Here is a 56718-nt window from a genome sequence, read left to right as displayed (position 1 = left end):
GATGTCGCGCCGTCTAACCTTGCTGTTGTTGGCCGTTATGTCCTGAGCGCAGAGATTTGGCCGCTGCTGGCAAAAACCCCGCCGGGAGCAGGTGATGAAATTCAGCTGACCGACGCCATTGATATGCTTATCGAGAAAGAAACCGTTGAAGCCTATCATATGAAAGGGAAAAGCCACGACTGCGGTAATAAACTCGGATATATGCAGGCATTCGTGGAATATGGCATTCGCCACCATGACTTCGGCGACGAGTTTAAACAATGGCTGGGCAAGGCTATTAGCTAACTGAGCGATAGCTTCACCCGCTAAAACCGGGGGTAAACGCCAGAGACTGTGCGGTTATCCCCGGTTTTTTTATTGCCTGTCAGTCATCAATACGACGCTTTTTTTACTGGCTGAAAAAGATTCAGGCAAAAAAAATCCCGCCGGGGCGGGATTTATTAAGAATGAGAAAATCAGTCTTTGATCAGGAAATCGTCCAGAGATTTACCCTGCTCATCCATGGCTTTTTTGATAACTGCCGGGGTACGACCCTGGCCAGTCCATGTTTTGGTTTCGCCGTTTTCGTCAACGTAGCTATATTTAGCCGGACGAGCTGCGCGTTTTGCTTTAGTTCCAGATTTAGCTGCTGCCATGCTGTTCAGCAGTTCGTTTGGATCAATACCGTCAGCAATCAGCATTTCACGATATTGTTGCAACTTACGAGTGCGCTCTTCGATTTCTGCCGCAGCAGCGCTTTCTTCTTCACGGCGCTCATTAACGACAACTTCTAATTTTTCCAGCATCTCTTCCAGCGTTTCAAGGGTGCATTCTCTTGCCTGCGCACGAAGAGTACGGATGTTGTTCAGAATTTTAAGTGCTTCGCTCATTGTAGTAATCTCAAACTTATATTGTGGGGTGGTTTGTTGAGCTAATAATAGAGCGATAAATTCAGATGTGCAATAGGGGACAATGTAAGGAATTCAAAATTACCTGATATTTTTCTCTGTTATTAATTAACGGAAGATAAATTTACGCGTTGGCTCACAACATTCGCTGTTATTGCTATCAGGGGAAAGGTGAGGGCTCCCACAGGCAAACTCTGATGTTTACGCACTGAAACCCGGCGGAATTAGCGGGGTGCGGATAAATATCAGCCTTAAGTATTAGAGAAATGACTTATCGATAACCCGCTTATGCTTATTAGAATCCGAATCATCACCGTATGAAACCAGCGTTAAATGCTTTTCTGGATTGTAGTGGGATGCTATCGACTATAACGCCAGGTTAAATCCCTTGTAGATAGAGTGTTATTAGTGATTAGTGTTACAGAATGTTTGTTAAAACCAGTCACTTACCCTGATAAAGAACCGTTTGACGCATTGGCGCTGTCACCTGAGTGGAATATGATACAATTTGCAGCGTGATATAACACTTTGATCGGGGTTACGGCGCCAATGGCACAACTTTATTTTTACTATTCGGCAATGAATGCCGGTAAATCGACCGCGTTGCTACAGTCTTCCTACAATTACCAGGAGCGTGGGATGCGGACGCTGGTATATACAGCGGAAATTGATGACCGTTTTGGCGCGGGCAAAGTCAGTTCGAGAATAGGGCTGTCGTCTCCGGCAAAGCTCTTTAATCAGCAGTCCGCGCTGTTTACTGAGATCAGCGAAGAGCATGCGCGTGAGCGAATCAACTGCGTATTAGTCGATGAAAGCCAGTTTCTGACGCGTCAGCAGGTCTATGAGCTCTCCGAGGTGGTGGATACGCTGGATATCCCGGTATTGTGCTACGGTCTGCGTACGGACTTCCGTGGCGAGCTATTTACCGGCAGCCAGTATTTGCTCGCCTGGTCAGATAAGCTGGTTGAACTGAAAACCATCTGTTTCTGCGGCCGTAAGGCCAGCATGGTATTGCGCCTCGATCAGGCAGGGCGTCCGTTTAATGAGGGCGAGCAGGTGGTCATTGGCGGCAATGAACGCTATGTCTCCGTCTGCCGCAAACACTATAAAGAAGCGCTTGCTGAAGGCTCTCTGACCCGTATTCAGGAACAGCACCGGTTATCCCGCCCGGGTATGGAACAGGGCGACTGAGGCGTTCAGGGCGTTATTTGCAACATAAAAAAAGCCCCGTCAGATGACGGGGCTTTTTGTGACTTACGGGTTGCGTCTAATTAAGCGGTTTTTTTCGCTTTCTTATCTGCTTTAACCGGAGCGGCTTCTTTCTTCTCTACAGCCACTTCGCCTTCAGTGTAAGCACGTCCGTAGTAGGTATCCAGCAGGATCTGTTTCAGCTCGGAGATCAGCGGGTAGCGCGGGTTAGCGCCAGTACACTGGTCATCGAACGCATCTTCAGACAGCTTATCAACGTGTGCCAGGAAGTCAGCTTCCTGAACGCCCGCTTCGCGGATTGATTTCGGAATACCCAGTTCGGCTTTCATGCTTTCCAGCCATGCCAGCAGTTTCTCGATCTTCGCAGCAGTACGGTCACCCGGTGCGCTCAGACCCAGATGGTCAGCGATTTCAGCGTAACGACGACGAGCCTGCGGACGGTCGTACTGGCTGAATGCAGTCTGCTTGGTCGGGTTATCGTTCGCGTTGTAACGGATAACGTTGCTGATCAGCAGGGCGTTGGCCAGACCGTGCGGAATATGGAACTGTGAGCCCAGTTTGTGTGCCATGGAGTGACATACACCGAGGAAGGCGTTCGCAAACGCGATACCGGCGATAGTCGCTGCACTGTGAACGCGTTCACGGGCAACCGGGTTTTTGGCACCTTCGTTATAAGACGCTGGCAGGTTTTCTTTCAGCAGTTTCAGTGCCTGCAGAGCCTGACCATCGGAGAACTCGGACGCCAGCACGGAAACGTAAGCTTCCAGCGCGTGGGTCACGGCATCCAGACCACCGAAGGCACACAGTGATTTCGGCATATCCATCACGAGGTTGGCGTCAACAATTGCCATATCCGGGGTCAGCGCATAGTCAGCCAGCGGATATTTCTGACCGGTAGAGTCGTCGGTGACAACCGCAAACGGTGTCACTTCTGAACCGGTACCGGAAGTTGTCGTGACGGCGATCATTTTCGCTTTCACGCCCATTTTCGGGAACTTGTAGATACGTTTACGGATATCCATAAAGCGCAGCGCCAGTTCTTTGAAGTGAGTTTCCGGGTGTTCGTACATAACCCACATGATTTTCGCGGCGTCCATCGGGGAACCACCACCCAGCGCGATGATCACGTCTGGTTTGAAGGAGTTCGCCAGTTCGGCACCTTTACGTACGATAGTCAGCGTCGGGTCAGCTTCTACTTCAAAGAACACTTCAGTTTCAACGCCAGCGGCTTTCAGAACAGAGGTGATCTGGTCAGCGTAACCGTTGTTGAACAGGAAGCGGTCAGTCACGATCAGCGCGCGTTTGTGACCATCAGTAATCACTTCATCCAGTGCGATTGGCAGTGAGCCACGACGGAAGTAGATAGATTTCGGAAGTTTGTGCCACAACATGTTTTCAGCTCGCTTAGCAACGGTTTTCTTGTTGATCAGGTGTTTCGGACCAACGTTTTCAGAGATGGAGTTACCACCCCAGGAACCACAACCCAGAGTCAGGGAAGGTGCGAGTTTGAAGTTGTACAGGTCGCCGATACCACCCTGAGAAGCCGGGGTGTTGATCAGGATACGCGCGGTTTTCATCATCTGACCGAAGTAGTTCACGCGTTCTGGCTGGTTATCCTGGTCGGTGTACAGGCAGGAGGTATGACCGATACCGCCCATTGCCACCAGTTTCTCAGCTTTATCAACCGCGTCTTCGAAGTCTTTCGCACGATACATCGCCAGGGTCGGAGACAGTTTTTCGTGAGCGAACGGTTCGCTTTCGTCGACAACTTTTACTTCACCAATCAGGATCTTGGTGGTGACCGGTACAGAGAAGCCTGCCAGTTCAGCGATTTTGTACGCTGGCTGACCGACGATAGCCGCGTTCAGCGCGCCATTTTTCAGGATGATGTCCTGAACCGCTTTCAGCTCTTTGCCCTGCAGCAGGTAGCCGCCGTGGCTGGCGAAACGTTCGCGGACCGCATCATAAACAGAGTCAACAACCACAACGGACTGTTCAGAAGCACAGATAACGCCGTTATCGAAGGTTTTAGACATCAGAACGGAAGCCACAGCACGTTTGATATCAGCGGTTTCGTCGATAACCACAGGCGTGTTGCCTGCGCCTACGCCGATTGCCGGTTTACCGGAGCTGTAAGCGGCCTTAACCATGCCCGGGCCACCGGTCGCAAGAATAAGGTTGATATCCGGGTGATGCATCAGCGCGTTGGACAATTCAACAGACGGTTGATCGATCCAGCCAATCAGGTCTTTCGGTGCACCAGCAGCGATAGCTGCCTGCAGAACGATGTCAGCCGCTTTGTTGGTGGCATCTTTAGCACGCGGGTGTGGAGAGAAGATGATGGCGTTACGGGTTTTCAGGCTGATCAGCGATTTGAAGATAGCCGTTGAAGTCGGGTTAGTGGTCGGAACGATACCGCAGATAATGCCGATAGGTTCAGCAATGGTGATAGTCCCGAAGGTGTCGTCTTCAGACAGCACGCCACAGGTCTTTTCATCTTTGTATGCGTTATAGATATATTCGGAAGCGAAGTGGTTTTTAATCACTTTATCTTCGATGATACCCATGCCGGATTCGGCAACGGCCATTTTAGCGAGAGGGATTCGAGCATCTGCAGCGGCCAGGGCGGCAGCGCGGAAGATTTTATCTACTTGCTCTTGAGTGAAACTGGCATATTCACGCTGGGCTTTTTTGACGCGTTCAACGAGCGCGTTAAGTTCAGCGACATTAGTAACAGCCATAATGCTCTCCTGATAATGTTAAACTTTTTTAGTAAATCAGCTGCACGCTAAACCAGTATAGACACCGTGTTTGCTGCTTGCGTAAGGGTCAGCAAAACAACTGATTACTTACGATTCCGATTCACAGATTTACTAAAAGAGCCTCACCTCAGGCACCACTAACGAATGACGCTGTACTCCCTGGTGGCGTAAGCAAGGTTACTCACTTCTGAGTACAAATTACGTGATCTGGATCAAGTTAACACCAAGCTGACACCTTTCAGCAGCCCATTTCACGGCATTTGTAGCAATTGTGACGGAATCGTTTTTAAAGGCAGGATGACATTAACATAATCTAAATGAATATATAACACCCTGTATTGGAGCCATTTTTTAAGAAGAATTGAGGTGAACTATACTCATAAAAAGCGTATCTTCAGCGCGGATAACAGGCTGTGTCCCGCTTTACACGCGAGAGGCTCAGCATCGCGATTGTGATCGTTAACCGGTCACAGCCTTGCTTTATATTACGTCAACGACCCATTTTGATGAGCTTGCGGAGCTGAGCGTGATTCAAACCTTGTTTGATTTTCCCACGTACACCAAATTTTTTATCGGGCTATTTGCTCTGGTTAACCCGGTTGGGATTATCCCTGTCTTTATTAGTATGACCAGCTACCAGACGGCGCCGGTCAGAAACAAAACTAACCTTACCGCCACGCTGTCCGTTGCCATTATTCTCTGGACGTCACTGTTTTTAGGTGACGGCATTCTGCAGTTATTTGGTATTTCTATCGATTCATTCCGCATCGCCGGTGGCATTCTGGTCGTCACTATTGCGATGTCGATGATTAGCGGAAAACTGGGTGAAGATAAACAGAACAAGCAGGAAAAATCAGAAACGGCGATCCGCGAGAATGTCGGCGTTGTGCCGCTGGCGTTGCCGCTCATGGCGGGGCCGGGGGCCATCAGTTCCACCATCGTCTGGGGAACCCGTTACCATAACCTGGCGCACCTGATCGGCTTTTCTATTGCCATCGCGCTGTTTGCGTTCTGTTGTTGGGGTGTTTTTCGTCTCGCGCCCTGGCTGGTGCGTTTGCTGGGGCAAACCGGCATTAACGTCGTCACCCGTATTATGGGGCTGCTGCTGATGGCGTTAGGCATCGAGTTTATCGTCACCGGGATTAAAGCGATTTTCCCCGGTCTTCTGAGCTAGTCTGCCTGCGGCGAAACGGGGCGTTCCGCGCCGTTTCCGCTGCAATATTCGCAAATCATATCAATATATTTGAAAAATGTATTTAGCATAATCTTTGCTGATATTTAATTAAAATATTATATATCAGCAGGTTAGCGCATTATTCTGCGTTGTAATGCACACAAAACCCCCCTCCGCGATGTTATTTCTTTCACACCATACTCTTGGGCTTGCTGTCGGATAATTGAAATGATATTAGTAATTTCAGCTAACGGGCAGTTGAATGTGCTAAATAATAATCAATTGTTAAGTTTTTGTACAAAAAACAAACAGGCCTGGTTTCGACTGAAAGCCATCTTTTGGCTATTCGTCTAACTTACTGATTACATTGTCATTAGAGGGCAATAAGAAAAAGCCCCGACAGGTTGCGACAGGGCAACTTATTCAGTAAAAGAGAATTGCTTAACAAATTTGCAAATTGTATTGGCAGCGCCGTAAGCCATTTGCTACTTTCCGGCCTGATGTGCGGATTAATTTGCATGTAGATGAGAACGGTTTTCATATAACCGCTGGTTACGAATAAAAAGATCAGACGCGTCCCGACAGGGGGGGCGTATAACGAATCGACGTAAGGTTGCCATCCGAGCGACCGTAATAAAAAAGTCGGTGATAGCAAGCAGTAGAAAACGACCTGACAGTTGCTAAAGCTCCTGCGCTGTACAGGAACCCGAACGGGAACAGACAAGCTGGTAAACCAGCAATTATAAAGAGAGGAGTCACAACACAATGTCCATCATTACAAAAAAAAGTCTAATTGCAGCAGGTGTCTTCACTGCACTCATCGCTGGCAATGCGGCGATGGCAGCCGATGTGCCTGCGGGTGTTCAGTTGGCGGAAAAACAAACGCTGGTACGTAATAACGGTACAGAAGTTCAGTCGCTCGATGCGCACAAAATTGAAGGTGTACCGGAATCCAACATCAACCGCGATCTGTTTGAAGGGTTAGTGGAAACCGGTGTTGATGGCCAGCCAGTACCTGGCGTGGCAGAATCGTGGGATAACAAAGATTTCCAGGTCTGGACATTCCATCTGCGTAAAGATGCGAAATGGTCAGACGGTTCGCCGGTAACGGCACAGGATTTCGTCTACAGCTGGCAACGCCTGGCTGATCCGAAAACCGCTTCTCCTTATGAAAGTTATTTGCAGTATGGTCATATCGCCAATATCGATGACATTATTGCGGGTAAAAAACCAGCGACCGACCTCGGCGTGAAAGCCGTTGATGATCATACGCTGGAAGTGACCTTATCTGAGCCTGTTCCTTATTTCTACAAACTGCTTGTTCACTCCTCCATGACGCCGGTTCCTAAAGCCGCCATTGAAAAATATGGTGAGAAGTGGACCCAGCCTGCGAATATTGTTTCCAACGGCGCTTATAAACTGAAAGAGTGGGTGGTCAACGAACGTATTGTTCTGGAGCGTAACCCAAATTACTGGGATAACGCCAAAACAGTGATCAACCAGGTCACTTATCTGCCTATTTCCTCTGAAGTCACCGACGTTAACCGCTACCGCAGCGGTGAAATCGACATGACCTATAACAACATGCCGATCGAATTATTCCAGAAGCTGAAAAAAGAGATTCCGAATGAAGTGCACGTAGATCCGTATCTCTGCACTTATTATTACGAAATTAACAACCAGAAAGCCCCGTTCACCGATGTGCGTGTCCGTACCGCACTGAAACTGGGTCTGGATCGCGACATCATCGTCAATAAAGTGAAAAACCAGGGCGACCTGCCTGCTTACGGTTTCACTCCGCCGTATACCGATGGCGCAAAACTGACCGAACCGGAATGGTTTAAGTGGTCACAGGAAAAACGTAACGCAGAAGCGAAAAAACTGCTGGCCGAAGCAGGCTACACGGCGGACAAACCGCTGACCTTCAGCCTGCTTTACAACACTTCTGATCTGCACAAAAAACTGGCTATCGCTGTGGCGTCTATCTGGAAGAAAAACCTCGGCGTTAACGTGAAGCTGGAAAACCAGGAATGGAAAACCTTCCTCGATACCCGTCATCAGGGCAACTATGATGTGGCGCGTGCGGCCTGGTGTGCGGATTACAACGAACCGACATCCTTCCTGAACATGCTGCTGTCAAACAGCTCTAACAACACCGCGCACTATAAGAGCGAAGCCTTTGATACTATCCTGGCGGATGCGCTGAAAGTGACGGATGAAGCGCAGCGTACCGCGCTGTATGACAAAGCAGAAATGCAGCTGGATAAAGATTCTGCAATTGCCCCGGTCTATTACTACGTTAACGCCCGTCTCGTGAAACCATGGGTCGGCGGTTATACCGGTAAAGATCCGATGGATAATATCCACGTCAAGAACTTGTATATTATCAAGCATTAATGGCAATGCGTGGAGCGAGGGATTTTTCCTCGCTCCACTGTGTCTTATTTGAGAGCAGTGCAAAGGCACACGCCAGAAGGTACGGGCAATGTTAAAATTTATATTACGTCGTTGTCTGGAAGCGATTCCGACACTTTTTGTTCTTATTACTATTTCCTTCTTTATGATGCGCCTCGCGCCGGGAAGTCCATTTACCGGTGAACGTACGTTGCCGCCAGAAGTGATGGCCAACATTGAGGCGAAATACCATCTCAACGATCCGATCTCCACGCAATATTTCAGCTATCTGAAGCAACTGGCGCACGGCGATTTCGGACCGTCTTTTAAATATAAGGATTATTCGGTCAACGATCTGGTGGCGGCCAGTTTCCCGGTTTCTGCAAAACTGGGGATGGCGGCGTTTTTGCTCGCCGTGATCGTTGGCGTTAGCGCGGGGGTGATTGCCGCACTCAGGCAAAATACCGCGTGGGATTATACCGTCATGGGGTTTGCGATGACCGGGGTGGTTATCCCGAGCTTTGTTGTCGCGCCGCTGCTGGTGATGGTTTTCGCGATCACCCTGCACTGGTTGCCAGGCGGCGGCTGGAACGGCGGGGCGCTGAAATTTATGATCCTGCCGATGGTGGCGCTGTCGCTGGCTTATATCGCCAGTATCGCGCGTATTACCCGTGGCTCAATGATTGAAGTGCTGCACTCTAACTTTATTCGTACCGCGCGTGCAAAAGGGTTGCCGATGCGGCGGATTATCTTCCGCCATGCGCTGAAACCCGCGTTGCTGCCGGTGCTCTCCTATATGGGGCCTGCTTTCGTCGGTATTATCACCGGCTCGATGGTTATTGAAACTATCTATGGTTTGCCGGGCATCGGCCAGTTGTTCGTGAACGGGGCGCTTAACCGTGACTACTCGCTGGTACTGAGTCTCACGATTCTGGTCGGCGCGCTGACGATCCTGTTCAACGCGGTGGTTGACGTGCTGTATGCCGTCATCGATCCGAAAATCCGTTACTGACACTGGAGTACGCCATGATGTTAAGTAAGAAAAACAGCGAGGCGCTGGAACACTTCAGTGAAAAACTGGACGTAGAAGGCCGCAGTTTATGGCAGGATGCCCGTCGACGCTTTATGCATAACCGCGCCGCGGTCGCGAGCCTGGTGGTGCTGATCCTGATTGCGCTTTTTGTTACCCTGGCGCCGATACTGTCGCAGTTTACCTATTTCGATACCGACTGGGGCATGATGTCCAGCGCGCCGGATACTGAATCCGGGCACTATTTCGGCACCGACTCTTCCGGGCGTGATCTGCTGGTGCGTGTGGCGATTGGCGGGCGTATTTCGCTGATGGTCGGCATCGCCGCGGCGCTGGTGGCGGTGATTGTCGGCACGTTGTACGGGTCGCTGTCCGGCTATCTCGGCGGCAAAGTCGACTCCTTCATGATGCGTGTGCTGGAAATCCTCAACTCCTTCCCCTTCATGTTCTTCGTTATCCTGCTGGTCACCTTCTTCGGGCAAAACATCCTGCTGATCTTCGTTGCCATCGGGATGGTTTCGTGGCTGGATATGGCGCGTATCGTTCGCGGCCAGACGCTGAGTCTGAAGCGCAAAGAGTTTATCGAAGCGGCGCAGGTCGGCGGTGTCTCGACCGGCAATATCGTTGTTCGTCATATCGTACCGAACGTGCTGGGCGTGGTGGTGGTTTACGCCTCGCTGCTGGTTCCCAGCATGATCCTGTTTGAATCGTTCCTGAGCTTCCTTGGTCTGGGTACGCAGGAGCCGCTCAGCAGTTGGGGGGCCTTACTGAGTGATGGCGCCAACTCCATGGAAGTGTCTCCATGGCTGCTGCTGTTCCCGGCAGGTTTCCTGGTGGTTACCCTGTTTTGTTTTAACTTTATCGGCGATGGCCTGCGTGATGCCCTCGATCCGAAAGACCGCTAAGGAGCCCCGCCATGAGTACGATTGACATGGTAAAAAACCACCAGCAACAGCAGTCGTCGCTGCTGCTGGATGTGAAAGATTTACGCGTGACGTTTAAAACGCCGGATGGCGACGTCACGGCGGTCAACGATCTTAACTTCAGCCTGAAAGCGGGTGAGACGCTGGGTATCGTGGGTGAATCCGGCTCCGGTAAATCCCAGACTGCCTTTGCGCTGATGGGGCTGCTGGCGCAGAACGGCCGTATCGGCGGCTCCGCAACGTTCAACGGACGGCAAATCCTCAACCTGCCTGAGCGCGAGTTGAATAAGCTGCGTGCCGAGCAGATCTCGATGATTTTCCAGGATCCGATGACCTCTCTGAACCCGTATATGCGCGTCGGCGAGCAACTGATGGAAGTGCTGATGCTGCACAAAAACATGGGCAAAGCAGAAGCGTTTGAAGAGTCAGTCAAAATGCTGGATGCGGTCAAAATGCCGGAAGCGCGTAAGCGTATGCGCATGTTCCCGCATGAATTTTCCGGCGGTATGCGCCAGCGCGTGATGATTGCCATGGCGTTGATGTGCCGACCGAAACTGCTGATTGCCGATGAGCCGACAACCGCGCTCGACGTGACCGTGCAGGCGCAAATCATGACGCTGCTGAATGAACTCAAACGTGAGTTCAATACCGCCATTATCATGATTACCCACGATCTCGGCGTGGTTGCCGGTATCTGTGACAAAGTGCTGGTGATGTATGCCGGGCGCACCATGGAATATGGTCAGGCGCGCGATGTGTTCTACCAACCCGCGCATCCTTATTCTATTGGCCTGCTCAATGCAGTACCGCGTCTGGATGCGGAAGGCGAATCACTGCTGACGATCCCGGGCAACCCGCCAAACCTGTTGCGTTTGCCGAAAGGCTGCCCGTTCCAGCCGCGCTGCCCGCACGCGATGGATATCTGCCATAGTGCTCCGCCGCTGGAGGAGTTTGCGCCAGGGCGTTTACGCGCCTGCTTTAAACCGGTGGGGGATCTGCTATGAACGCCGTAATCGAAAATCGTAAAGTGCTGCTCGAAATTGCCGATCTGAAAGTGCATTTTGATATCAAAGACGGCAAACAGTGGTTCTGGCAACCGGCGAAAACGCTGAAGGCCGTGGATGGCGTCACCCTGCGTCTGTATGAAGGGGAAACCCTGGGCGTGGTGGGTGAGTCCGGCTGCGGTAAATCTACCTTTGCGCGTGCGATCATCGGTCTGGTGCAGGCGACAGACGGCAAGGTGGCGTGGCTGGGGAAAGATCTGCTGGGCATGAAACCGGACGAGTGGCGTGCTGTGCGTAGTGATATCCAGATGATTTTCCAGGATCCGCTGGCCTCACTGAACCCGCGCATGACCATCGGTGAAATTATCGCTGAGCCGCTGCGGACTTATCATCCGAAAATGCCGCGCCAGGAAGTTCGCGATCGCGTCAAAGCGATGATGATGAAAGTGGGCCTGCTGCCCAACCTGATTAACCGTTACCCGCATGAATTCTCTGGTGGACAATGTCAGCGTATCGGCATCGCCCGTGCGCTGATCCTTGAGCCGAAACTGATTATTTGTGATGAACCGGTTTCCGCGCTGGATGTGTCCATTCAGGCGCAGGTGGTTAACCTGTTGCAGCAACTGCAGCGTGAGATGGGGCTTTCGCTGATCTTCATCGCGCACGATCTGGCGGTGGTGAAACATATCTCCGATCGCGTGCTGGTGATGTATCTGGGTCATGCCGTTGAGCTCGGCACTTACGATGAGGTGTATCACAATCCGCTGCACCCATACACCCGGGCGCTGATGTCGGCAGTGCCCATCCCGGACCCCGATCTGGAAAAAGCGAAGGAGATCCAGTTGCTGGAAGGGGAACTTCCGTCACCGATCAACCCGCCTTCCGGATGCGTATTCCGTACGCGCTGCCCGATTGCCGGGCCGGAGTGCGCTAAGACGCGACCGGTTCTGGAAGGGAGTTTCCGCCACGCGGTCTCCTGTCTGAAGGTAGATCCGTTATAATGAAAAAGGCCGACATCACGTCGGCCTTTTTTCTACTCACGCCACAGGATATGGCAGAATTTGTGGTCTTTTTCGCGACAGAGCAGTATGCGGGCGAAAATATCATTAAGCTCGCCGCCATCGGTCTCCGCAAGACCGATGACCACCTCGGCGAAGAAATCCGGATCGAGGTCGAAATCGACATGCTCCTGCCAGTCTTCTGAAGGGTCGAATAGTTCCGCGCCGCCACGCTCCTCAAACTGTAAATTAAACAGAATGATGTCGGCGGGATCGAGATTATCGACCGCCAGTTCGAGGAATATATCGTAGGCCTGCTCGAGCGTTTCGTCTTCGGTCAGGCGATTGTTCAAATCCATATCCATGATGACTACCTGTTAAACATCTGATTGGCACGTTTTACAGCAACGGGCTGAAGAAGTAAAACAGTCGCTCGGCCATTCGCTGCCAGAGTGGTCGTTTTACCCATTCAAGGGCGTCGAGCAGGCGGGAGCGTGAGATGTAATCGTCCTGCACCGCCGCCAGATCGCCACCGAAGCCAACGTCATCAATCGCCAGCGTAATTTCAAAGTTCAGCCACAGGCTGCGCATGTCGAGATTGACGGTGCCGACCAGGCTTAACTCGCCATCGACCAGCACGCTCTTGGTGTGCAGCAGCCCGCCTTCAAACTGATAAATTTTGACGCCCGCGGCCAGTAGCTCGGTGAAAAAGGCGCGGCTCGCCCAGCCCACCAGCATCGAATCGTTTTTCAGCGGCAGAATAATGCTGACATCGACACCGCGCTGAGCGGCGGTACAGATGGCATGCAGCAGGTCGTCGCTGGGCACGAAGTAGGGCGTGGTCATTATCAGATATTCACGGGCCGAATACGCAGCCGTCAGCAGCGCCTGGTGGATCAGATCTTCCGGGAAGCCCGGGCCTGAGGCGATAGTGTGAATGGTGTGCCCGCTGGCGGCTTCAAACGGCATGATATTGGCGTCTGGCGGCGGCGGGAGAATGCGTTTACCGGTCTCAATTTCCCAGTCGCAGGAGTAAATAATGCCCATCGCCGTGGCAACCGGGCCTTCCATGCGCGCCATCAGATCTATCCACTGGCCCACGCCGGCATCCTGCTTAAAGAAGCGCGGATCGACCATATTCATACTGCCGGTGTAGGCAATATAGTTGTCGATCAGCACCATTTTGCGGTGCTGACGCAGATCCATACGGCGCAGAAAGACACGCATCAGATTCACTTTCAGCGCCTCAACGACTTCAATACCGGCGTTGCGCATCATCGTCGCCCACGGGCTGCGAAAAAACGCCACGCTGCCTGCGGAGTCCAGCATCAGGCGGCAGTGAACGCCGCGTCGCGCGGCGGCCATCAGCGACTCCGCCACTTGATCGGCCATTCCGCCCGGCTGCCAGATATAAAAGACTATCTCGATATTGTGACGGGCGAGCTGGATATCGCGGATCAGCGCCTGCATGACATCATCCGTTTCGGTCATCAGTTGCAACTGATTGCCTTTCACCCCGGCGATGCCCTGACGGCGCTCACAGAGCTTAAACAGCGACGAGGCGACCGGGCTGTTTTCCTCGGCAAAGATATGGTTAAAAGCTTTAAGATCATGCAGCCACTTTGCTGTCGAGGGCCACATGGCTCTGGCGCGCTCGGCCCGGCGTTTTCCGAGATGCAGTTCTCCGACCGACAAATAGGCGATGATCCCGACGAGGGGCAGAATATAGATAATCAGCAGCCATGCCATCGCCGAAGGCACCGCGCGTCGCTTCATCAAAATACGTAATGTCACACCGGCAATGAGCAACCAGTAACCCAGAACCACCAGCCAACTCACCACGGTGTAGAAGGTTGTCATATCAATAAAAATCCTTTTGTATGCCAGATGTTAAGAGTTTACGCATAAGCACTGATCTGGCAAATAAAATGCGCTGTAAAACCGCTGGTCAGTCAGGGGGGAGCGGATATAATAAAGGCTCTTTCATTCTGAGAGCTGTAGAAATGAAGCATAGCAGAACGGAAGTGGGGCGCTGGCGCATGCAGCGGCAGGCAAGTCGCCGTAAAACCCGCTGGCTGGAAGCTCAGTCGCGTCGCAATATGCGCATCCACTCCATCAGAAAATGTCTTGTCAAACGGCAACACCACGCACTGGTCTTCGCCTTCTACGACATCTGAGCACAAAAAGGGCACCGCTTGCGGTGCCCATCGTTTTTCTGGCGTTGCGTTAAAACGTTTTTTTGTACGGTTTAACTGCAACGTTGCCATACACACCGGCCGCGACGTACGGATCATCGTTCGCCCATGCCTGTGCTGTTTCCAGCGATTCAAATTCGGCAATAATAATGGAGCCGGTAAAGCCTGCGGCGCCAGGATCGTTGCTGTCAACCGCAGGCAGTGGACCCGCAGTCAGCAGACGGCCGTCATCCTGCAGCAGTTGCAGGCGGGCGAGGTGGGCAGGGCGAACGGATAAGCGTTTTTCGAGTGAGTCAGCGACATCTTCGGCGTAAATCACGTAAAGCACGGGCAGAACTCCTTCCTGATGAAATTTGCGTTTTACGTTAAGTGAAAGTGTCATTAACTGCAATGTAAAGATGTGTGGCCTGTGCGACAGTTTGTTCGACACGCGGGATTTTTGGGCAACAACGGACAAAAGTTGATTCAGAATAAGATGTCTTATTGAATATGATTGCTATTTGCATTTAAAATCGGGACTTCATTTGGCAACTGACACGATTATGACTTCAATGACCCTTGATATGCCTCGCCGCTTTCCGTGGCCGACCCTGCTCTCAGTGGCTATCCACGGCGCAGTCGTTGCGGGATTGCTTTATACCTCGGTACATCATCAGGTTATTGAACTGCCAGCGCCGGGTCAGCCGATTACGGTCACCATGGTGACGCCCGCCGATCTGGAGCCGCCGCAGGCTGTTCAGCCACCGCCGCAACCGGTTGTGGAGCCGGAGCCAGAACCCGAGCCGGTTCCCGAGCCGCCAAAAGAGGCGCCGGTGGTGATCCACAAACCGGAACCGAAACCTAAGCCAAAGCCGAAACCCAAACCGGAGAAAAAGGTCGAGCAGCCAAAACGGGAAGTGAAACCCGCAGAGCCGCGTCCGGCATCGCCGTTTGAAAACACGACACCATCGCGCCCGGTGACCAGTACCGCACCCGCTGCCACCAGCAAACCGACGGTGAGCGCCCCCACAGGCCCTCGCGCGCTGAGCCGCAACCAGCCGGGGTATCCGGCGCGGGCGCAGGCGCTGCGCATCGAAGGGAAAGTGCGCGTCCGGTTTGACGTCACGGCAGATGGCCGCGTGGATAACGTCGAAATTCTCTCCGCGCAGCCGAGCAATATGTTTGAACGTGAAGTTAAAAGCGCCATGCGAAAATGGCGCTATGAGAGTGGCAAGCCAGGTAACGGGCTTATCATGAACATCGAATTCCGCCTGAAAGGCGTCTCAATGAACTGACCGGTGTGCCTGAGCGAAGGCTCAGGCCGCCAGCACCCGCTCCAGCGCTTTCTGCGCGGTCACCAGATGTTCCCCGCCAAACAAAATCGCTCGGTTCAGTAAGGTATAAAGCTGATAAACCGGCTGGCGATCGAGGAAGCCGGAAGGTAACGGTGAGACCGACTGATAGCCATCGTAAATCTGCGGTGGCTGATCGGGATGCAACGGCAGCATCGCCAGGTCACACTCCCTGTCACCCCAGTAGCAGGCCGGATCGAAAATATACGGACCGTCAGGCCCCAGCGCGCAGTTGCCGGACCACAGATCACCGTGCAGAAGCGAAGGCTGTGGCTGATGGTTGCTCAGGCGCTGCTGAATATGGCCGACAATCGCATCGATATTACCAAACGCCATGCCTTTTTCCGCCGCCAGCTCCAGTTGCCAGCCAATACGCTGTTCAGCGAAGAAGGTTGACCAGCGACGTTGCCAGGCGTTGGGTTGTGGCGTGGTGGAGAGGTCGTTGTCGAAGTCGAGACCAAACTGCGGCTGGTCGCTCCATTCGTGGAGATGGGCAAGCTGTTGGCCCAGCAGAAACGCGCTATGGGCGTCGAGCGGGCGGGGAGGCAGAAATTCCATCACCAGAAAGCTGTAGTCGCGGTCGCTGCCGACGGCAAACACTTCCGGGACGCGAACCGTTTTACTGCGTGAAAGTAGTTCCAGTTGATCGGCTTCCGCCGTGAAAATGGGCAGAAGCTCCCGCTCATCGCACTTGACGAAAAAGTCCTTACCGCGATAGCGCAGATGCCATGCAGCGTGGATTTCTCCTCCAGGTAATTCATTACGCAACTCGATGTCGCCGCTTCCAAATTGCTCGCTTAACAGGCCACTGATAGCTTGCCACATGATGCTTCTCCCATGTTTACTGCCATTTCAGAAGGTTAGCGTATAAATGCGGTGAAAAAACTCGAACTAACGCACAACTGAGTACTTTTAGGCGGCAAATGTTATGGATTTATGCTTGCCTGCCATGCATCGAACGTGGTGATGTCGATATCGGGCTTGCGATGAAGTGCGGCTTCAGCAAGCCCGGTGGCGAGCTCGCGAACCTCTTCTTCGCTGAGTGGGCTGATAAAGCCAAAGGTATTGGTGCCAAGATCGTGAACTTTGCCGTCGTCATCGGTCAGCGTGAGCAAAAAGCCACCACGCGACAGGTGATTATTAAGCTCGTTAATCTGGGTTAACGCCTCTTCTTTGAAGCTGAACGTCACCACATAACGGGTAATTTCTCCACTCACGGTTCACCTCTTTGTAATTCATAGATTTATCCAGCATAGTCCAAAGTGCCGGGCTGACCCCATTACTGACGGAGATAATCGTAAATTTTGCGGGTGTTCTCCAGCGAGCACAGGCGTGTCCCCTGGTTGACTGTCGCCGCGCTGCCCGCCGCCACGCCAAAGCGCACCATATCTTCCAGACTGGCATTTTCGGCAAGTTTAAGCGTCATTGCGCCCACCATGCTGTCGCCCGCGCCAACGGTGCTCTGGCTTTTCACCGGTGGCGGAACCACCTGTACGCAGCCACTGGCATCAACGCCAAGCGCACCCTGCGGACCGAGTGAGACGATGACCCGCAGCGCTTTTCCGGACTGGACGATTTCCTGCGCCGCCTTGCGAACATCGTCAGGTTGCGTCAGTTCACGTTGCACCAGCGCGCTGAGCTCTTTCTGGTTCGGCTTAACCAGTTCGATATGACCAATGTCCAGCGCTGCGGCGAGGGCTTCACCGGAGCTGTCCATCACGCAGCGAATGCCGTTGTGCTGTGCGGCTTTGATTAACTGCACCAGCCGCCCGGTTTTAACGCCAGGTGGCAGGCTGCCGCTGATCACCAGAATGGCGCCTTCCTCTATTTGCAGCACTTTTTCTTCGAGCTGACGAAACTCATCTTCACTTAATGCGGCGCCGGGCATCACGAAACGGTACTGTTCGCCGCTGGACTCCACATACACATGCAGGTTCTGCCGCGTCCAGTCGCGAGCGTCGACCGTATTGACCGGGACATTTTCATCGGCTAACAAAGAGACCAGATGTTCGCCGGTCGCGCCGCCTGCCGGGAAGATGGCGGTAGCGCGACCGCCGAGGAAAGTAATCGCGCGGGCGACGTTAATGCCACCACCACCAGGCTCAAATACCGGCGCGCTGCAGCGTAATTTACCTTCTGGGTATATCTGAGGCGTCAGCGTTGCGCAGTCAAGAGAAGGCGCCAGGGTGAGTGTATAAATATTCGCCATTATTATTACCTCCTGAAATGTCCCATAAGTTAAATCGCTTTAAGCCTGGCACTGAATATCCAGGAAAGGAAGAAACAACAGCATGATTTACAAGTGTTTAAACTCAAAAATGGTTTTTTACCATTATGAATTAAAAAGAGTTTTGAGATCGTTCTTATTCAAAAAATGAAATAAGAAGTCATTGCTATGTTATTCGGGCCTTTTTATAATTTCTTACCTTTCTCTGGAACTTCCCGCGTTGATCCTCATGAAAGTTTCCGGGACCGTATAGGTCTCTTTTTTTGTTGTACGGACTCTTAATAAATGAAGCTTTTAAAGACAGTACCCGTGGCAGCGTTGCTGGCGGGGGGCTTGTTTGCGTCGATGCACGCGACAGCAGATGATACCGTTTTTACTGTCATGGATGACCCTTCTACTGCAAAGAAACCTTTTGAAGGTAACGTCAACGGCGGCTATCTCGCTCAGTCTGGCAATACCAAAAGTTCTTCCCTGACTGCAGACTCCACACTGACCTGGTACGGTGAATCCACCGCGTGGTCATTATGGGGAAATGCGAGCAATACCTCATCCAATGATGAACGCTCTTCTGAGAAATATGCGGTAGGCGGCCGTTCGCGCTATAACGTGACCGATACAGATTACCTGTTTGGTCAGGCGAGCTGGTTAACTGACCGTTACAACGGCTATCATGAACGCGATGTCCTGACCGCTGGTTATGGTCGTCAGTTTATGAATGGCCCGGTTCACAGCCTGCGTTTTGAATTTGGTCCGGGTGTGCGTTACGACGAATATACTGACGGCGATACTGAAACCCAGCCGTTGGGTTATGCGTCCGGTACGTACGCCTGGCAAATGACAGATACCACCAAATTCACGCAAGGTGTTTCCGTTTATGGTTCTGATGACACGACGGTAAACTCTGAAACTGCGCTCAACGTGGCGATTAACGATCACTTCGGTCTGAAAGTCGCTTATAACCTGAGCTGGAATTCCGAGCCGCCATCAACAGCGCCAAGCCATACCGATCGCCGTACCACGGTATCACTGGGATACAGAATGTAATCTATCGGGCCGGCTCCCGGCCTGATGGCAGCTTATCCCCAAATCATTGCGGCCCAGCGCAGCAGAAGCATGGCGCCGCAAATTGCTATCAGCACGACCACCACTTTCCAGTGTTTGCTGGCAAATCGTTTTGTTGGCATTGACTCCCCTCGCAGTCGTTTCCTTTAAAATAGTCTATTACAGACAAGGTCAATGAGAGATGAACCGGAATCAGGGTTTTATCCCATAGAAATCATGTGTAGACTAGGGGCTGGTTTTATCAAAAGACGGATGTAGGAGGCGTGACGCGATAAATGTCATTTCTCATATTTCGCAGAGTGAAGCGGGAATCAATCCACCCCCTTTTGATAATGTTCATCATATTATTTTGTATGTGCTCTTTCGTGTGGGGCACCACTGCAAATAAGGATATATAATGCCTGTAATTACTCTTCCTGATGGCAGTCAACGCCATTACGACCACGCAGTAAGCCCAATGGATGTTGCTCTTGATATCGGACCGGGACTGGCGAAAGCCTGCATCGCGGGCCGTGTTAATGGCGAACTGGTTGATGCTTCCGATCTCATCGACACCGATGCCCAACTGGCAATCATCACCGCGAAAGATGATGACGGTCTGGAGATCATTCGTCACTCCTGCGCGCACCTGCTTGGTCACGCCATTAAACAACTGTGGCCGACCACGAAAATGGCGATTGGTCCGGTAGTGGACAACGGTTTTTATTACGATGTGGATATTGACCGAACCCTGACCCAGGAAGATCTCGACGTGCTCGAAAAACGTATGCATGAGCTTGCCGAGAAAAACTACGACGTCATTAAGAAGAAAGTCAGCTGGCACGACGCGCGTGAAACGTTTGTGAAACGCAACGAGCCGTATAAAGTCTCCATTCTTGATGAAAACATTGCCCATGATGACAAGCCTGGCTTATATCATCATGAAGAATATGTCGACATGTGCCGCGGCCCGCACGTGCCCAATATGCGTTTCTGCCATCACTTCAAATTGATGAAAACCGCAGGGGCTTACTGGCGTGGCGACAGCGACAACAAAATGCTGCAGCGTATTTACGGCACCGCGTGGGCAGATAAAAAAGCGCTGAATGCGTATCTGCAACGTCTGGAAGAAGCCGCGAAGCGCGACCACCGTAAAATCGGCAAGCAACTCGACCTGTATCATATGCAGGAAGAAGCGCCGGGTATGGTGTTCTGGCACAACGACGGCTGGACCATCTTCCGTGAACTGGAAACGTTTGTTCGCAGTAAACTGAAAGAGTACCAGTATCAGGAAGTCAAAGGTCCGTTCATGATGGACCGTGTGCTGTGGGAAAAAACCGGTCACTGGGACAACTACAAAGATGCGATGTTCACCACCTCGTCTGAGAACCGTGAATACTGCATCAAGCCGATGAACTGCCCGGGGCACGTTCAGATCTTCAATCAGGGTCTGAAATCCTACCGTGATCTGCCACTGCGTATGGCGGAATTCGGTAGCTGCCACCGTAACGAACCATCAGGCGCGCTGCACGGTTTGATGCGTGTCCGTGGCTTCACCCAGGATGACGCGCACATCTTCTGTACTGAAGATCAGATCCGTGATGAAGTGAACGCCTGTATTCGTATGGTCTACGATATGTACAGCACCTTTGGCTTCGACAAAATCGTCGTCAAACTTTCCACTCGCCCCGAAAAACGTATCGGCAGCGATGAAATGTGGGATCGTGCTGAGGCGGACTTAGCCGTCGCGCTCGAAGAAAACAACATCCCGTTTGAATATCAACTGGGTGAGGGCGCGTTCTACGGTCCGAAAATTGAATTTACCCTATATGACTGCCTCGATCGTGCATGGCAGTGCGGTACTGTACAGCTGGACTTCTCTCTGCCGTCTCGTCTGAGCGCCTCTTATGTTGGCGAAAACAACGAGCGTCAGGTCCCGGTCATGATTCACCGCGCGATTCTTGGGTCGATTGAACGCTTCATCGGCATTCTGACCGAAGAATTCGCTGGCTTCTTCCCAACCTGGCTTGCGCCAGTGCAGGTCGTGGTCATGAACATTACCGATTCACAGTCTGATTACGTTAACGAATTGACCCGTAAACTGCAAAATGCGGGTATTCGGGTAAAAGCAGACTTGAGAAATGAGAAGATTGGCTTTAAAATCCGCGAGCACACTTTACGTCGTGTCCCGTATATGCTGGTCTGTGGTGATAAAGAGGTGGAAGCTGGCACTGTGGCCGTTCGCACCCGCCGCGGTAAAGACCTTGGCGTCATGGGCGTAGAGGAAGTGATTGAGAAGCTGCAACAAGAGATTCGCAGCCGCAGTCTTCAACAACTGGAGGAATAAGGTATTAAAGGCGGAAAACGAGTTCAAACGGCACGTCCGAATCGTATTAATGGCGAGATTCGCGCCCAGGAAGTTCGCTTAACAGGTCTGGAAGGTGAGCAACTGGGGATTGTGAGTCTGAGAGAAGCAATCGAAAAGGCTGAAGAAGCTGGAGTAGATTTAGTTGAAATCAGCCCTAACGCCGAACCGCCAGTTTGTCGTATCATGGACTACGGCAAGTTCCTTTATGAAAAAAGTAAATCTTCTAAGGAACAGAAGAAAAAGCAAAAAGTTATCCAGGTTAAGGAAATTAAATTCCGTCCTGGTACAGATGAAGGCGACTATCAGGTAAAACTCCGCAGCCTGATTCGCTTTCTGGAAGAGGGTGATAAAGCCAAGATCACACTGCGTTTCCGCGGTCGTGAGATGGCGCACCAGCAGATCGGTATGGAAGTGCTTAATCGCGTGAAAGACGATCTGACAGAACTGGCAGTGGTCGAATCCTTCCCAACGAAGATCGAAGGCCGCCAGATGATCATGGTGCTCGCTCCTAAGAAGAAACAGTAGGCCTTCAAGTAGCAAGGGCTGTGAGGCTTTCGGGTCCCACAGCTTTTGTTCGCCTGGGTTTCGTTTATTAACAATGCGAAGTGGAAGTTATTAAAATGCCAAAAATTAAGACCGTACGCGGTGCTGCTAAGCGCTTCAAAAAAACCGGTAAAGGTGGTTTTAAGCACAAGCACGCTAACCTGCGTCATATTCTGACCAAAAAAGCAACCAAGCGTAAACGTCACCTGCGCCCGAAAGCCATGGTTTCCAAAGGCGATCTGGGTCTGGTAATCGCGTGCCTGCCGTACGCATAAGCCGTTAACGTTTATTAACTTTTTTATTTAGAATATACAGGAGAGCACTATGGCTCGCGTAAAACGTGGTGTAATTGCACGCGCACGTCACAAGAAAATTTTGAAACAAGCTAAAGGTTACTACGGTGCGCGTTCACGCGTATACCGCGTTGCCTTCCAGGCTGTTATCAAAGCTGGTCAGTACGCTTATCGTGACCGTCGTCAGAAAAAGCGTCAGTTCCGTCAACTGTGGATTGCGCGTATCAACGCAGCAGCACGTCAGAACGGTATTTCTTACAGCAAATTCATCAATGGCCTGAAAAAAGCCTCTGTTGAAATCGACCGTAAGATCCTGGCTGACATCGCAGTATTCGACAAAGTGGCATTCACTGCCCTGGTTGAAAAAGCGAAATCAGCACTGGCGTAAGCCAGTTGAAAGAGGGAGCTTGTCTCCCTCTTTTCATTTCAACGGCACGGCCCATTGACATTTGATCGGTAAGACTTTTCAATAAGGTTTACCCCATTACCACTAAGGTAACGCAAGCATGAATGCTGCTCTTTTCCGCTTCTTTTTTTACTTTAGCACCTGAATCCAGGGGGCTAGCGCGTGAAAGAAGAAACGAAAAACAGCGCCAGAAAGCCTCCACTATGGAGGCTTTTTTGCTTTTGGATAGAGCGAAATAATTACCATAGACGGTGTCTGCACCGACACAACGAGGAAACCCATGTCACATCTCGCAGAGCTGGTTGCCAGTGCGAAGGCAGCCATTAATCAGGCTTCAGATGTTGCCGCGTTAGATAACGTACGCGTCGAATATCTGGGCAAGAAAGGGCATCTGACCCTCCAGATGACAACCCTGCGCGAACTGCCGCCTGAGGAACGTCCGGCGGCAGGTGCGGTCATCAACGAAGCGAAAGAGCAGGTTCAGCAGGCGCTGAACGCGCGTAAAGCGGATCTGGAAGGCGCTGCGCTGAATGCCCGCCTGGCGGCCGAAACCATCGACGTTTCGCTGCCGGGTCGCCGTATTGAAAACGGTGGCCTGCACCCGGTCACCCGTACCATCGACCGTATTGAAAGTTTCTTCGGTGAACTCGGTTTTACCGTCGCGACCGGCCCGGAAATCGAAGACGATTACCACAACTTTGATGCGCTGAATATTCCGGGTCACCATCCGGCCCGTGCCGACCATGATACCTTCTGGTTTGACGCGAAGCGTCTGCTGCGTACCCAGACTTCTGGCGTGCAGATCCGCACCATGGAACATCAGCAGCCGCCGATTCGTATCATCGCGCCGGGTCGCGTCTACCGTAACGATTACGACCAGACTCACACCCCGATGTTCCATCAGATGGAAGGGCTGATCGTTGATAAGAACATCAGCTTTACTAACCTGAAAGGCACGCTGCACGACTTCCTGCGTAACTTCTTTGAAGAAGACCTGCAGATTCGTTTCCGTCCGTCCTATTTCCCGTTCACCGAACCGTCTGCAGAAGTTGACGTGATGGGTAAAAACGGCAAATGGCTGGAAGTGCTGGGCTGCGGCATGGTGCATCCGAACGTGCTGCGTAATGTGGGCATCGATCCGGAAATCTACTCAGGTTTCGCCTTCGGGATGGGCATGGAGCGCTTGACCATGTTGCGTTACGGTGTCACCGATTTACGTGCATTCTTCGAAAACGATCTGCGTTTCCTCAAACAGTTTAAATAAGGGCAGGATATAACAATGAAATTCAGTGAACTGTGGTTACGCGAATGGGTCAATCCGGCCATCGACAGCGATGCGCTCTCCGACCAGATCACCATGGCGGGTCTGGAAGTGGACGGCGTTGAGCCGGTCGCGGGCGCATTTAACGGCGTGGTGGTGGGTGAAGTGGTTGAGTGCGGTCAGCACCCGAACGCTGACAAACTGCGCGTGACGAAAGTGAATGTCGGCGGTGAACGCCTGCTGGATATCGTCTGCGGCGCGCCAAACTGCCGTCAGGGACTGAAAGTCGCTGTGGCGACCATCGGTGCCGTACTGCCGGGCGATTTCAAAATCAAAGCGGCAAAACTGCGTGGCGAGCCGTCTGAAGGGATGCTGTGCTCGTTCTCCGAACTGGGGATTTCCGATGATCACAGCGGCATTATCGAACTGCCCGCGGATGCGCCGATCGGCACCGATATCCGTGACTATCTGAAGCTCGACGACACGGCCATCGAAATCAGCGTGACGCCGAACCGTGCAGACTGCCTCGGTATTATCGGTGTTGCCCGTGACGTCGCGGTGCTGAACCAGCTACCGCTGGTCGAGCCGGAAATGGCGCCGGTCGCGGCAACCATCAACGACACGCTGCCTATCCGCGTGGACGCGACCGATGCCTGCCCGCGCTATCTGGGCCGTGTCGTCAAAGGTATCAACGTAAAAGCGCCAACGCCGCTGTGGATGAAAGAAAAGCTGCGTCGCTGCGGCATTCGCTCCATTGATGCGGTGGTTGACGTCACTAACTATGTGCTGCTCGAACTGGGCCAGCCGATGCACGCCTTCGACCGCGACCGCATTGATGGCGGGATCGTGGTGCGCATGGCGAAGCCGGGCGAAACACTGGTACTGCTGGACGGCAGCGAAGCGAAACTGGATACCGACACGCTGGTGATTGCTGATCACAGTAAAGCGCTGGCGATGGGCGGTATCTTTGGCGGCGAGCATTCTGGCGTAAACGGCGACACGCAAAACGTCCTGCTGGAATGTGCATTCTTCAGCCCGCTGTCGATTACCGGTCGTGCGCGCCGTCATGGCCTGCATACCGATGCCTCTCACCGCTATGAGCGCGGGGTTGATCCGGCGCTGCAATACAAAGCGATGGAGCGCGCCACCCGTCTGCTGATCGACATCTGCGGCGGTGAAGCGGGTCCGGTGATTGACGTTACCGATGAATCCACGCTGCCGAAACCGGCGACTATCCTGCTGCGTCGCAGCAAACTGGATCGCCTTATCGGTCATCACATCGCCGATGCGCAGGTCAGCGATATCCTGCGTCGTCTGGGCTGCGACGTGATCGAAGGTCAGGATCAGTGGCAGGCGGTGGCACCGAACTGGCGCTTCGATATTTCAATCGAAGAAGATCTGGTGGAAGAAGTGGCGCGTGTTTACGGCTACAACAACATCCCGGATGAGCCGGTTCAGGCGGGTTTAATCATGGGAACCCACAAAGAAGCGAATTTGTCGCTCAAGCGCGTGAAAACGTTGCTGAACGATAAAGGCTACCAGGAAGTGATCACCTACAGCTTCGTTGACCCGAAAATTCAGCAACTGATCCACCCGGGTGAAGAGGCGCTGATCCTGCCAAGTCCGATCTCCAGCGAAATGTCCGCGATGCGTTTGTCGCTGTGGACAGGCCTGCTGAGCACCGTGGTCTATAACCAGAACCGCCAGCAGAGCCGCGTGCGTATCTTCGAAACCGGTCTGCGTTTCGTGCCGGATACCCAGGCAAACCTCGGTATTCGTCAGGATGTGATGCTGGCGGGTGTGATTTGCGGGAATCGTCATGAAGAGCACTGGAACCTGGCAAAAGAGACCGTTGATTTCTATGATGTAAAAGGCGATCTCGAATCTGTGCTGGATCTGACCGGTAAACTGGCTGACGTCCAGTTCAAAGCGGAAGCGAATCCGGCACTGCATCCGGGACAGTCTGCGACGATTTATCTGAAAGGCGAACGTATTGGTTTCATTGGGGTTGTTCATCCGGAACTTGAACGTAAACTGGATCTGAACGGTCGCACTCTGGTGTTCGAACTGGAGTGGAACAAGCTCGCAGACCGCGTGGTGCCTCAGGCTCAGGAGATTTCTCGCTTCCCGGCGAACCGTCGCGACATCGCTGTTGTGGTCGCTGAAAACGTTCCGGCAGCGGATATTCTCGCCGAGTGTAAGAAAGTTGGCGCAAATCAGGTAGTTGGCGTAAACTTATTTGACGTGTACCGTGGTAAGGGTGTAGCGGAGGGTTATAAGAGCCTTGCTATCAGCCTGATCCTTCAGGATACCAGCCGTACACTCGAAGAAGAGGAGATTGCCACTACCGTTGCCAGATGTGTAGAGGCATTAAAAGAGCGATTCCAGGCATCATTGAGGGATTGAACCTATGGCGCTTACAAAAGCTGAAATGTCAGAATATCTGTTTGATAAGCTTGGGCTTAGCAAGCGGGATGCCAAAGAACTGGTAGAACTGTTTTTCGAGGAGATCCGTCGCGCTCTGGAAAATGGTGAGCAGGTGAAACTCTCCGGTTTTGGTAACTTTGACTTGCGTGATAAAAATCAACGCCCGGGGCGCAACCCGAAGACGGGCGAAGATATTCCCATTACAGCCCGGCGTGTGGTGACCTTCAGACCCGGTCAGAAGTTAAAGAGCCGTGTCGAAAACGCTTCGCCCAAGGCAGAGTGATCTGAACTAACTAAAAAGGCCGCTTCGCGGCCTTTTTTCTTTTCTGCAACGGACAGGCACCGTAAAATCAAACACCTTGCTGCCTGATTAATGGAAATTATGCTCTCCTGGGTTCGACTTCAACAACAACGAAACCGACGCTGGCTTCTCGCGTTGCTGCTGATACTGGTGGCCGCGACGATGCTCAGCCTGTGCGCGGGCGAACAGTGGATTGCGCCTGCAGACTGGTTCAGCGCGAAAGGGCAACTGTTCATCTGGCAGATCCGCCTGCCGCGCACGCTGGCGGTCTTGCTGGTCGGCGCGGCGCTGGCGCTGTCCGGCGCCATTATGCAGGCGCTGTTTGAAAACCCGCTTGCCGAGCCAGGCCTGTTGGGTGTATCCAATGGAGCTGGCGTCGGCCTGATTGCCGCTGTGCTGCTCGGGCGCGGCCTGTTGCCCGGCTGGGCGCTGGGACTGTGCGCCATCGCCGGTGCGTTGCTCATCACCTTTATTTTACTGCGTTTTGCCCGTCGCCATCTCTCAACCAGCCGTCTGTTGCTGGCAGGGGTTGCGCTCGGGATCATCTGCAGCGCCATCATGACCTGGGCGGTTTATTTCTCAACCTCCTTCGATCTGCGCCAGTTAATGTACTGGATGATGGGCGGCTTTGGTGGTGTAGACTGGCAGCAACTGTGGTTGATGATTGCGCTGATCCCGGTCATGGTATGGGTCAGCGCACAGTCACAGCCGCTGAATTTACTGGCGCTGGGCGAGGTCTCCGCGCGTCAACTGGGGCTGCCGCTGTGGCTGTGGCGCAAACTGCTGGTCATCGCCACAGGCTGGCTGGTGGGCGTCAGCGTCGCGCTGGCGGGCGCCATTGGCTTTATCGGTCTGGTTATCCCGCACATCCTGCGACTGTGTGGCCTGACCGACCACCGCGTACTATTACCGGCCTGCGTACTGGCCGGGGGAAGCGCGTTACTGCTGGCGGATGTGATTGCGCGTCTGGCGCTTTCCGCCGCTGAGCTGCCCATCGGCGTCGTCACCGCCACGCTGGGCGCGCCGGTCTTTATCTGGTTACTCCTGAAATCGGGTCGTTAAGAACCACAGACAATGAGGATGCTATGCAAAACGATATTCTGAACACCGAAGTTACGACCATCGACGGCGAAAAAACCACGCTGGAAAACTGGCGCGGAAAGGTTCTGCTGATCGTCAATGTCGCGTCAAAATGTGGTTTAACGCCGCAATATGAGCAGCTTGAAGCTATTCAGAAACACTGGCAGGATGAAGGTTTCAGCGTGCTGGGTTTCCCCTGCAATCAGTTTCTTGGTCAGGAGCCGGGCAGTGAAGAGGAGATCAAAACCTTCTGTTCGACCACTTACGGCGTGACATTCCCGATGCTGAGCAAAGGCGACGTCAACGGTGAACATCGTCATCCGCTGTACCAGAAACTGGTTAAGGCCGCGCCCACTGCGGTCGCCCCGGCGGGGAGTGGCTTCTACGAGCGGATGGTCAGCAAAGGGCGCGCGCCGCTCTACCCGGATGATATCCTGTGGAATTTCGAAAAATTCCTCGTGGGTCGCGACGGGCAGGTGATCCAGCGTTTCTCGCCGGATATGACCCCGGACGATCCTACCGTAACAAACGCCATCAAACAGGCGCTGGCGAGCTAATGACGCTCCTGATGCAACTGCATCATGTTGAGGAAATGGCCCGTCTGGGGCCGTTTTCTGCTGACGTGCAGGGTGGGGAGATCCTGCATCTCGTCGGGCCAAACGGTGCAGGGAAAAGCACGCTGCTGACACGCATGGCAGGCCTGAGCGCAGGCAAAGGCCAGGTAGCCTTTAATGGCAGAGATCTCACGAGCTGGTCCGAAACTGAACTGGCGCACCATCGCGCATATCTCACGCAGCAGCAGACACCGCCTTTTGCGATTCCGGTCTGGCAGTATCTGATGCTTCATCAGCATGACAAATCGCAAAGTGTCTTACTGAATAAAATGGCCAATGCGCTGGGGCTGACATCGAAACTCGGGCGTCAGACTAACCAGCTTTCTGGTGGCGAATGGCAACGCGTACGCCTGGCGGCGGTGATGCTGCAAATCCATCCTGAAGGCAATCCGCTGGGGCAACTATTACTGCTTGATGAGCCGATGAACAGCCTTGATGTGGCGCAGCAGGCGGCGCTGGATGCCATGTTGAATCAGCTTTGTGCGGCGGGTATTACAGTGGTGATGAGCAGTCACGATCTCAATTATTCCCTGCGCACTGCGCATCGCGTCTGGTTAATGCGCGACGGTAAATTGATCGCCAGCGGGAAAAAAGAAGAGGTATTAACGCCGGAACATCTTTATCAGGCCTGGCAAATGCATTTCCAGCGGCTGGATATTTCCGGACATCAGATTCTGATTTCTACGCTGCCAGACGAAAGGCCGCTTGCCAGTTAATCATTAACCACGCTAAATTATTATTAAAATAAAAGACAGAGGAACCGCGGACATGCGTTTCTGGTTTATTTTGCTGGTGGCATTCATTCTTGCAGGATGCAGCAGTCACCGCGCGCCACCCCCAAATCCACGGCTTTCTGATTCGATTGCCGTCATTGCGGGCCTGAATGATCAGTTACAGAACTGGCGGGGAACCCCTTATCGTTATGGCGGCATGAACCGTCGGGGCGTTGATTGCTCCGGATTTGTGGTCATGACCTTTCGCGATCAATTTGAAATGCAGCTACCGCGGGAAACCCGGCAACAGGCCAATGTGGGGACGGAAATAGACAAAGATCAGCTGTTACCCGGCGATCTGGTCTTTTTCAAAACCGGCTCGGGCGCCAATGGCCTGCATGTCGGCATTTATGATACGGATAACACCTTTATTCATGCCTCGACAAGTCAGGGCGTCACTCGCTCCTCACTGGATAACGTTTACTGGCGGAAAAACTTCTGGCAGGCCCGACGAATTTGATCATGGCAAAAAGGGACTTCAGGTCCCTTTTTTGTTATCGGCAGAAAACAAGAATATAACATTTTCGCTTAATTACGTTTAGCCGTGATTTGCATTAGGTAAAACAGTTGATTGTCTAAATATACGGGTATGCATTACAATATAACGGATGCTTTTTCCGCAGGGATATCGTTATTTTCAAAAGGACCGGATGAAATTATTTATAATAAAATCAATTAGCTCGCGTTGTTTTCGTCGCTACATCAGGTCGTCGGGAATCATCCTTGTTGAGGGGCAGATACAATGATTGTCTCGCTGGATAACGCCTATCGTCCGGAATGTTTATTTCTGCCGGCCAGAAACAACACCGACAAACTTATCGGACTGGAAATCATTGCCAACTTTGTCGGCGTGGGCTCGGGCGTCCGTACGCCAACGGAACTCATCACCAGGTACATGACCCCGGAGGAAGAGTTATCATTATTTAAAGAAAAACTCGCCTTGCTGGAAACCTGTCAGCTTTTTTTTATTCAGCATCATTTACTGGCCTGGATAAATATATCCTCCGTCATTGTGCAGGCGCTGTTAACGGAAACCGCGTTAATCGAAAGCGTTAAACGATTTCCGTTTCTCGAATTTACCATTAATGAGAATTACCCTGGTCTAAATACGCTTAATGAACATCATGCATTAGTGATCCTCGCGAAACGGTTTAATCTGGTACTGGCTAATTTTGGCGCGGGCGACGCGTCAACAAAAGCCATTTTCGCGGGTATTTTTTCGCGTATTGCGATTGATAAAACCTTCGTTCAGCGTCGTGTTCTTTCTCCGTCCTTTGAACCCTTTATGCGCGCGATTGTGGCTCAGGTGCTGCCGCATTGCGCTACCATGATGATTGCGGGCGTTGACAACGAAGAGACACGGCGGCGCGTCGAGCCATTCGGTTTCAGCGCCATGCAAGGCGCGCTGTGGCCTGCCGTCACGGTGAGTCGCATCACCACGCTGGTGCAGGGATAACCCTGCAAACCGCCCGTGTTTGTCCGGCGAAGAAGACACTACACTTAAGACAGGAGGAACCATGACCCTGTCTTTTACATCTCACTGGCGCGATGAGCTGCCGGGATTTTACACCGCACTGCAACCCACACCGTTAGAAAATGCCCGGTTGATCTGGCATAACGCACCGCTGGCGGAAACGCTGGGCGTTGAGGCGTCTGTGTTCCAGCCGGAACAGGGTGCTGGCGTCTGGGGCGGCGAAGCGTTGCTGCCAGGTATGTCGCCGCTGGCACAGGTTTACAGCGGACACCAGTTTGGCGTCTGGGCCGGGCAACTTGGCGACGGTCGCGGCATCCTGCTGGGCGAGCAGCAACTGCCTGACGGCCAGCGCTATGACTGGCACCTGAAAGGCGCCGGACTGACGCCTTACTCCCGTATGGGCGATGGCCGTGCGGTGCTGCGGTCTACGATCCGCGAAAGTCTGGCGTCTGAAGCGATGCACGGCCTCGGTATTCCCACAACACGCGCACTGGCGATAGTAACCAGCGATACACCTGTTCGTCGCGAGACGATGGAACAGGGCGCGATGCTGATGCGCATCGCGGAAAGCCACGTGCGATTCGGTCACTTTGAACACTTTTACTACCGTCGCGAGCCGGAAAAGGTGCGCCAACTGGCGGATTATGTGATTCGTCATCACTGGCCACACCTGGAAAATGAGAGTGAGAAATATATCCTCTGGTTTCGTGACATTGTCACGCGAACGGCATCCCTGATTGCGCGCTGGCAGACGGTCGGTTTTGCGCATGGGGTAATGAATACTGACAACATGTCGATCCTCGGTCTGACGCTGGATTACGGTCCATACGGTTTCCTCGATGACTATCAGCCGGGTTTTATCTGCAACCACTCTGACCATCAGGGGCGCTACAGCTTTGATAATCAGCCGGCTGTCGGGTTGTGGAATCTGCAACGGCTGGCGCAGACGCTGTCGCCATTCATCACCGCAGACGCCCTTAACGAGGCGCTGGACACGTATCAGCTTGCGCTGTTTCGCGAGTACGGACTGCGGATGCGCCGCAAGCTCGGTTTTTATACCGAACAACAGGGCGATAATGACATGCTGAATGCGTTGTTTGCGCTGATGGCGCGGGAAGGCAGCGATTTCACCCGCACTTTCCGCATGCTCAGCCAGACGGAACAGCACAGTGCGGCGTCGCCGCTGCGGGATGAGTTTATCGATCGTGGTGCGTTTGACCGCTGGTTTCAGACCTATCGCCAGCGCCTGCAGCAGGAGCAGATCACTGACGACGAACGCCAGCAACGGATGCAGGCGGTTAATCCGGCAATGGTATTACGTAACTGGCTGGCGCAGCGGGCCATTGAACAGGCGGAACGCGGCGATATGCAGGAGCTGGCGCGTCTGCATGAGGCGTTACGTTACCCGTTTGTCGACAGAGATGATGATTATGTCAGCCGTCCTCCGGACTGGGGAAAACGACTGGAGGTGAGCTGTTCCAGTTAAACGGTTATTTTGTCAGGATCAGTTTCCCGGCGTGGGTCTGACGAAGCAGGTATTCATGGCCGTTGTGTTCGATCAACACGCGACCTTCCTGACCTAACAGCGTCTGGCTGCTGATGCGGCGATCGGTGGGCACAGGATAAGGGGTGTTCTCTTTCGGTTTATCCTGTTCGCTGGAGCTGTCCATAGGCATAGTACGGTTTTTAAACAACTATCAATGTAACAATGATAATCATTATCAATAATACATTCACCCGCAGCAAGCGTTATTTATGAAAAAGAGGTAAAGATACCCGCCGCAGTGATAGCGGCGGGTGTTTTATCAGAAACGGGTGGCGACAGCGGCAGCCAGTTTTTCCAGCAACACTTCGCTATCTTCCCAGTTAAGGCAGGGGTCGGTGATCGACTGACCATACGCCAGAGGCTGTCCGGCGACGATTTTCTGAGTGCCTTCACGCAAGAAGCTCTCCGCCATCACGCCCGCAATCGCCGTTGAACCATTGCGAATTTGCGCGCAGACATCATCACAGACATCCAGCTGACGCCGGTGCTGTTTCTGGCAGTTCCCGTGGCTGAAATCGACCACCAGATGTTCCGGCAGATCAAACTCATGCAGCGTGTCGCAGGCGGCAACGATATCTTCAGCATAATAGTTCGGCTTTTTCCCGCCGCGCATGATGATGTGCCCGTACGGGTTACCGCTGGTCTGGTAGATGGTCATCTGGCCGTTTTTATCCGGTGACAGGAACATATGGCTGGCGCGTGACGCGCGAATGGCGTCCACCGCAATGCGGGTGTTGCCATCTGTCCCGTTTTTAAAACCGACCGGGCAGGAGAGCGCTGAGGCCATTTCACGGTGGATCTGGCTTTCCGTCGTACGCGCGCCAATCGCCCCCCAACTGATGAGATCGGCGATAAACTGCCCGGTCACCATATCGAGAAATTCGGTGGCCGTCGGTACGCCCAGTTCATTCACCTGCAACAGCAGCTTGCGCGCCAGTTCGATACCATGATTCACGCGATAGCTGCCGTTAAGGTCCGGATCGGAAATCAGTCCTTTCCAGCCAACAACGGTACGCGGTTTCTCAAAATAAGTGCGCATGACGATCTCAAGATGCGCCTGATGTTTACTGCGCAGCGCTGCAAGGCGGCGCGCATAATCCATGGCAGCATCCAGATCATGAATAGAACAAGGGCCAATCACCACCAGCAGGCGGCTGTCTTCACCATTAAGGATTTTCTCAATACGACGGCGCGACTGGATCACGTGATCCGCGACGGCAGGCGAAACGGGGTATTGCTGCGCAAGTTGCGCGGGTGTGACCAGACTGTCCATCCGCGCGGTACGCAATTCATCAGTTTTATTCATTGGGTGTCTCAGAAATTGTTTGCTTCATCGGCAGAAATACCGGAAGTGATGCCCATCACGATAAACCAATCCTGACTGAATTCAAGCCTGGCCGTGAGGTGCATGCAATCACGGTATGTATCTTACACGATGATGCTACATTGTACTAGTTTATTAGTACATTCTGCGACTGAGTCCCATCAGATCCATTATTTTGGTGGCAATCTCTTCCACCGAGTAGTTGGTACTGTTGAGGTAAGGGATCTGATTTTTACGGTACAGCGCCTCGACTTCTGACACTTCCATGCGGCACTGACGCAGCGACGCGTAACGGCTGTTTTCCCGCCGTTCTTCACGGATAGCTGCCAGGCGTTCCGGATTAATCGTCAGGCCAAACATTTTATGTTGTAAGGGTTTCAGCGTGGCAGGCAGAACCAGATTGTCCATATCATCGGCGATAAACGGGTAGTTTGCCGCCCGAATACCAAACTGCATTGCCAGGTAGAGGCTGGTGGGCGTTTTGCCACAGCGCGATACGCCTAACAGGATCACCTGCGCCTGATCGAGATTGCGCAGCGAAATGCCGTCATCATGCGCCAGCGTGTAGTCAATGGCGGCGATACGCGCATCATATTTAGTCAGGTTGCCTGGCGTCAGCCCGTGGGTTCGGTGGGCAACCGGAGTCGGGTCCAGCTTCATCTCTTCCTGCAGCGGAGCGACTAATGCCTGAACAATGTCCTGACAGAATCCCTCGCTTTGCAGAATAATGTGGCGAATTTCCGGAATAACGATGGAATAAAAGACCAGTGGCCGGACACCGGTTTGCTGATAAATGGCGTCGATCTGCTCTTTGACTGCTCTGGCGCGGCTTTCGCTCTCAACAAACGGCAGGGTGATGCTATTGATAGAGACAGGAAACTGGGACATCACTGCATGACCAAGCACTTCCGCCGTAATGGCTGTTCCATCAGAAATATAAAATACGTGGCGATCTACTGCATTTTCCATTTTGACCATCCGGTTTACTCTGCTTAATTATCTGAAAGAGTAAATTAAATTTAATCATAACGCAGCGTCATTTGTCTCATTTAAGAGTGAAACGCTATTTTTATTTTTAATGAAAAGACCAGTTCATTTTCAAAATAGTTTTTCTTATACCGAGGGTTTGTAGGGGATTGCTGGTAAATCAGCAGGTTACCTCATTTCGCGGAGTTGTCTGAAAATCAAAAAAATTAAATTGCTTGAACGATTCACCGTTTTTATCAGCGGCGTAATTATGCGAGGATAATTCGTGTCGCCAGTGCATGACTGGCACCCGTTCTTAAATCACAAAAGGATTGTTTCGATGTCCAACAATGGCTCGTCACCGCTGGTGCTTTGGTACAACCAACTCGGCATGAATGATGTAGACAGAGTTGGGGGCAAAAATGCCTCCCTGGGTGAAATGATTACAAATCTGTCCGGTCTGGGCGTTTCAGTTCCCAACGGATTTGCGACCACTGCAGATGCATTTAATCAGTTTCTCGACCAGAGCGGTGTCAACCAGCGCATTTATCAGTTGCTGGATGAGACCGATATTGATGACGTAACCGCGCTGGCGAAAGCCGGAGCGCAGATCCGCCAGTGGATCATCGACACACCTTTCCAGAGCGAACTGGAAACTGCCATCCGCGAAGCCTACGAGCAACTTTCTGCCGATGATGCAGACGCCTCCTTCGCGGTCCGCTCTTCCGCCACGGCAGAAGATATGCCGGATGCCTCCTTCGCCGGTCAGCAAGAAACGTTCCTCAACGTACAGGGCTTTGATGCCGTTCTGGTGGCGGTGAAGCACGTTTTTGCTTCGCTGTTTAACGACCGCGCCATCTCCTATCGTGTGCATCAGGGCTACGATCACCGCGGCGTCGCGCTCTCTGCGGGCGTACAGCGCATGGTTCGTTCCGATCTCGCGTCATCTGGCGTGATGTTCTCCATCGATACCGAATCCGGTTTCGATCAGGTTGTGTTCATCACCTCCGCCTGGGGTCTGGGCGAAATGGTGGTGCAGGGCGCGGTGAACCCGGATGAGTTTTACGTCCACAAACCGACGCTGGCGGCCAGTCGCCCGGCTATCGTGCGCCGCACCATGGGCTCCAAAAAGATCCGCATGGTCTATGCGCCGACGCAGGAACACGGCAAGCAGGTGCGCATTGAAGATGTTCCGCAGGAGCAGCGCGATGTTTTCTCGCTGACCAACGAGGAAGTGCAGGCGCTGGCGAAACAAGCTATCCAGATTGAAAAACATTATGGCCGCCCGATGGATATCGAGTGGGCAAAAGATGGTCACACCGGCAAGCTGTTTATTGTTCAGGCACGTCCTGAAACGGTGCGTTCACGCGGTCAGGTGATGGAGCGCTACACGCTTCACGCACAGGGTAAAATTATCGCTGAAGGCCGCGCTATCGGGCACCGCATCGGCGCTGGCGAAGTGAAGGTGATTCACGATATCAGTGAAATGAACCGCATCCAGCCGGGCGACGTACTGGTCACCGACATGACCGACCCGGACTGGGAACCGATCATGAAAAAAGCGGCAGCGATTGTTACCAACCGTGGCGGTCGTACTTGCCACGCGGCGATTATCGCCCGTGAACTGGGCATTCCGGCGGTTGTCGGTTGTGGCGATGCCACCGAACGCATGAAAGATGGCGAAAAGGTCACGGTTTCCTGTGCGGAAGGCGACACCGGCTACGTCTATGCTGAACTGCTCGATTTCAGCGTGAAAAGCTCCAGCGTGGATACCATGCCGGATCTGCCGCTGAAGATCATGATGAACGTCGGTAACCCGGATCGCGCGTTTGATTTCGCCTGCCTGCCGAATGAAGGCGTAGGGCTGGCGCGTCTCGAATTTATTATCAACCGGATGATTGGCGTTCACCCGCGTGCACTGCTGGAATTCGATGACCAGGAGCCTGCGCTGCAGAACGAAATCCGCGAGATGATGAAAGGCTACGATTCACCGAAAGAGTTTTACGTCGGGCGTCTGACGGAAGGGATTGCCACGCTGGGTGCGGCGTTTTATCCGAAGCGCGTTATCGTTCGCCTCTCTGACTTTAAATCCAACGAATACGCTAACCTGGTGGGTGGCGAGCGTTACGAGCCAGACGAAGAAAACCCGATGCTGGGCTTCCGCGGCGCCGGACGTTATGTCTCTGACAGTTTTCGCGATTGCTTTGCGCTGGAGTGCGAGGCAGTGAAACGCGTTCGCAACGACATGGGCTTAACCAACGTCGAAATTATGATCCCGTTCGTGCGTACCGTGGCGCAGGCAAAAGCGGTAGTTGATGAACTGGCACGTCAGGGACTGAAGCGTGGCGAGAACGGCCTGAAAGTCATTATGATGTGCGAAATCCCATCCAACGCACTGCTAGCGGAACAGTTCCTCGAGCACTTCGACGGCTTCTCCATCGGCTCTAACGATATGACGCAGCTGACGCTGGGTCTGGATCGTGATTCCGGCGTGGTCTCTGAGCTGTTTGATGAGCGTAACGATGCGGTGAAAGCGCTGTTGTCAATGGCGATACGCACAGCGAAACAGCAGGGCAAATACGTTGGTATCTGCGGTCAGGGTCCGTCCGACCACGAAGACTTCGCCGCCTGGCTGATGGAAGAGGGGATCGACAGCCTGTCGCTCAACCCGGACACCGTCGTGCAGACCTGGCTGAGCCTGGCAGAACTCAATAAATAGCAGTCTTGTTGAAATAAAAAATCCCTGGTTGAGAGACCGGGGATTTTTTTTTGACTTACTCGCTGCGTTATTTCTAAAAAAAAAGCCCATCGTGGGAGATGGGCAAAGACTACACACAGCAATTCGTTGTTTCACTCAGGGGATTTCCATGATTTATAAATCAATATCTTGATTTATAACCGTGCCCTAATAGTAGGCACAGGGGATTTTTGCGTCGATCAGATTCGTCTCAATAGTTAAAGAGAGATGAATGATTTGCGAGATAAATACTGGCAGTGGGAACAGGTATAAGCATAAGTGGCAGTGTGAACGAAACGAATGATTAATATATCTTATAGATAAGGCGAGTTTCCCCGCCTTGCTCGCTTACAGTTTTGCGGCCTGCTCGCTGTCGTCTTCAATCTCTTCCAGCTCCGCAAGCACCTGATCCGGGTTATCAGGCGGTGGCGGAACTTCGTGAACCCAGGCGTCGTACAGCCGCCAGGAGACGGCAAGCAGCACCGGACCAATAAACAGGCCGATCATGCCGAACGCGACCAGACCGCCGATAACGCCGGAGAGGATCAAAATCATCGGCAGGTCGGCGCCCATGCGAATGAGCACCGGGCGGATAACGTTATCCATCGTACCGACCACACAACTCCAGACCAGCAGCACGGTGCCCCAGGTAGTATCGCCACTCCAGTACAGCCAGATGATTGACGGGATCAGGACCGGCAATGGCCCGAGTTGTACCAGGCAGGTAAAGACCATCACCACGGTCAACAGTGTCGCGTAAGGGACACCTGAAATTGCCAGCCCGAATCCGCCGAGAACCGCCTGCACCAGCGCAGTCACCACCACGCCCAGCGCGACGGCGCGGATGGCCTGTCCAGCCAGCAGGACCGCGGCATCACCCCGGCGTCCGGCGAGACGCGTGGCGAAGTAGCGAATGCCATACGCCACTTTTTCACCGCGCCAGTAGAGCAATGCGCTGAAGAGCAGCATCAGGCCGCAGTGCAGCAGGAAGCGCCCGATGTGCGCGGCCTGACCAACAAACCAGGTGGTGGTCGCGCCGATATACGGGCGTACCTTCGCCATGATCGCCGTGCCGCCCATATCGAGCAGGCTGTGCCAGGCGCCATAAAGTTTTGCACCAATAAACGGAATGCTGTTCAGCCACGCGAAGTCCGGCAGTGTGAAACTGCCGCTGGTGATGTCATGGATCAGCGGACCGCTACCGTCCACCAGGCTGTTGACCAGCAGCGCAACCGGGATGACAAACAGCAAAAACAACAGCAGGGTCATCACCAGCACGGCCAGTGAACGGCGGCCAAAAAGGAGGCGTTGCAGACGAAGCAGCACCGGCCAGGTGGCGATAACAATCGTCCCCGCCCAGGCGAAGCCAAGAATAAACGGCTGGATTATCCATAAACAGGCAGTAATGATGAGGGCCAGGAACAGCACCGACAACAGTATTTGCGGAATGTCTTTTGGCTGACGAAGACTTACCATAGATGTTTTTCCCTTAAACAATCGTGTCTGACAAATAATAATATCAATAAATTTGAGCACATAATTCTGATGGGCGCATAAGAAAAAAATGTGATACAACGATAAATGCGCAACGCAACCGATTAATTACTCACAACACAACATTATCAGGCAGGGTCAAGCGTAATGATCCCACAGATTTCTCAGGCGCCAGGTGTCGTCCAACTGGTGCTGACTTTTTTGCAGGTACTGGAACAGCAAGGTTTCACCGGCGACACCGCCACCGGCTATGCCGACCGACTGACGATGTCCACCGATAACAGCATCTATCAACTGTTGCCGGATGCCGTGGTATTTCCCCGTTCTACCGCCGATGTCGCGTTGCTGGCGCGTCTGGCCGCTGAAGAACGGTTTACGTCGCTGACGTTTACCCCGCGTGGCGGCGGTACTGGCACCAACGGGCAGGCGCTCAATCAGGGCATTATTATCGATCTGTCCCGTTACATGAACCGCATCATTGAAATCAACCCGGAAGAGGGTTGGGTGCGGGTGGAAGCCGGTGTCATCAAAGATCAGTTGAATCAGTTCCTCAAGCCCTACGGCTATTTTTTCGCCCCTGAACTCTCCACCAGTAACCGCGCCACGCTGGGCGGGATGATCAATACCGATGCGTCGGGTCAGGGATCGCTGGTGTATGGCAAAACGTCGGACCACGTGCTCGGCGTCAGGGCGGTGTTAATGGGGGGCGACATCCTTGATACTCAGCCAATGCCAGTGCAACTGGCAGAAACACTGGCGAAAGAGCAGTCGGCCATTGGCCGTATTTACCGCACCGTGTATCAGCGCTGCCGCGACAACCGGCAGCTGATTATCGACAAATTCCCCAAACTGAACCGTTTTCTGACCGGCTACGATCTGCGTCATGTCTTTAATGATGATATGACTGAGTTCGATTTAACCCGCGTGCTGACTGGCTCCGAGGGCACGCTGGCGTTTATCACCGAGGCGCGTCTGGATATCACCCGCCTGCCGAAGGTGCGGCGGTTGGTGAACGTTAAATACGATTCGTTTGATTCCGCACTGCGTAATGCGCCGTTCATGGTCGAAGCCAACGCCCTCTCAGTAGAAACGGTGGATTCAAAGGTGCTGGATCTGGCGCGGGAAGATATCGTCTGGCATTCCGTAAGTGAATTAATCACTGACGTGGCAGATAAAGTGATGCTGGGGCTGAATATCGTCGAATTCGCGGGCGACGACCAGCAACTGATTGACGATCGGGTTAAAACGCTGTGTCAGCGCCTGGATGCGCTGATGGCACAAAACGCCGGTGGTGTTATCGGCTGGCAGGTCTGTGAGGAACTGGCGGGTATTGAGCGCATCTATGCGATGCGTAAGAAAGCGGTGGGGCTGCTGGGAAATGCGAAAGGGGCGGCGAAGCCCATTCCTTTTGCCGAAGATACCTGCGTGCCGCCTGAACATCTCGCTGACTATATCACCGAGTTCCGCGCGCTGCTGGACAGCCACGGCCTGAGCTACGGCATGTTTGGTCATGTCGATGCCGGTGTGTTGCACGTGCGCCCGGCGCTGGATATGTGCGATCCGCAACAGGAGATCCTGATGAAGCAGATCTCCGATGAGGTGGTGGCGCTGACGGCAAAATATGGCGGCCTGTTGTGGGGCGAGCACGGCAAAGGCTTCCGCGCAGAATACAGCCCGGCATTCTTTGGTGACGAACTGTATGGCGAACTGCGCAAGGTTAAAGCGGCGTTCGACCCGGCCAACCGGCTTAACCCCGGCAAGATTTGCCCGCCGGAAGGCATTGACGCGCCAATGAGGAAGGTTGATGCGGTGAAGCGCGGTACATATGATCGGCAGATCCCTGGCATCGTGCGTACCGCCTGGCGTGGCGCGATGGAGTGTAACGGTAACGGGCTGTGCTTTAACTTCGATGTCAGAAGCCCGATGTGTCCGTCGATGAAAATCACCAGCAACCGCATTCATTCGCCGAAAGGGCGCGCGACGCTGGTGCGCGAATGGCTGCGCCTGCTGGCTGACCGGGGCGTTGATCCGCTGAAACTGGAAAAAGAGCTGCCGGAAAAACGCGTCAGCCTGCGCTCGCTCATTGAACGCACACGTAACAGCTGGCATGCGCGTAAAGGCGAATACGATTTCTCCCATGAGGTGAAGGAGGCGATGTCAGGCTGTCTTGCCTGTAAAGCCTGCACGACCCAGTGTCCGATCAAAATCGACGTGCCGGAGTTCCGCTCACGCTTCCTGCAACTTTATCATTCCCGCTATTTGCGTCCGGTGCGCGATCATCTGGTCGCCACCGTTGAAAGCTATGCGCCGCTGATGGCGCGCGCGCCTAAAACGTTTAACTTCTTTATCAACCAGCCCTGGGTGCGCCGTCTGTCCGAAAAACATATCGGCATGATTGATCTGCCGCTGCTTTCGGTGCCATCGCTGCAACAAAGGATGGTGGGTCACCGCTCGGCGAACATGACGCTGGAGCAGCTTGAGGCCCTGAGTGCTGAGCAAAAAGCGAAAACGGTGCTGGTGGTCCAGGATCCGTTTACCAGCTATTACGACGCACAGGTGGTGGCGGATTTTGTCCGGCTGGTGGAAAAGGTCGGTTATCAGCCCGTACTGCTGCCGTTCTCGCCCAACGGTAAAGCGCAGCATATCAAAGGGTTCCTTGCCCGCTTCGCCAGAACCGCGAAAAAAACATCGGATTTTCTCAGCCGCATTGCGCAGCTTGGCATGCCGATGGTGGGCGTTGATCCGGCGCTGGTGCTCTGTTATCGCGATGAGTACAAGCAGGTGCTCGGCGCCGGGCGCGGCGATTTCCACGTCATGCTGGTGCATGAATGGCTACCACTGGCGCTGGAGAATGTCGTGGCGCGAGAAGTGAGCGGTGAATCGTGGTATCTCTTTGGTCACTGCACAGAGGTCACGGCGCTACCCGCCGCGCCACAACAGTGGGCTGCGCTGTTTGCGCGTCTCGGCGCAAAACTGGAAAATATCAACGTGGGTTGCTGCGGAATGGCGGGCACGTATGGTCATGAAGTCAAAAATCATGCGAATTCGCTGGGGATCTACGCGCTCTCCTGGCAGCCGTCCATGCAGACACTGCCGAAAAATCGCTGTCTGGCAACGGGCTATTCATGCCGGAGTCAGGTGAAACGTATTGAAGGGAATGGCGTTCGCCATCCGCTACAGGCATTACTGGAGATCCTTGGATGATCTGGAAACGCACCGCGACGCTTAACGACCTCAACGCCATGGGTAAAAACAACATGGTGGGGCTGCTGGATATTCAGTTTGACCGCTTTACTGACAACACCATCGAAGCGACGATGCCGGTAGATAACCGTACTCAACAGCCGTTTGGTCTGTTGCACGGCGGCGCGTCCGTGGTGCTGGCGGAAACGCTGGGATCGGTGGCCGGTTATCTCTGTACCGAGGGTGATCAGAAAGTGGTCGGGCTGGAAGTTAACGCCAATCATATTCGCGCAGTGAGCAGCGGTCGCGTTCGCGGCGTCTGTTCTGCGCTCCATGCGGGCAGTCGACATCAGGTCTGGCAGATTGAGATTTTTGATGAGCAGGGAAGATTGTGTTGCTCATCGCGGCTGACAACGGCGGTCGTCTGAAAGAGCCCTCTCCCGGAGCAGGGAGAGGGGCTTCGGCTATACGGTCTCGTCCTTTATCGTGGAGGTCGGACCGTTTTTCTGTACAGACGCAATTCCTTTCTTTGCTGCGTCTTTTGAAGAATACATCTCGCTTACAGCAATAATTTCGTGGTTATCTGCTTTCAACTGAAAATAATACGGTTGCGAAGTATTTTTATCCGATTTCTTAATGACGTAATAGCCCATCTAAATCTCCTTATTTATCCATAATGGACAGTTATTATTTACGCCAGATTTTCGGAACCATCAAGCCGAACATATAATTCTGTGACGGACTATTTCTGAATCAAATAACGGATGGTTGGCCCGTCCTGCTGGATGTCCAGCACGGTATAACCATGGTTCTTCGCATCCAGTGGAATATTGTTGATTGACTGCGGGCAATCGCTGACCACTTCGAGGATTTCCCCCTTCTGAAGTTGCGGCATCGCTTCCAGCGTGGCGACGGCCGGATACGGGCACGGTTCGCCCACCATATCCAGACGATAATCAGGAACAATCGTTTTCATGCTGCCTCCTTAGCGGTCACCGATGCGCCACGCGCGCGACGGAAAAAATGTTTCTCCCAACCTATTATCAGTATCAATGCGATAAACAGCAGCGCATAGGTGACCAGCAGGCCGCCGAGTGGGCCAAAGGTATTGAGCAGGTTGACTTTGTCCCAACTGGTGGCGAGAGAGGGGGATAAATCGTCCCAGTAATACGCGAGCAGCGTTGAGCCAATGACGTTGCCGAGGCCGACCCACCAGTAATGCACCTGGCCTTCGACCGCACGGTACATCCAGCCGGTTTCACAACCGCCCGCCAGCACGATACCAAAGCCGAACAGCAGCCCGCCCAGCACCGCGTTCGGGCCTGCCCACATGATTTTGGGCTCCACGCCGAGTTGCACATAACTGAAAATACCGATTGCGCTGACTGCCATCCCGAACACGATGGCTTTCGCCATGTGGGTACGCCCGGTGATCCACAGATCACGGAAGGCGGAGGTAAAGCAGATTTGCGCGCGTTCAATCAGCAACCCGAAGCCGACGCCGAACAACATCGCCAGTCCGAGTTTGGGTTGGTTCATGGCGGTCAGCAGCGCCCAGCCAATCATCCCGATAAACACCAGCATCCCCAGACGGAAACGGCGACGCGCCTGCTCTGGTTTCTGTGTGAGCGGCGATGCGGCGGAGACTTTCTGCATTTTCACCGGAATACGGAACATGGGCAGCAGCGTGAAACGTGCGCCGAACCAGGAGCCGATGGCGGTGGCAATCGCGAAAAACCACGCATGCAGAGAAAACTGCGGAATGCCGGTAAAGAACGCGGCGAGGTTACAGCCCATCGCCAGACGGGCGCCAAAACCCGCGATGATGCCGCCAGCGATAGCCTGCGCGATGCGAATCCGGCTGCGCGGAAGACGTAGTTTTACGTTGTTCGCCCACAGCGCGGCCGCGAAACAGCCGCCGAACATACCGATAATCATCATGCCATCGATGCGGCTTAATGGCGTACCGTCGAGATGAATGAGTTTATAGTAGCCCCAGGTTTCCGTATGGACGCCTGCCAGTTGCAACAATTGCCCGCCCCAGCGCGTGAATTCGCCGGTGACGGCCCAGAAGGTGCCGGTGATGCCGAAATAATAGGTGGAGAGAATACCTGCAGCGATGACCGCAGGGGCTGGCGCCCAGAATTTAATCAGGTAAGCCTGTTTGAAGTGTTGCCAGGTCATGAATGTTTGCCTCTTGAACTCAAGAAGGTTGTAACGCCCCGAACGGGGAAGGGAGTGACGATAATACGCCAGCAAATCCGGGGTGCCAGCAAAAAATGCGCAAAATCTCGTTGCGATCAATTTGTGCGGTGGGCACACACCATACAGGGTCTCTGTGACGAAAAAATGACTGATAATTCAGGGTGAAAAGCCCGTTAGATATTTTTGAGCGATGTGCTACGCTTTATCCCGGTAAATGAAGTTACGTACTAACTGAGGATATAAAACACATGGGTATTATTTCGTGGATCATTTTCGGGCTAATTGCAGGGATTCTGGCGAAGTGGATCATGCCGGGTAAAGACGGCGGCGGATTCTTCGTCACGGTTATTCTCGGTATCATCGGTGCGGTCGTTGGCGGCTGGATTAGCACATTCTTCGGTTTTGGTAAAGTGGACGGGTTCAACTTCGGCAGCTTTGTTGTCGCTGTTATTGGTGCATTGGTCGTACTGTTCATTTACAGAAAAATAAAAAGTTAAACCACATCGCTGAAACGATGTCACAAATGACAAGCCCGCTTTGCGGGCTTATTTTTATAAAATGCGCCGCTCGATTTTCCCGTCTGAAATATAGTCCTGATAATCCGTCATGTATTCCCATTGCATTTGCCTCAGACAGATATTCTCCTATTTGTCCCTGCCTTTTCTGGTAAACTCTTATGCGCAGGTCAATACCTTAGCAATCTGAACAAACCTCGCACAATGATGACGAATGGTGCGTTAGAACACTTAAGGAACTAACAGACAATAAAGGGAATTCAATGAAAAGAAACATGACGTCATGGCTGTTTTTGCCGCTTATGCTGCTGTCTGGCTATGGCCTGGCCAGCCCAACTCAGGTTGAGATTCTGAGCGCTGTGGTGAAAGACGCAAAAATCCCGGACGCACAGGTCACGTTGCAACGAAACGGCGAAAGTGCGGTTCGGGCGACAACGAACACACAGGGACAGGCTACGCTGGAAAGTGCGTTCCCCGATACCAGCGACACGCTGCTGATCGTCAAGAAAAGCGGCTTCTCGAATCTGGTGGTGAAATGCCCCTGCAATGGCATGTCCTATGCGCTAAGTCCGGTACTCACCGGTCTGGACAGCATGCGCGTGGTATTAACCTGGGGAGCGCAGCCTGACGATTTAGACTCGCATATCGTTTATCAGGGCAACCATATCTATTTCGAGCAGAAAGAAGGGGATAACGGTAATCTTGACGTTGACGATACGGACAGTTACGGTCCCGAGACTATCACCCTGACGGCACGGCAACAGGGTCAGTCGTATGTTTACGCTATCCATGATTTCACCGACCGTGAAAGACCAAACAGCTCACGTTTATCAGAGAGCCAGGCGAAAGTGTTTGTCTACGTCGGTGAATCGCTGGTGCGAACCTATTATGTCCCGCAACAGAAGATCGGAAATCTGTGGACGGTATTCAAAATCACCCCATCAGGCGATTTTGTTGATATCAACCAGATTGAAGGCGTGAATATGGAGTCTGCGCGTATCGGGTCACACCTCTCTCCCGCACTGACCGATGCCTGGACTGCCTCGCACAATGCTGGTTGGTCGCAACAGGACATCAGCGCGTCGCGCAGCCTGAACCTGCAAGGGGAAGCAGCCTACCAGCGAAATGACTACGATCAGGCAATCAGTCTGTTCACGGCAGCGGTCAATGCGTGGGCGGATAACGGTAAAGCGTATGGCAACCTGGGGCTGGTGTATCAGAAAGCCGGTCGTACGGCGGAAGCGCTGTGGGCCAACCGTAAGGCACTGGCATTAGCCAGTGGTGCAGGGGCGCCGACGGTTCGTGCGGGTGCAAACTATAACATCGGCAAAATTTACGAAACAGCGGGTGATTATCAGCAGGCGCTGACCTATTACCAGGCTGCCCGTCAGGAAAAAGCCAGTACGGTCTACGACAACGCGATTGCCCGTGTTCAGGCGCGGATTCACTAAAACGTTTGATATGCCCCTGCAGAAATGCAGGGGTTTTCTATTTACAGATTAGAAAAGTCGACAGTGATGCGCGGGGCATCATCCGGAGACAGCAGTATTTCAATGATAACCTCGAGGAGGAGCAAATTAAGGAGTCGACGGTGAGGTGAGCGCGTATACAGGGGGCGGGTTAACAGGTCGAAATTCAGCGCCGGGTCCGTTTTCAGCATCCTGGCCGCAAGATCCTTCGCCGCGTTGAGATGCTTAAAGTTGTCATTGAAATTTACTTTGCCTTGTCTTGCGTCTTCTACATTCCACGAAACGCCAATCCCTCTGTTTTTCCGCCATATATGAATGAGCCGCTGCGTACGGGCGCCTTGTTTCGCTTTGTCAATTCGATAGAACAACCCCGTCTGATTGTCTTGTAAGGACAAGGACTGCAATACATCATCAGGAATAGATGGCAAGGTGATTACAGCCTTCTTAATGTAGTCCTCTTCATTAAACTGAAATTCATTCTCAGTCATCACGGTTTCCCTTTGTTGGATTGATTTAGCAGTTATCGGCAACAAAATCTGTAACATTACAATGAGAATGAGAGTTCTGTTAGATTTTTTGAAAGTGCCAGTAAACTCGCGGTACGCGCAGTACACATGCACGGTCATCGTTTTTTAACGCCTTGTTTTAAAAAGCAACTTTGTGAATTTGTGCCATTCACGCTGACTATTCTATAAATAGGCATTACCTATACATCTTTTGATGATGACCTGCGAGACCGATAAACCCCGCCAAAGCTTTTAATTATCAATAGATTGAACAATAACTCCCTTGCCTGATAAGCCATTCAACAGGGTCTATGCTTAATAAATGCACGAAAGTCCCTGTGGAACATGGGTTGAAGTGAGAATTGTTATCACTACCATAGGATAATACGCAGGTGATTTGACAACATGAGGGGGATCTATGGATGTGCATTCTGGAACCTTTGACCCGAACGAGGTGAGCTGGCAGGGATTGACGTTGACGCCAGCGGCGGCGGCACATGTCCGCGAACTGGTGAGCCGGCAGCCCGAAATGCAGGGGCTACGGCTGGGCGTCAAACAGACCGGTTGTGCGGGCTTTGGTTACGTGCTCGATACGGTCACGCAACCGGAGAAAGAGGATCTGCTGTTTGAAACGGATGGCGCAAAGCTCTATGTCTCGCGAAAAGCGATGCCGTTCATTGATGGTACTGTCGTGGATTATGTTCGCGACGGGTTAAATCAAATCTTCAAGTTTCATAACCCAAAAGCGCAGCATGAATGCGGCTGCGGTGAAAGTTTTGGGGTCCAGGCGGAGTAATTATGTCTCGTAATACTGAAGCAACTGACGATGTCAAAACCTGGACGGGGGGGCAGCTCAACTATAAAGAGGGCTTCTTCACTCTGCTCCAGACCGATGAGCTGGCGAAAGGCATCAACGAAGACGTGGTGCGCGCCATCTCTGCCCGCCGTAACGAACCCGACTGGATGCTCGAGTTCCGCCTCAACGCGTTTCGCGCCTGGCTGGAAATGGAAGAGCCGCACTGGTTGAAAGCCCATTACAACCCGCTCAATTATCAGGATTACAGCTACTATTCCGCGCCGTCGTGCGGCAATTGCGATGACAACTGCGTCTCGCAGCCGGGCGCGGTCCAGCAGACCGGCTCCAGCGCGTTCCTGACTCAGGAAGTGGAAGACGCCTTTAATCAGCTCGGTGTTCCGGTACGTGAAGGTAAAGAGGTGGCGGTGGACGCCATTTTTGACTCCGTGTCGGTTGCCACCACGTACCGTGAAAAGCTGTCAGAGCAGGGGATTATCTTCTGTTCATTCGGCGAAGCGATCCACGACCACCCGGAACTGATGAAAAAATACCTCGGCACTGTGGTGCCGGGTAACGATAACTTCTTTGCCGCGCTGAATGCCGCGGTGGCCTCAGACGGTACGTTCATTTATGTGCCGAAAGGCGTGCGCTGCCCGATGGAGCTTTCCACCTATTTCCGCATCAATGCAGAAAAAACCGGGCAGTTCGAACGCACGATCTTAATCGCCGATGAAGGCAGCTACGTCAGTTACATCGAAGGCTGTTCCGCGCCGGTTCGCGACAGCTACCAGCTGCATGCCGCGGTGGTGGAAGTCATCATCCACAAAGACGCCGAAGTGAAATACTCGACGGTGCAGAACTGGTTCCCTGGCGACAACAACACGGGCGGGATCCTTAACTTCGTCACCAAACGCGCGCTGTGCGAAGGTGACAACAGCAAAATGTCATGGACGCAGTCGGAAACCGGCTCGGCGATCACCTGGAAATACCCGAGCTGCATTCTGCGCGGCGATAACTCCATCGGCGAGTTCTTCTCTGTAGCGCTGACCAGCGGCCATCAGCAGGCCGATACCGGCACCAAAATGATCCACATCGGCAAGAACACCAAATCGACCATCATTTCGAAGGGGATCTCCGCCGGGCACAGCCAGAACAGCTACCGCGGGCTGGTTAAAATCATGCCGACTGCCACCAACGCGCGTAACTACACCCAGTGCGACTCAATGCTGATCGGGCCTGACAGCGGCGCGCATACCTTCCCGTACGTTGAATGCCGGAACAACAGCGCGCAACTGGAGCACGAAGCGACGACATCGCGCATCGGTGAAGATCAGCTCTTTTATTGCCTGCAGCGCGGGATCTCGGAAGACGATGCCATCTCCATGATTGTGAATGGTTTCTGTAAAGACGTCTTCTCGGAGTTGCCACTGGAATTTGCCGTCGAAGCACAGAAATTACTGGCGATTAGCCTTGAACACAGCGTCGGCTAAGCACAAAGGAACACACATGTTAAGCATCAAAGATTTACAGGTTGCGGTTGAAGATAAAGCGATCCTGCGCGGGCTGAGCCTTGACGTGCGCCCGGGTGAAGTGCACGCCATCATGGGGCCGAACGGCTCAGGGAAAAGTACGCTCTCCGCCACGCTCGCCGGACGTGAAGATTATGAAGTGACCGGTGGCGCCGTGCAGTTTAAAGGCAAAGATCTGCTTGAGTTGTCACCGGAAGATCGCGCGGGTGAGGGCATTTTCATGGCCTTCCAGTATCCGGTGGAAATCCCCGGCGTCAGCAACCAGTTTTTCCTGCAGACCGCGCTCAATGCCGTGCGTGGCTACCGCGGTCAGGAAGCGCTGGACCGTTTTGATTTTCAGGATCTGATGGAAGAGAAAATCAAGCTGCTGAAGATGCCGGAAGATTTACTGACGCGCTCGGTTAACGTCGGCTTCTCCGGCGGCGAGAAAAAGCGTAACGACATCCTGCAGATGGCGGTGCTGGAGCCTGAGTTGTGCATTCTGGATGAATCAGACTCCGGGCTGGACATCGACGCGCTGAAAATTGTCGCTGACGGCGTTAACGCCCTGCGCGACGGCAAGCGCGCGTTTATCATTGTGACGCACTACCAGCGCATCCTGGATTACATCAAGCCGGATTTCGTGCATGTGTTATATCAGGGCCGCATCGTAAAATCCGGCGATTTCACTCTGGTCAAACAACTGGAGGAGCAGGGCTATGGCTGGCTTACAGAACAACAGTAACGCGTTGCAACAGTGGCATCATCTTTTTGAAGCCGAAGGCGACGCGCGTTCTCCGCAGGCACAACAGCATTTACAGCAGATGCTGCGTCTCGGCCTGCCGACGCGCAAGCATGAGAACTGGAAATACACGCCGCTGGACGGCCTGCTGAACAGCCAGTTTGTGGCGCATACCGCGAAAGCAGATGCCGCGACCCGTGACGCGCTGGCGCTGACTGTCGATGCTTTTCGCCTGGTGTTTGTCGACGGGCGCTTTGACGCGCAACTGAGCGACGATCTTACCGACAGCGGTTTTACCGTGAGCGTTAATGATGAGCGTCAGACGCTGCCTGCGGCGGTACAGCCGGAAGTCTTTCTGCATCTGACGGAAAGCCTGGCGGCGACGGTGACGCACATCCGCGTGGCGCGAAACCAGCGTCCGGCGAAACCATTGCTGTTAATGCACCTGACTCAGGGGCTGGACGGTGAAGGGATGAACACGGCGCATTATCGCCACCATCTTGAACTGGCGGAAGGGGCGGAAGCGACGGTGATCGAACATTACGCGAGCCTCGACAATCACCGGCATTTCACCGGGGCGCGCCTGACGATGCAGGTGGCGGCTAACGCGCAGTTGCAGCACATCAAACTGGCGTTTGAAAATCCGCTCAGCTACCACTTTGCCCATAACGACATCGCGCTCGGTCAGGACGCCGCCGCCTGGAGCAACAGCTTCCTGCTCGGCAGCGCGGTACTGCGCCATAACACCAGCACTCAGCTCAACGGCGAAAATACCACGTTGCGAATGAACAGCCTGGCGATGCCGGTGAAATCGGAAGTGTGCGATACCCGGACGTGGCTTGAGCATAACAAAGGCTACTGCAACAGCCGTCAGCTGCATAAAACCATCGTCAGTGATAAAGGGCGTGCGGTATTTAACGGCCTGATTAACGTCGCGCCACATGCGATTAAAACCGACGGCCAGATGACCAATAACAATCTGCTGCTCGGACGGCTGGCGGAAGTCGACACCAAACCGCAACTGGAAATTTACGCCGACGACGTGAAGTGCAGCCACGGCGCGACGGTGGGCCGGATTGACGATGAGCAGCTGTTTTACCTGCGCTCGCGCGGGATCGATCAGCAGGCGGCGCAACAAATGATCATCTACGCGTTTGCGGCGGAACTGACCGAGACTCTGCGTGACGAGGCGCTGAAACAGCAGGTGCTGGCCCGCATCGGTCAGCGCTTGCCGGGAGGTGAAGCATGACATTTTCCGTTGAGCGGGTCCGGGCTGATTTCCCGGTGTTGTCCCGTGAGGTGAACGGACAACCGCTGGTCTATCTCGACAGCGCGGCCAGCGCGCAGAAACCAGAACGGGTGATTGCTGCCGAGGCGGAGTTTTATCGCCACGGCTATGCAGCGGTGCATCGCGGGATCCACACCCTTAGCGCCGAAGCGACGACGCGCATGGAACAGGTTCGCCAGCAGGTCGCAACTTTCATTCATGCCCACTCTGCCGAAGAGCTGGTGTTTGTCCGTGGCACCACGGAAGGGATCAACCTGGTGGCCAACAGCTGGGGCAACAAGAACGTGAAGGCGGGCGATAACATCGTCATCAGCCAGATGGAGCACCACGCGAATATCGTGCCGTGGCAGATGCTTTGCACGCGTACCGGCGCGGAACTGCGGGTGATCCCGTTGAACGATGACGGCACGCTGAAACTCGACGTATTGCCCTCGCTGCTGGATGAGCGCACCCGTCTGCTGGCGATCACCCAGGTGTCCAATGTGCTGGGTACGGAAAACCCTGTACAAGAAATGGCCGCGCTGGCGCATCAGCATGGCGCGAAAGTGCTGGTGGATGGCGCGCAGGCGGTCATGCACCATGCGGTAGATGTGCAGGCGCTGGACTGCGACTTCTACGTATTCTCCGGTCACAAGTTATATGGTCCGACCGGCATTGGCATTCTCTACGCCAGAGAGGAGATTTTGCAGGCGATGCCGCCGTGGGAAGGGGGCGGTTCGATGATCGCCACCGTCAGCCTGACCGAAGGCACCACCTGGGCAAAAGCCCCGTGGCGCTTCGAGGCGGGCACGCCAAACACTGGCGGGATCATCGGTTTCGGCGCGGCGCTCGACTACATCAGCGAGCTGGGACTGGAGCACATCGCTGACTACGAACACATGCTGATGCACTACGCGTTAACAGAACTGGCTAAGGTGCCGGATCTCACCCTGTATGGTCCCAATGATCGCCGTGGGGTGATTGCGTTTAACCTCGGCAAACACCACGCCTACGACGTCGGCAGTTTCCTTGATAACTATGGCATTGCCGTACGGACAGGGCATCACTGCGCCATGCCGCTGATGAGCTTCTATCAGGTTCCCGCCATGTGCCGGGCATCGCTGGCGATGTACAACACACATGAAGAGGTGGATCGTCTGGTGGCAGGGCTTCAGCGCATTCACCGTTTATTAGGCTGACAGGGAGGAATAATGGCCGCGTTACCGGACAGAGATAAGCTGCTGCGCAATTTTTCGCGCTGTGCGAACTGGGAAGAAAAGTATCTCTATATTATTGAACTGGGGCAGCGCTTACCGGCGCTCAGCGCTGCGGATCATAACCCGCAGAACATCATTCAGGGTTGCCAGAGCCAGGTCTGGATCGTGATGACCCGCAACGACAACGGCGTTATCGAACTGCAGGGTGACAGCGATGCGGCGATTGTTAAAGGGCTCATCGCGATTGTCTTCATTCTTTATCAGCAGATGACCGCGCAGGACATCGTCGCGTTTGACGTAAGGCCGTGGTTTGAAAAAATGGCACTGACCCAACACCTTACGCCATCCCGCTCGCAGGGACTTGAGGCAATGATCCGGGCAATTCGCACCAAAGCCGGTGATTGCAGCTAAACTAAATCATACCTATTATCCTGTTTTATGAGGTCGTTTTTTATCCTCATGGGTCATTTCTTACTCCGACCCTATACTCGTGACTACAGGGAATAAAAGTATGAAACGCGCGTTTTTTATGACACTGATTCTGACTGGCGTTCTGGGCGCCATACAGACTGCTCGTGCGTTGGATTATCCGTTACCACCACAGGGCAGTCGTCTTATTGGTCAAAACCAGACTTATACGGTGCAGGAGGGCGACCGTAATTTACAGGCTATCGCCAGGCGTTTTGATACCGCCGCGATGCTGATTCTGGAAGCAAATCACACTATCGCACCGGTACCGAAAGCCGGAACGCTCATTACCATCCCGACGCAACTGCTGTTACCGGATGTCCCACGCGAGGGCATCGTGGTTAACCTTGCGGAACTGCGACTCTATTACTTCCCGGCAGGCGAAAACATTGTTCAGGTTTATCCTATCGGCATTGGTTTGCAGGGACTGGAAACGCCGGTGATGGAAACCCGTGTTGGGCAGAAAATCCCCAATCCGACCTGGACGCCCACAGTCGGTATCCGTCAGCGCTCCCTTGAGCGTGGCGTGACGCTGCCGCCGGTGGTGCCTGCCGGGCCAAATAACCCGCTGGGACGCTTTGCACTGCGTTTAGCGTATGGACATGGTGAATATCTCATTCATGGCACCAACGCGCCTGACAGCGTCGGTCTGCGCGTCAGTTCGGGATGTATCCGTATGAATGCGCCGGATATTCAGGCGTTGTTTGCCCGCGTGAAGAGTGGAACGCCGGTGCGGATCATCAACGAGCCGGTCAAATACAGCACAGAGCCGAACGGTGAGCGTTATGTTGAAGTGCATCGGCCGTTGTCGCAGGAAGAGGAGCAAAACGTGCAGACGATGCCGTACGTGCTGCCTGCTGGCTTTACATCATTCCGCGAGAACAAAGCGGTGAACAGCAATACGGTACAACAGGCGTTGTATCGCCGTGCCGGATACCCGATCAAGGTCACCGCAGGGCAGGCGTCTGTCGCGGCTGACGCGCCAGCGGTAGAGTCGGCACAGAATGGTTCGCCAGTAAATGGAGAGGCGTCACGCATGACGCAATAATCAGGAAGGGAAACGAAGGGCAAAAAAAATGGCGCACAATGTGCGCCATTCTATTACACAGGCACTATTACTTACGGTATTTAGTAGCCTGGTTGTCCAGACGCTGGTTAGCGCGCGCTGCGTCATCTTTAGCAGCCTGAACGTCGGAACGCATTGCGTTCACGTCGTTGCTCAGCTGGTCAACTTTAGCGTTCAGAGTCTGAACGTCAGAAGACAGCTGATCGATTTTAGCATTGCTGGAGCAACCAGCCAGCAGAGTAGAACCCAGGATTACCGCGCCCAGTACCAGTTTAGTACGATTCATTATTAATACCCTCTAGATTGAGTTAATCTCCATGTAGCGTTACAAGTATTACACAAACTTTTTTATGTTGAGAATATTTTTTTTATGGGAATGCACTTATTTTTGATCGTTCGCTCAAAGAAGCATCGACTTTGCGATAAGCGCTGAAAAAACTGTGTCAAAACAGGCGCGTTCCATCGGATTCGTCTTAGATAATCTTATCTTAAATAGTAAAATCCGATTTGATTTTTTATTGAATGTGGCTATCGAAGGGAATAAAAAAAGCGCTCCGGGGAGCGCTTTTTAAACAAATTAATTCGTCTGTGAATTATTACAGTACGTGAACAGAGGCAGTATTAGTTGTGCCGCTCGGTACCAGCGCACCGGAAACCATAACAACCACGTCGCCTTTCTGCGCCAGACCACTCTGCAGCGCCACTTCTTTGCCCAGACGGTAGAAATCATCCGTAGAAGAAATTTCTTTGACCAGCTGCGCGGTAACGCCTTTGCTCAGCACCAGCTGGCGGGCAGTCACTTCGTTAGTGGTCAGCGCGAGGATCGTCGCATCCGGGAAGTATTTACGTACTGCGCGTGCAGATTTACCGCCCTGGGTGGCGACCACGATCAGCGGCGCGTCCAGTTTTTCTGCGGTTTCAACAGCGCCACGGCACACCGCTTCGGTGATGCGCAGTTTGCGGCTGTCGTTATTGAAGTCCAGACGGCTGGTCATCACGCGGTCGGTACGCTCGCAGATGGTCGCCATGATGGTCACCGCTTCCAGCGGGTATTTGCCTTTCGCGGATTCACCAGACAGCATTACCGCATCGGTGCCGTCGAGGATGGCGTTCGCCACGTCACCAGCTTCTGCGCGGGTCGGACGCGGGTTTTTGATCATCGAATCCAGCATCTGGGTGGCGGTGATAACCACTTTACGGGCGCGGATACATTTTTCGATCATCATTTTCTGCGCGAAAATAACTTCTTCAACCGGGATTTCAACACCCAGGTCGCCGCGCGCTACCATGATGCCGTCAGACGCTTCGAGGATTTCGTCGAAGTTGTTCAGGCCTTCCTGGTTTTCAATTTTGGAAATGATCTGGATATTTTCGCCGCCGTGCGCTTTCAGGTGTTCACGAATTTCGACAACGTCAGAACGTTTACGGATAAAAGAGGCTGCAACGAAGTCAACGCCTTGCTCGCAACCAAAGATCAGATCCTGTTTATCTTTTTCCGCCAGCGCTGGCAGGGCAATGGAAACGCCCGGCAGGTTAACACCTTTGTTCTCGCCCAGGTCGCCGTTGTTCAGCACCTTACAAACGACTTTGTTGCCATCGATGGCGGTCACTTCCATGCCGATCAAACCATCGTCGACCAGCACGGTGTTACCGACTTTCAGATCGCTGGTGAGACCTTCATAGGTCACGGCCACGATCTCGCTGTTACCGACAACTGAACGGTCGGTGGTGAAGGTGAAGGTCTGGCCGGCTTTCAGAGAAACGTCATTACCGCCTTCCAGCTTAATGGTGCGGATTTCCGGACCTTTGGTGTCCAGCAGAATCGCCGCTTTTTTACCGGTTTTGCTCATCACGTTACGCAAATTCTGAATGCGCTGACCGTGTTCAGCATAGTCACCGTGAGAGAAGTTCAGACGCATAACGTTCATGCCTGCGTCCAGCATTTTGGTCAACATCTCTTCGGATTCGGTTTTCGGACCGATGGTGCAAACAATTTTGGTCTTTTTCATGACAGTCTTAGTCTTTAAGTTGAGAAGAATGGGGAAATCTCGCTCTCCGGGCTCTCTGCCAGGGAGACAAACCTGTGTTACGAAAGTTGTAATGCCACGCTGTAAGGATAGGTGACATCAAAAAAGCGTGCTGAGGAATGTGTGCTCGTGTTTCAGCCCACTGCTGGAGGCGTTTTTTTAGTTGTTGAAATAGGCAGTCCAAGTTGCTGAAACCTTTCAATCAAGAAACGGCGGGCATTATACGATGTTACGTTGCAAAAGAAAAATGAAAACGCTGTTTCAAAACAGGCATCGGAAAAGTTTGCCCGGAAAATGAATAAACCTCACTCTTTGCCGATTATGCAACAAAATCCGAGGCAAAACAGCGCAGGAAGCCGTGACTGGCGCGATCTTTCCAGCAATAAATATTGCATAGATGCCGGGATAAATGTATTTTTATGCAAACAACATGCATAAAAAGGAGTTGGGTATGATAAGTAAGTTGATGAAAGCGTGCTTCCTGATGGCGACTCTCGCCGGAAGTGCTTATGCGGCACAGGAAACCTATGTCGTTGGGGCGGGTGGCACCTATCGTCCTTTCGAGTTTGAAAACAGCCAGAAACAGCTGGAAGGCTTTGATATCGATATCATTAAAGCCATCGCTAAAGTGGAAAATTTTGACATCAAGCTGATAAACACCCCGTGGGAAGGTATTTTCGCCACCTTAGGGTCCGGCGATCGCGATATCATCATTTCCGGTATTACGATCACCGACAAGCGTAAGCAGATGGTGGATTTCTCCGCGCCATACTTCCCGGCCGAACAGTCCATCGTGGTGCCTGCGGATTCCAAAGTCACCTCGCTTGATTCGCTGAAAAGCGAGAAGGTCGGGGTGGTGAACTCCAGCACCGGCGACATCGTGGTTTCTGATGTTCTGGGTAAAAACAGCACGGCGATCAAGCGTTTCGACAACACCCCGTTAATGCTGCAGGAGCTGTTTGAAGAC

At 53.2% G+C, this 56718-nt stretch carries 59 protein-coding genes, 1 other RNA gene and 1 other annotated feature (2 of these 61 cut by a window edge); of the genes, 39 read left to right on the top strand and 21 right to left on the bottom strand.

Features of this window, described 5'->3' with window-relative positions; all coding sequences use genetic code 11:
• Positions 1 to 285: the 3' end of a UTP--glucose-1-phosphate uridylyltransferase GalU gene (galU, locus tag AOY23_RS18970; RefSeq protein WP_054180839.1), read on the top strand. 615 nt of this gene lie to the left of the window's left edge; the window shows 285 of its 900 coding nt (coding positions 616-900); the start codon falls outside the window, past its left edge; its stop codon occupies positions 283 to 285.
• A 170-nt stretch (positions 286 to 455) separates the two neighbouring features.
• Here the strand turns inward: galU and hns are convergent, their stop codons facing one another.
• A complete protein-coding gene (gene hns / locus AOY23_RS18965) occupies positions 456 to 869 on the bottom strand; it encodes a histone-like nucleoid-structuring protein H-NS (RefSeq protein ID WP_038153833.1) in 414 nt (137 codons plus the stop codon).
• Between the two features lie 567 nt (positions 870 to 1436).
• Between hns and tdk the strand changes: the two genes are divergently transcribed.
• Positions 1437 to 2078, top strand: coding sequence for a thymidine kinase (gene tdk, locus AOY23_RS18960; RefSeq protein ID WP_054180838.1), 642 nt, complete (start codon positions 1437 to 1439; stop codon positions 2076 to 2078).
• An 80-nt stretch (positions 2079 to 2158) separates the two neighbouring features.
• Here tdk and adhE read toward each other — a convergent pair whose 3' ends face one another.
• On the bottom strand, positions 2159 to 4837 hold the full coding sequence (gene adhE / locus AOY23_RS18955; RefSeq protein WP_054180837.1) for a bifunctional acetaldehyde-CoA/alcohol dehydrogenase: 2679 nt from the start codon (positions 4835 to 4837) through the stop codon (positions 2159 to 2161).
• 547 nt (positions 4838 to 5384) lie between these two features.
• Here adhE and AOY23_RS18950 point away from each other — a divergent pair.
• The 6 genes from AOY23_RS18950 to oppF all read left to right on the top strand — a co-directional run bounded on the left by AOY23_RS18950 (position 5385) and on the right by oppF (position 12384).
• Positions 5385 to 6032, top strand: coding sequence for a YchE family NAAT transporter (locus AOY23_RS18950; protein ID WP_054180895.1), 648 nt, complete (start codon positions 5385 to 5387; stop codon positions 6030 to 6032).
• 765 nt (positions 6033 to 6797) lie between these two features.
• Positions 6798 to 8429: an oligopeptide ABC transporter substrate-binding protein OppA gene (gene oppA / locus AOY23_RS18945; RefSeq protein WP_054180836.1), complete on the top strand. Its 1632-nt coding sequence runs from the start codon at positions 6798 to 6800 to the stop codon at positions 8427 to 8429.
• Between the two features lie 88 nt (positions 8430 to 8517).
• The gene (gene oppB / locus AOY23_RS18940) at positions 8518 to 9438 is read left to right on the top strand and encodes an oligopeptide ABC transporter permease OppB (protein ID WP_054180835.1); all 921 of its coding nucleotides are present in this window, start codon (positions 8518 to 8520) and stop codon (positions 9436 to 9438) included.
• 14 nt (positions 9439 to 9452) lie between these two features.
• A complete protein-coding gene (oppC, locus tag AOY23_RS18935; protein ID WP_054180834.1) occupies positions 9453 to 10361 on the top strand; it encodes an oligopeptide ABC transporter permease OppC in 909 nt (302 codons plus the stop codon).
• Between the two features lie 11 nt (positions 10362 to 10372).
• Complete coding sequence (gene oppD, locus AOY23_RS18930; RefSeq protein ID WP_054180833.1) at positions 10373 to 11383, top strand: ABC transporter ATP-binding protein; 1011 nt, start codon at positions 10373 to 10375, stop codon at positions 11381 to 11383.
• Complete coding sequence (gene oppF, locus AOY23_RS18925) at positions 11380 to 12384, top strand: murein tripeptide/oligopeptide ABC transporter ATP-binding protein OppF (RefSeq protein ID WP_054180832.1); 1005 nt, start codon at positions 11380 to 11382, stop codon at positions 12382 to 12384. The genes oppD and oppF overlap by 4 nt, the downstream gene beginning before the upstream one ends.
• Positions 12385 to 12416: 32 nt before the next feature.
• Here the strand turns inward: oppF and AOY23_RS18920 are convergent, their stop codons facing one another.
• Together AOY23_RS18920 and cls are read right to left on the bottom strand one after the other, a co-directional pair.
• Entirely contained in the window at positions 12417 to 12746 is a 330-nt protein-coding gene (locus tag AOY23_RS18920; RefSeq protein WP_038153848.1) for an HI1450 family dsDNA-mimic protein, read from the bottom strand.
• Positions 12747 to 12780: 34 nt separating this feature from the next.
• On the bottom strand, positions 12781 to 14241 hold the full coding sequence (gene cls / locus AOY23_RS18915; RefSeq protein WP_054180831.1) for a cardiolipin synthase: 1461 nt from the start codon (positions 14239 to 14241) through the stop codon (positions 12781 to 12783).
• Positions 14242 to 14384: 143 nt separating this feature from the next.
• Between cls and AOY23_RS18910 the strand changes: the two genes are divergently transcribed.
• Positions 14385 to 14558, top strand: a complete 174-nt coding sequence (locus AOY23_RS18910; RefSeq protein WP_152958635.1) for a YciY family protein — start codon at positions 14385 to 14387, stop codon at positions 14556 to 14558.
• A 49-nt stretch (positions 14559 to 14607) separates the two neighbouring features.
• On the opposite strand, the gene AOY23_RS18905 is transcribed toward AOY23_RS18910, so the two are convergent.
• Positions 14608 to 14904 carry a YciI family protein gene (locus tag AOY23_RS18905; RefSeq protein ID WP_049850074.1) on the bottom strand — a complete coding sequence of 99 codons (297 nt, stop codon included), beginning with the start codon at positions 14902 to 14904 and terminating at the stop codon, positions 14608 to 14610.
• Positions 14905 to 15127: 223 nt separating this feature from the next.
• On the opposite strand from AOY23_RS18905, the gene tonB reads away from it, so the two are divergent.
• Positions 15128 to 15850, top strand: a complete 723-nt coding sequence (gene tonB, locus AOY23_RS18900; protein WP_054180829.1) for a TonB system transport protein TonB — start codon at positions 15128 to 15130, stop codon at positions 15848 to 15850.
• Positions 15851 to 15871: 21 nt separating this feature from the next.
• Here the strand turns inward: tonB and AOY23_RS18895 are convergent, their stop codons facing one another.
• The 3 genes from AOY23_RS18895 to pfkB all read right to left on the bottom strand — a co-directional run bounded on the left by AOY23_RS18895 (position 15872) and on the right by pfkB (position 18116).
• Positions 15872 to 16732 (bottom strand): fructosamine kinase family protein, encoded by an 861-nt coding sequence (locus tag AOY23_RS18895; RefSeq protein WP_054180828.1) that lies wholly within the window; start codon positions 16730 to 16732, stop codon positions 15872 to 15874.
• 101 nt (positions 16733 to 16833) lie between these two features.
• A complete protein-coding gene (ghoS, locus tag AOY23_RS18890; RefSeq protein WP_054180827.1) occupies positions 16834 to 17124 on the bottom strand; it encodes a type V toxin-antitoxin system endoribonuclease antitoxin GhoS in 291 nt (96 codons plus the stop codon).
• Positions 17125 to 17186: 62 nt separating this feature from the next.
• Entirely contained in the window at positions 17187 to 18116 is a 930-nt protein-coding gene (pfkB, locus tag AOY23_RS18885) for a 6-phosphofructokinase II (RefSeq protein ID WP_054180826.1), read from the bottom strand.
• A gap of 303 nt (positions 18117 to 18419) precedes the next feature.
• Between pfkB and AOY23_RS18880 the strand changes: the two genes are divergently transcribed.
• Entirely contained in the window at positions 18420 to 19178 is a 759-nt protein-coding gene (locus AOY23_RS18880) for a DUF481 domain-containing protein (RefSeq protein ID WP_054180825.1), read from the top strand.
• 32 nt (positions 19179 to 19210) lie between these two features.
• Here the strand turns inward: AOY23_RS18880 and yniD are convergent, their stop codons facing one another.
• Entirely contained in the window at positions 19211 to 19318 is a 108-nt protein-coding gene (yniD, locus tag AOY23_RS22730) for a small membrane protein YniD (RefSeq protein ID WP_152958633.1), read from the bottom strand.
• 275 nt (positions 19319 to 19593) lie between these two features.
• On the opposite strand from yniD, the gene thrS reads away from it, so the two are divergent.
• From thrS to selO, 14 genes are all read left to right on the top strand, one after another.
• On the top strand, positions 19594 to 21522 hold the full coding sequence (gene thrS, locus AOY23_RS18875; protein WP_054180824.1) for a threonine--tRNA ligase: 1929 nt from the start codon (positions 19594 to 19596) through the stop codon (positions 21520 to 21522).
• Positions 21523 to 21525: 3 nt separating this feature from the next.
• Positions 21526 to 22068 carry a translation initiation factor IF-3 gene (infC, locus tag AOY23_RS18870; RefSeq protein ID WP_072011887.1) on the top strand — a complete coding sequence of 181 codons (543 nt, stop codon included), beginning with the start codon at positions 21526 to 21528 and terminating at the stop codon, positions 22066 to 22068.
• Positions 22069 to 22163: 95 nt separating this feature from the next.
• Entirely contained in the window at positions 22164 to 22361 is a 198-nt protein-coding gene (rpmI, locus tag AOY23_RS18865; protein WP_001124225.1) for a 50S ribosomal protein L35, read from the top strand.
• A gap of 49 nt (positions 22362 to 22410) precedes the next feature.
• Positions 22411 to 22767: a 50S ribosomal protein L20 gene (gene rplT / locus AOY23_RS18860; protein ID WP_006820206.1), complete on the top strand. Its 357-nt coding sequence runs from the start codon at positions 22411 to 22413 to the stop codon at positions 22765 to 22767.
• Between the two features lie 113 nt (positions 22768 to 22880).
• Positions 22881 to 23005: a sequence feature (Phe leader region), on the top strand.
• Positions 22886 to 22930 (top strand): pheST operon leader peptide PheM, encoded by a 45-nt coding sequence (pheM, locus tag AOY23_RS22725; protein WP_152525475.1) that lies wholly within the window; start codon positions 22886 to 22888, stop codon positions 22928 to 22930. It overlaps the preceding feature by 45 nt.
• A 60-nt stretch (positions 23006 to 23065) precedes the next feature.
• The gene (pheS, locus tag AOY23_RS18855; protein WP_049850068.1) at positions 23066 to 24049 is read left to right on the top strand and encodes a phenylalanine--tRNA ligase subunit alpha; all 984 of its coding nucleotides are present in this window, start codon (positions 23066 to 23068) and stop codon (positions 24047 to 24049) included.
• Between the two features lie 15 nt (positions 24050 to 24064).
• The gene (pheT, locus tag AOY23_RS18850; RefSeq protein WP_054180823.1) at positions 24065 to 26452 is read left to right on the top strand and encodes a phenylalanine--tRNA ligase subunit beta; all 2388 of its coding nucleotides are present in this window, start codon (positions 24065 to 24067) and stop codon (positions 26450 to 26452) included.
• Positions 26453 to 26456: 4 nt separating this feature from the next.
• Positions 26457 to 26756 carry an integration host factor subunit alpha gene (ihfA, locus tag AOY23_RS18845; protein ID WP_006820203.1) on the top strand — a complete coding sequence of 100 codons (300 nt, stop codon included), beginning with the start codon at positions 26457 to 26459 and terminating at the stop codon, positions 26754 to 26756.
• A gap of 99 nt (positions 26757 to 26855) precedes the next feature.
• A complete protein-coding gene (gene btuC, locus AOY23_RS18840) occupies positions 26856 to 27836 on the top strand; it encodes a vitamin B12 ABC transporter permease BtuC (RefSeq protein ID WP_054180894.1) in 981 nt (326 codons plus the stop codon).
• A 23-nt stretch (positions 27837 to 27859) separates the two neighbouring features.
• A complete protein-coding gene (locus AOY23_RS18835) occupies positions 27860 to 28411 on the top strand; it encodes a glutathione peroxidase (RefSeq protein ID WP_054180822.1) in 552 nt (183 codons plus the stop codon).
• Positions 28411 to 29184 (top strand): vitamin B12 ABC transporter ATP-binding protein BtuD, encoded by a 774-nt coding sequence (gene btuD / locus AOY23_RS18830; RefSeq protein ID WP_054180821.1) that lies wholly within the window; start codon positions 28411 to 28413, stop codon positions 29182 to 29184. Before AOY23_RS18835 ends, btuD begins: the two co-directional genes overlap by 1 nt.
• Positions 29185 to 29236: 52 nt before the next feature.
• Complete coding sequence (locus tag AOY23_RS18825; RefSeq protein WP_054180820.1) at positions 29237 to 29701, top strand: C40 family peptidase; 465 nt, start codon at positions 29237 to 29239, stop codon at positions 29699 to 29701.
• 282 nt (positions 29702 to 29983) lie between these two features.
• The gene (locus tag AOY23_RS18820) at positions 29984 to 30697 is read left to right on the top strand and encodes an EAL domain-containing protein (protein WP_054180819.1); all 714 of its coding nucleotides are present in this window, start codon (positions 29984 to 29986) and stop codon (positions 30695 to 30697) included.
• A 61-nt stretch (positions 30698 to 30758) separates the two neighbouring features.
• Positions 30759 to 32201: a protein adenylyltransferase SelO gene (gene selO / locus AOY23_RS18815; RefSeq protein ID WP_054180818.1), complete on the top strand. Its 1443-nt coding sequence runs from the start codon at positions 30759 to 30761 to the stop codon at positions 32199 to 32201.
• 4 nt (positions 32202 to 32205) lie between these two features.
• On the opposite strand, the gene hemP is transcribed toward selO, so the two are convergent.
• From hemP to ppsR, 3 genes are all read right to left on the bottom strand, one after another.
• Positions 32206 to 32385 carry a hemin uptake protein HemP gene (hemP, locus tag AOY23_RS18810; RefSeq protein ID WP_054180817.1) on the bottom strand — a complete coding sequence of 60 codons (180 nt, stop codon included), beginning with the start codon at positions 32383 to 32385 and terminating at the stop codon, positions 32206 to 32208.
• Between the two features lie 135 nt (positions 32386 to 32520).
• The gene (gene aroH, locus AOY23_RS18805; protein WP_054180816.1) at positions 32521 to 33567 is read right to left on the bottom strand and encodes a 3-deoxy-7-phosphoheptulonate synthase AroH; all 1047 of its coding nucleotides are present in this window, start codon (positions 33565 to 33567) and stop codon (positions 32521 to 32523) included.
• Positions 33568 to 33720: 153 nt separating this feature from the next.
• Positions 33721 to 34554, bottom strand: a complete 834-nt coding sequence (gene ppsR / locus AOY23_RS18800) for a posphoenolpyruvate synthetase regulatory kinase/phosphorylase PpsR (RefSeq protein ID WP_054180815.1) — start codon at positions 34552 to 34554, stop codon at positions 33721 to 33723.
• 337 nt (positions 34555 to 34891) lie between these two features.
• Between ppsR and ppsA the strand changes: the two genes are divergently transcribed.
• On the top strand, positions 34892 to 37270 hold the full coding sequence (gene ppsA, locus AOY23_RS18795; protein ID WP_054180814.1) for a phosphoenolpyruvate synthase: 2379 nt from the start codon (positions 34892 to 34894) through the stop codon (positions 37268 to 37270).
• Positions 37271 to 37344: 74 nt separating this feature from the next.
• On the opposite strand, the gene rprA is transcribed toward ppsA, so the two are convergent.
• Positions 37345 to 37453, bottom strand: an RNA gene (gene rprA, locus AOY23_RS22085) — antisense sRNA RprA.
• Between the two features lie 183 nt (positions 37454 to 37636).
• Positions 37637 to 38764: an AI-2E family transporter YdiK gene (gene ydiK / locus AOY23_RS18790; RefSeq protein ID WP_054180813.1), complete on the bottom strand. Its 1128-nt coding sequence runs from the start codon at positions 38762 to 38764 to the stop codon at positions 37637 to 37639.
• A 165-nt stretch (positions 38765 to 38929) separates the two neighbouring features.
• Between ydiK and ydiJ the strand changes: the two genes are divergently transcribed.
• Together ydiJ and menI are read left to right on the top strand one after the other, a co-directional pair.
• Entirely contained in the window at positions 38930 to 41986 is a 3057-nt protein-coding gene (ydiJ, locus tag AOY23_RS18785; RefSeq protein WP_054180812.1) for a D-2-hydroxyglutarate dehydrogenase YdiJ, read from the top strand.
• Positions 41983 to 42393 (top strand): 1,4-dihydroxy-2-naphthoyl-CoA hydrolase, encoded by a 411-nt coding sequence (menI, locus tag AOY23_RS18780; protein WP_054180811.1) that lies wholly within the window; start codon positions 41983 to 41985, stop codon positions 42391 to 42393. The genes ydiJ and menI overlap by 4 nt, the downstream gene beginning before the upstream one ends.
• Positions 42394 to 42429: 36 nt before the next feature.
• On the opposite strand, the gene AOY23_RS18775 is transcribed toward menI, so the two are convergent.
• From AOY23_RS18775 to yedE, 3 genes are all read right to left on the bottom strand, one after another.
• Positions 42430 to 42618: a YegP family protein gene (locus tag AOY23_RS18775; protein WP_054180810.1), complete on the bottom strand. Its 189-nt coding sequence runs from the start codon at positions 42616 to 42618 to the stop codon at positions 42430 to 42432.
• Positions 42619 to 42707: 89 nt separating this feature from the next.
• Positions 42708 to 42941, bottom strand: a complete 234-nt coding sequence (gene yedF / locus AOY23_RS18770; RefSeq protein ID WP_054180809.1) for a sulfurtransferase-like selenium metabolism protein YedF — start codon at positions 42939 to 42941, stop codon at positions 42708 to 42710.
• Positions 42938 to 44149: a selenium metabolism membrane protein YedE/FdhT gene (gene yedE / locus AOY23_RS18765; protein ID WP_054180808.1), complete on the bottom strand. Its 1212-nt coding sequence runs from the start codon at positions 44147 to 44149 to the stop codon at positions 42938 to 42940. Before yedE ends, yedF begins: the two co-directional genes overlap by 4 nt.
• A gap of 269 nt (positions 44150 to 44418) precedes the next feature.
• Here yedE and AOY23_RS18760 point away from each other — a divergent pair, with 269 nt between their 5' ends.
• Both AOY23_RS18760 and AOY23_RS18755 read left to right on the top strand, forming a co-directional pair.
• Positions 44419 to 44667 (top strand): GlsB/YeaQ/YmgE family stress response membrane protein, encoded by a 249-nt coding sequence (locus tag AOY23_RS18760; protein WP_054180807.1) that lies wholly within the window; start codon positions 44419 to 44421, stop codon positions 44665 to 44667.
• A 281-nt stretch (positions 44668 to 44948) separates the two neighbouring features.
• Positions 44949 to 46136, top strand: coding sequence for a tetratricopeptide repeat protein (locus AOY23_RS18755; protein ID WP_054180806.1), 1188 nt, complete (start codon positions 44949 to 44951; stop codon positions 46134 to 46136).
• A 41-nt stretch (positions 46137 to 46177) separates the two neighbouring features.
• On the opposite strand, the gene AOY23_RS18750 is transcribed toward AOY23_RS18755, so the two are convergent.
• Positions 46178 to 46642 carry a DUF6367 family protein gene (locus tag AOY23_RS18750; protein ID WP_152958630.1) on the bottom strand — a complete coding sequence of 155 codons (465 nt, stop codon included), beginning with the start codon at positions 46640 to 46642 and terminating at the stop codon, positions 46178 to 46180.
• A 436-nt stretch (positions 46643 to 47078) separates the two neighbouring features.
• Here AOY23_RS18750 and sufA point away from each other — a divergent pair, with 436 nt between their 5' ends.
• From sufA to ldtE, 7 genes are all read left to right on the top strand, one after another.
• Positions 47079 to 47456, top strand: coding sequence for a Fe-S cluster assembly scaffold SufA (gene sufA, locus AOY23_RS18745; protein WP_054180804.1), 378 nt, complete (start codon positions 47079 to 47081; stop codon positions 47454 to 47456).
• Positions 47457 to 47458: 2 nt separating this feature from the next.
• Positions 47459 to 48946 (top strand): Fe-S cluster assembly protein SufB, encoded by a 1488-nt coding sequence (gene sufB / locus AOY23_RS18740; protein ID WP_054180803.1) that lies wholly within the window; start codon positions 47459 to 47461, stop codon positions 48944 to 48946.
• Positions 48947 to 48962: 16 nt separating this feature from the next.
• Positions 48963 to 49709: a Fe-S cluster assembly ATPase SufC gene (gene sufC, locus AOY23_RS18735; RefSeq protein ID WP_054180802.1), complete on the top strand. Its 747-nt coding sequence runs from the start codon at positions 48963 to 48965 to the stop codon at positions 49707 to 49709.
• Positions 49684 to 50955 (top strand): Fe-S cluster assembly protein SufD, encoded by a 1272-nt coding sequence (sufD, locus tag AOY23_RS18730; protein WP_054180801.1) that lies wholly within the window; start codon positions 49684 to 49686, stop codon positions 50953 to 50955. Before sufC ends, sufD begins: the two co-directional genes overlap by 26 nt.
• Positions 50952 to 52172 carry a cysteine desulfurase SufS gene (gene sufS, locus AOY23_RS18725; RefSeq protein ID WP_054180800.1) on the top strand — a complete coding sequence of 407 codons (1221 nt, stop codon included), beginning with the start codon at positions 50952 to 50954 and terminating at the stop codon, positions 52170 to 52172. Before sufD ends, sufS begins: the two co-directional genes overlap by 4 nt.
• A 12-nt stretch (positions 52173 to 52184) precedes the next feature.
• Positions 52185 to 52601: a cysteine desulfuration protein SufE gene (gene sufE / locus AOY23_RS18720; RefSeq protein WP_054180799.1), complete on the top strand. Its 417-nt coding sequence runs from the start codon at positions 52185 to 52187 to the stop codon at positions 52599 to 52601.
• Between the two features lie 100 nt (positions 52602 to 52701).
• A complete protein-coding gene (gene ldtE, locus AOY23_RS18715; protein ID WP_054180798.1) occupies positions 52702 to 53706 on the top strand; it encodes a L,D-transpeptidase LdtE in 1005 nt (334 codons plus the stop codon).
• Positions 53707 to 53773: 67 nt separating this feature from the next.
• Here the strand turns inward: ldtE and lpp are convergent, their stop codons facing one another.
• From lpp to ynhH, 3 genes are all read right to left on the bottom strand, one after another.
• Entirely contained in the window at positions 53774 to 54010 is a 237-nt protein-coding gene (gene lpp / locus AOY23_RS18710; RefSeq protein WP_001082307.1) for a murein lipoprotein Lpp, read from the bottom strand.
• A gap of 310 nt (positions 54011 to 54320) precedes the next feature.
• A complete protein-coding gene (pykF, locus tag AOY23_RS18705) occupies positions 54321 to 55733 on the bottom strand; it encodes a pyruvate kinase PykF (RefSeq protein ID WP_054180797.1) in 1413 nt (470 codons plus the stop codon).
• 7 nt (positions 55734 to 55740) lie between these two features.
• Positions 55741 to 55935, bottom strand: a complete 195-nt coding sequence (ynhH, locus tag AOY23_RS23315; RefSeq protein ID WP_456154873.1) for a protein YnhH — start codon at positions 55933 to 55935, stop codon at positions 55741 to 55743.
• A gap of 50 nt (positions 55936 to 55985) precedes the next feature.
• On the opposite strand from ynhH, the gene AOY23_RS22720 reads away from it, so the two are divergent.
• Positions 55986 to 56189, top strand: coding sequence for a hypothetical protein (locus tag AOY23_RS22720; RefSeq protein ID WP_152958628.1), 204 nt, complete (start codon positions 55986 to 55988; stop codon positions 56187 to 56189).
• A gap of 13 nt (positions 56190 to 56202) precedes the next feature.
• On the top strand, positions 56203 to 56718 hold the 5' portion of the coding sequence (locus AOY23_RS18700) for a basic amino acid ABC transporter substrate-binding protein (RefSeq protein WP_054180796.1). 252 nt of this gene lie beyond the right edge of the window; the window shows 516 of its 768 coding nt (coding positions 1-516); its start codon is at positions 56203 to 56205; its stop codon lies beyond the right edge, outside the window.

It is taken from the genome of Trabulsiella odontotermitis, assembly GCF_001297775.1.
GTDB classification, from domain to species: Bacteria; Pseudomonadota; Gammaproteobacteria; order Enterobacterales; family Enterobacteriaceae; genus Trabulsiella; species Trabulsiella odontotermitis.
This window is presented reverse-complemented; position numbering and strand designations above follow the sequence as displayed.

Coding starts and splice junctions, on each gene's coding strand:
- selO (WP_054180818.1), top strand. CDS start 30,759: ATGACCCTGTCTTTTACATCTCACTGGCGCGATGAGCTGCCGGGATTT.
- ihfA (WP_006820203.1), top strand. CDS start 26,457: ATGGCGCTTACAAAAGCTGAAATGTCAGAATATCTGTTTGATAAGCTT.
- ldtE (WP_054180798.1), top strand. CDS start 52,702: ATGAAACGCGCGTTTTTTATGACACTGATTCTGACTGGCGTTCTGGGC.
- rpmI (WP_001124225.1), top strand. CDS start 22,164: ATGCCAAAAATTAAGACCGTACGCGGTGCTGCTAAGCGCTTCAAAAAA.
- pykF (WP_054180797.1), bottom strand. CDS start 55,733: ATGAAAAAGACCAAAATTGTTTGCACCATCGGTCCGAAAACCGAATCC.
- rplT (WP_006820206.1), top strand. CDS start 22,411: ATGGCTCGCGTAAAACGTGGTGTAATTGCACGCGCACGTCACAAGAAA.
- sufD (WP_054180801.1), top strand. CDS start 49,684: ATGGCTGGCTTACAGAACAACAGTAACGCGTTGCAACAGTGGCATCAT.
- yedF (WP_054180809.1), bottom strand. CDS start 42,941: ATGAAAACGATTGTTCCTGATTATCGTCTGGATATGGTGGGCGAACCG.
- sufA (WP_054180804.1), top strand. CDS start 47,079: ATGGATGTGCATTCTGGAACCTTTGACCCGAACGAGGTGAGCTGGCAG.
- hns (WP_038153833.1), bottom strand. CDS start 869: ATGAGCGAAGCACTTAAAATTCTGAACAACATCCGTACTCTTCGTGCG.
- AOY23_RS18825 (WP_054180820.1), top strand. CDS start 29,237: ATGCGTTTCTGGTTTATTTTGCTGGTGGCATTCATTCTTGCAGGATGC.
- tdk (WP_054180838.1), top strand. CDS start 1,437: ATGGCACAACTTTATTTTTACTATTCGGCAATGAATGCCGGTAAATCG.
- pheS (WP_049850068.1), top strand. CDS start 23,066: ATGTCACATCTCGCAGAGCTGGTTGCCAGTGCGAAGGCAGCCATTAAT.
- oppC (WP_054180834.1), top strand. CDS start 9,453: ATGATGTTAAGTAAGAAAAACAGCGAGGCGCTGGAACACTTCAGTGAA.
- AOY23_RS18750 (WP_152958630.1), bottom strand. CDS start 46,642: ATGACTGAGAATGAATTTCAGTTTAATGAAGAGGACTACATTAAGAAG.
- adhE (WP_054180837.1), bottom strand. CDS start 4,837: ATGGCTGTTACTAATGTCGCTGAACTTAACGCGCTCGTTGAACGCGTC.
- menI (WP_054180811.1), top strand. CDS start 41,983: ATGATCTGGAAACGCACCGCGACGCTTAACGACCTCAACGCCATGGGT.
- sufE (WP_054180799.1), top strand. CDS start 52,185: ATGGCCGCGTTACCGGACAGAGATAAGCTGCTGCGCAATTTTTCGCGC.
- ppsA (WP_054180814.1), top strand. CDS start 34,892: ATGTCCAACAATGGCTCGTCACCGCTGGTGCTTTGGTACAACCAACTC.
- cls (WP_054180831.1), bottom strand. CDS start 14,241: ATGACAACCTTCTACACCGTGGTGAGTTGGCTGGTGGTTCTGGGTTAC.
- oppB (WP_054180835.1), top strand. CDS start 8,518: ATGTTAAAATTTATATTACGTCGTTGTCTGGAAGCGATTCCGACACTT.
- yniD (WP_152958633.1), bottom strand. CDS start 19,318: ATGCCAACAAAACGATTTGCCAGCAAACACTGGAAAGTGGTGGTCGTG.
- AOY23_RS18910 (WP_152958635.1), top strand. CDS start 14,385: ATGAAGCATAGCAGAACGGAAGTGGGGCGCTGGCGCATGCAGCGGCAG.
- AOY23_RS18835 (WP_054180822.1), top strand. CDS start 27,860: ATGCAAAACGATATTCTGAACACCGAAGTTACGACCATCGACGGCGAA.
- AOY23_RS18760 (WP_054180807.1), top strand. CDS start 44,419: ATGGGTATTATTTCGTGGATCATTTTCGGGCTAATTGCAGGGATTCTG.
- AOY23_RS18820 (WP_054180819.1), top strand. CDS start 29,984: ATGATTGTCTCGCTGGATAACGCCTATCGTCCGGAATGTTTATTTCTG.
- aroH (WP_054180816.1), bottom strand. CDS start 33,567: ATGAATAAAACTGATGAATTGCGTACCGCGCGGATGGACAGTCTGGTC.
- oppA (WP_054180836.1), top strand. CDS start 6,798: ATGTCCATCATTACAAAAAAAAGTCTAATTGCAGCAGGTGTCTTCACT.
- btuD (WP_054180821.1), top strand. CDS start 28,411: ATGACGCTCCTGATGCAACTGCATCATGTTGAGGAAATGGCCCGTCTG.
- yedE (WP_054180808.1), bottom strand. CDS start 44,149: ATGACCTGGCAACACTTCAAACAGGCTTACCTGATTAAATTCTGGGCG.
- oppF (WP_054180832.1), top strand. CDS start 11,380: ATGAACGCCGTAATCGAAAATCGTAAAGTGCTGCTCGAAATTGCCGAT.
- thrS (WP_054180824.1), top strand. CDS start 19,594: ATGCCTGTAATTACTCTTCCTGATGGCAGTCAACGCCATTACGACCAC.
- btuC (WP_054180894.1), top strand. CDS start 26,856: ATGCTCTCCTGGGTTCGACTTCAACAACAACGAAACCGACGCTGGCTT.
- AOY23_RS18920 (WP_038153848.1), bottom strand. CDS start 12,746: ATGGATATGGATTTGAACAATCGCCTGACCGAAGACGAAACGCTCGAG.
- hemP (WP_054180817.1), bottom strand. CDS start 32,385: ATGGACAGCTCCAGCGAACAGGATAAACCGAAAGAGAACACCCCTTAT.
- sufS (WP_054180800.1), top strand. CDS start 50,952: ATGACATTTTCCGTTGAGCGGGTCCGGGCTGATTTCCCGGTGTTGTCC.
- pheT (WP_054180823.1), top strand. CDS start 24,065: ATGAAATTCAGTGAACTGTGGTTACGCGAATGGGTCAATCCGGCCATC.
- AOY23_RS18895 (WP_054180828.1), bottom strand. CDS start 16,732: ATGTGGCAAGCTATCAGTGGCCTGTTAAGCGAGCAATTTGGAAGCGGC.
- ydiK (WP_054180813.1), bottom strand. CDS start 38,764: ATGGTAAGTCTTCGTCAGCCAAAAGACATTCCGCAAATACTGTTGTCG.
- tonB (WP_054180829.1), top strand. CDS start 15,128: ATGACCCTTGATATGCCTCGCCGCTTTCCGTGGCCGACCCTGCTCTCA.
- sufC (WP_054180802.1), top strand. CDS start 48,963: ATGTTAAGCATCAAAGATTTACAGGTTGCGGTTGAAGATAAAGCGATC.
- pfkB (WP_054180826.1), bottom strand. CDS start 18,116: ATGGCGAATATTTATACACTCACCCTGGCGCCTTCTCTTGACTGCGCA.
- lpp (WP_001082307.1), bottom strand. CDS start 54,010: ATGAATCGTACTAAACTGGTACTGGGCGCGGTAATCCTGGGTTCTACT.
- AOY23_RS18775 (WP_054180810.1), bottom strand. CDS start 42,618: ATGGGCTATTACGTCATTAAGAAATCGGATAAAAATACTTCGCAACCG.
- ydiJ (WP_054180812.1), top strand. CDS start 38,930: ATGATCCCACAGATTTCTCAGGCGCCAGGTGTCGTCCAACTGGTGCTG.
- oppD (WP_054180833.1), top strand. CDS start 10,373: ATGAGTACGATTGACATGGTAAAAAACCACCAGCAACAGCAGTCGTCG.
- AOY23_RS18880 (WP_054180825.1), top strand. CDS start 18,420: ATGAAGCTTTTAAAGACAGTACCCGTGGCAGCGTTGCTGGCGGGGGGC.
- AOY23_RS18755 (WP_054180806.1), top strand. CDS start 44,949: ATGAAAAGAAACATGACGTCATGGCTGTTTTTGCCGCTTATGCTGCTG.
- sufB (WP_054180803.1), top strand. CDS start 47,459: ATGTCTCGTAATACTGAAGCAACTGACGATGTCAAAACCTGGACGGGG.
- ppsR (WP_054180815.1), bottom strand. CDS start 34,554: ATGGAAAATGCAGTAGATCGCCACGTATTTTATATTTCTGATGGAACA.